Source organism: Streptomyces sp. NRRL B-3229, assembly GCF_000719505.1.
In the GTDB taxonomy this organism is placed as follows: Bacteria; Actinomycetota; Actinomycetes; order Streptomycetales; family Streptomycetaceae; genus Streptomyces; species Streptomyces griseorubiginosus.
The window spans coordinates 110,455-165,471 of sequence record NZ_JOGP01000005.1; the positions used below are offsets into that span (position 1 = coordinate 110,455).

The following is a 55,017-nucleotide window of genomic DNA, read 5'->3' on the forward strand; positions in this document are numbered from 1 at the left end:
CAGGTCGCGCACCTGGACCTGCGGATACCGGTCCAGCGTCCGCTCCAGTGCCGTGCGCAGCCGGTCCGCGCTCGTACCGGAGGCGGCGTTGACGTAGAGCGCGGACTCCTGGCCGCCCGGCGCGAACCGCTCCAGCGTGTCCAGGCCGAAGTAGATCCCGCCCTGCGTCCCGAACCCGTCCGCGGAGTCCTGGTCGGTGAGGGCCCCGACGGTCAGCTCGGTCCGGCGCCCGCCCTGGAACTCGACGGGGATTGCGCTGCCGACCTTCACGTCGTGGTCGCGCGCGAAGTCCAGGTCCATGGCCAGGTGCCCGGGTGCGAGCGCGGCCGCGGTGTCGCCCCGCGCGTAGGTGATGTGGGCGACCTCGTCGAGCCGAGGGTCGTAGCCCGCGGCGGTCGTCTCGATGCGCTTGCCGTCCGGCAGCGTCACGGCGACGGGCGCGAACCTCGACCGTACGACGAGCCCGGCGCCCTCGGTCTTCCGCACCGCGTCCGTGACCTCCTGCGGGAAGGGCAGGAAGTTGCCGTTCTGCACGACGAAGTCGGCGCCCAGGGTCTTGTCGATCTGGTCGTCGAAGGACTTCGACATCGAGGCGCTGGCCACCGACATCCCGCCGACCAGGGCGAGTCCGACCATGAGGGCGGCGGCGGTGGCGCCGGTGCGGCGGGGGTTGCGCAGGGCGTTGCGCTGGCTCATCCGCCCGACCGGGCCGAAGAGCGCCGGGAATGCGCCGCCCAGCACCCGGATCACCGGCCGCACCAGCAGCGGCCCCGCGATCACGGTCGCGAGGAGCGTCAGGACCACACCGAGGCCGAGCAGCGAGGCCGCCGTCGCCGTCCTCGACGCGAGCACGCACCCCACGAGTGCGGCGGCGCCCGCCGCGCCCACCAGGCCGCCCACGATCCCGCGGACCTTCAACGGCCGTCCGATCCCGGCGATCTCGGCGTCCGCGAGGGCCGCCATGGGGGAGACACCGGCCGCCCGCCGGGCCGGGAGGTAGGCCGCGACGAAGGTGACGCCCACGCCGACGACGTACGCCGCCACGGGCGTGCCCCAGCCGACGGCCATCTCCCCGGTGTCGATGTTCATGCCGAAGGCGTTCATCAGGGCGATGAGCCCGACCGCCAGCCCGATGCCCGCGGCCAGCCCGACCGTCGAGGCGACCAGGCCGAGCAGGGTCGCCTCGGTGAGCACCGAGCGCCGGACCTGCCGCCGGTCGGCGCCGAGGGCGCGCAACAGGCCCAGTTCACGGGTGCGTTGGGCGATCAGCATCGAGAAGGTGTTGACGATGAGGAAGACACCGACCAGGACGGCGATTCCGGCGAATCCGAGCATCACGTATTTGATGACGTCGAGAAATCCGCCGAGTTGGTCGATGTCCGACTTCGCCTGTTCGGCGGCGGTCCGGTACTCGTAGGTGCCCGTGCCGAGCGCCGCGGCCACCCGCTGCTTGAGCTGGTCGTTGCTCACCCCGTCGGCGGCGTCCACGGAGATGCTGGTGGCGGCGGAGGCGGAGCCGAGCAGCTTCGTCTGCGCGGTCGGCGGGTCCAGGTAGACCAGCGAGGCACCGGGGTTGGTGGTGGTGAAGGTGACGATGCCCACGATCCGCACCTTGAACGAGCCGGGAGCCGCGATCACGGTCAGCGGGTCACCGATCCGCAGGTTCTTGCGGTCGGCGGTCTCCGAGTCGACCAGGGCCTCGTCGGCGCCGTGCGGGGCGTGCCCCGACGTGAGCTTCACCGGGCTGCGCGAGGTCGGGTTCCAGTCGGTGCCGATGGTGGGAGCGCCGGTGGTCGAGCCCACCGACTCGTTCCGGGAGTCGACGACGGTGATCCCGTCGGACTCGGCGTCGAAGCGGGCCGCCCCGACGCCGTCGACCCGGGCCACCCGGTCGGCGAGCGCGGCCGGCAGGGTGGCCGTGGTCCCGGAGGGGACGGCCTCCTTGAGGTCTTCCTTCGGGCTGACCGTGAGGTCGGGCGCGGACGAGGCGAAGAGCCGGTCGAAGGTACGGCTCAGGGTGTCGGAGAAGATCAGGCTGCCCGAGACGAAGGCCACGGACAGGACGACGGCCAGGGCGGAGAGGACCAGCCGCCCCTTGTGGGCGAGGAAACTGCGCAGTGTCGCCTTCAGCACGGGGTCAGTCCTTGTCGAGGTTCACGTCGTCGGGGGTGCCGTCGTCCGGGCCACCGCTCCCGGGGGAGGAGCCGCCGTCCCCGGGGGAGGACTGGCCCCGGATCACGTCGAACCGCTTCATGCGCTCCAGCACCGCCTCGGCCGTGGGCCGCTCCATGCTGTCCACGATCCGTCCGTCGCCGAGGAAGAGCACCAGGTCGGAGTGGGCGGCGGCGCCCGGGTCGTGGGTGACCATGACGACGGTCTGGCCCAGCTGGTCGACCGCCTCGCGCAGAAAGCCGAGCACCTCCAGGCCCGCCCGCGAGTCGAGGTTTCCGGTCGGTTCGTCCGCGAAGATCAGCTCGGGCCGGGAGGCCAGCGCCCGGGCGCACGCGACCCGCTGCTGCTGACCGCCGGACAGCTGCGCGGGCCGGTGCCCCAGGCGGTCCCGCAGCCCCAGGGTGTCGATGACCTGGTCCAGCCACTTCTCGTCGGGCTTCTTGCCCGCGATGTCCATGGGCAGAGTGATGTTCTCGGCCGCGTTCAGTGTCGGGATCAGATTGAACGACTGGAACATGAACCCGATCCGGTCCCGGCGCAGCCGGGTCAGCTCGCGATCCTTCAGCCCGGTGATCTCGGTGTCGCCGAGCCACACCTGCCCTCCCGAGACGGTGTCGAGCCCCGCCAGGCAGTGCATCAACGTGGACTTCCCGGAGCCCGAGGGCCCCATGACGGCGGTGAAGCGACCGCGCGCGATGTCGACGTCCACGGCGTCCAGCGCGAGCACGGCCGTCTCGCCGCCGCCGTACGCCTTGGTCAGACCGCGGGCGCGGGCCGCGATCCCGTCGGTCGGAGCGGTCTCGGGGGCGTCCTCCGCAGCAGTGGCCATGGGCCGAGGGTAATGTGATCCGCCCCACACCCGATATCCCCCTTGCGGTCGAGGCGCCCTCCCTCCCAGGTCGGGCCCCTGACACCGATGTAAGGGACACCCCGTGCAAGGGCCATCCTTCCGCCCTGTCCTGGACCCCCCTTGCCGGTGCTAGCGGATCGGCGCTAGCTTCTAGGTATGGCGAAGACTCAGTTGAACGTGCGGGTGGACGAGGGCACCGCCCGCGCCGCCCGTGAACGTGCCCTCGCCCGTGGCGTGAGCGTCAACCGCTACATCGAGGAGCTGGTCATGAAGGACACCGGAGAGGCGGGGCAGGCCTTCGTCGAGGCCGCGGCCGACTTCATGAAGCAGTACGAGTCCGTCTTCGTGGAGGAGTTCGGCAAGGACGGCAAGGAAGACGAGGGTCGTTGAGCGATCTGCACATCGATCTCGCGTGGCTGCTCATGCTCGCCGAGCAGAAGACCCCGGGCGATCCCCAGGTCACCGACTGGGGTGCCCTCGTCGCCGCCGTGGCGCGGCACGAGGCAGAGATCTTCGACATCCCCGTCTACGACAACCCGCATCTGCGCGCCGCCGCCCTGCTGCAACTCCTCATCCACGTCCCGGCGTTGGAGCGCACGAACGCGCTCTTCGCCTGTGCGGTCGCCTACGCCTACCTCGTCGCCAGCGGCCTCAGGGTCGTCACCTCGCCGGTGCTCGTCCGTGATCTCGCCAAGGTGGCCAAGAAGGGCGACGCCTCGGTGCACGACATCGCGCGTGAGCTGCGGAAGTGGACGTTGTGATCCGTGAGCCGCGGAAGCGGGCTCTGCGAGCTGCGGAATCGGCCCTGTGATCAGCCGTCCTCAAGAACGGCCTTGTGATCAGCCGTCCTCAAGAACGGCCCTGTGATCAGCCGTCCCCCGGTGAGGGACGCCACGCGGTGCCGAGCACGCAGAAGGACGGGGGCAGCTTCGGACCCTTCTCCGGCAGCAACACCCGCCGGTAGGGGCCGAGTTCGAACCCGGCCTCGCGCAGTGCCCCGACCGGGTCGCGGGCCAGATGGCAGCCGCCGCTCAACAGCGGCCACACCGTCCGGTCGAGGGCGCGCTGGGTGAAGCGCATCGCGGGCCCGCCGCCCGTGCCGTGCTCGAAGAACCGCACGGTCCCGCCCGGCCGCAGCACCCGCCGTGCCTCGCTCAGCGCACGGGGCACGTCGCGCACACTGCACAGCACCAGCGAGACGACCACGGCGTCGAAGGCCTCGCTCTTGACCGGCAGCGCCTCCGCGGTGCCCGGCACCACATCGACCGGCACCTCGGAGCGCAGGGCGGACTCCACGGCCGACTGCCGCAGCCGGCGCTCCGGTTCGATCGCCACGACCTCGGAGACCGTGCCCGGATAGTGCGCGAAGTTCAGACCGTTGCCCGCGCCGATCTCGATCACCCGCCCCGACAGCCCGGCGAGCAGACGCCGACGCACGCCGGCCATGCCCAGCCTTGTCTCGGCGGCGACGCTGGCCCGCGCGTAGTACCGGGCGAAGAGCGGATGGTGGACGGGATCCCGGGACACCTTGCCGGTGCCGGCGGACCGTAGCGGCATGACAGCCTCCCTCACCGAGGACGGGTCCTACCGCGATTGTCCCCCGTGGGACCCCGTCGCACTCCCTCGGGCAGCTACTGCACGAAGGCGCGCACCTGCTGGTAGACGCCGTGGTCGTTGTTCATGTCGGTGTGCGAAATGCATCCCACCTCGACGTTCGTCGCGCCGTTCAGGATCGCCGTGGTGTCCGGGGTGAGGGCGTCGTCGCAGTTGGACCAGTAACTGGCGTAGGAGACGCTGCCCGGCGTCTCGTCACCGGAGTTGAGGGCGGTGAGGAAGGAGCTGCCGGTGTTCATCTCCGCGCACGAGGTGTACAGCCACGCGCACCAGGAGGCCGTGGTCGTCCCGTGGTTGACGCCGGCCGCCGACACGAAGTCGTCCACGTACGCCGTGCCGCCCAGGTTCTTCAGGTAGTAGCGGGCGCTCAGCGCACCCATGGAGTGGGTGACCAGGTCGACCTTGGAGGCGCCGGTCGCCTTCAGGACCCGCTGGACCTCGCTGGCCAGCTGCTGCGCGGTGGTGACGTTCGACTGGGACCAGCTGTACGACCAGGCGTCCAGCTCGGACGCGCTGTAGCCGTCCGCCTTGAAGTCGGCGATCCAGTCGTCCCAGCTGCTCGCATCGCTGCTGAGACCGTGCACGAACACGATCGGGTTGTGGCTCGCCGCCTGCGCGGGGACCGCGGCGAGGGAGAGGGCCAGAAGGAGCGAAGAGACCACGGCCGTGCCGGCCACGGCGATGCGACGCCTGAAGCGCTGCATGATGCCTCCTGAAACGGGTGGGGTTGCCAGGAGTGTCGGGCCGGGTCCACGCGCGTGGCATCGGCGAAATCGCCGGTCTTTACGGGTCAATTAACTCGCCAGTAACGTGAGTTGCGTGGTGACTCCGGTGAACCCTCCGCATCCGAGCCGTACTTCGCCACCGAGACGCGTGATCCAGGCGCTTCCCGAGGGCGTGAGGGTACGGCTGCTGCATTCCGTTTACGGCGATCCGCATGCCGCCGCCGAGCTCGTGACGCTGCTGAGCGACCGCCAGTCGGCCGGCCTCGACCCGCTCCCCACCGAACCCGCCTCGCTCGCACCGCAGTTGCTGCGCGCACTACGCGCGGAGATCCGGTCCCTGCCCGACGACACCCGCCTGCTGCTGCTCCTCGCGGCGGCCGACCAGTACCCGGTCGCAACCCACGCCTTCTCCCGGGCCGCCACCGCCGCCCGCCTCGACACCCGCCCGCTGGAGCGAGCGGAGACCGCGGGCGTGGCGCACTTCGGCACCGGGGGTGTGGTCTTCCGGGACACCTGGACGAGGATCGCCGCGTACGAGTCCGGGTCCCCGGCCGACCGCCGTGACGTCCACCGCCTGCTGGCCAGGGTGCTGCACGGAGACGGCGAGTCGCCCCGGCGTTCCTGGCACCGTGGCGCGGGCGCGCTGGGCCCGAGCGCACGGCTGGTGGCGGAGTTGCGGGGTGCGGCCGGCAAGGCTCGCCGCACCGGTCAACCCGCCCTGGCACGAGCTCTGTTGGAGCGGGCTGCCGCGCTCTGTCCGGATCCTGCGGAGCGCTCGCGTCTGGTGACACGTGCCGCCGCCGACGCCTGGCAGGCCGGCGACGGCGACCGGGCCCGCCGCCTGGTGGCCGACGGCACGGCGGACGACGCGCTCCCGGGACTGTTCGCGCTCCGGGCGGGCAACGCCACGGAGGCGTTCGACGCGCTGCTGGGCGCGGTGGCGCAGCGGGCGAGACCGGGAAGACGGAACGATCCTCCGGACGGGGACGGGGACGGGGACGGGGACGGGACGTCAGGCGACCGGGGGAGGTCAGGGGACACGGGGAGGTCAGGGGACACGGGGAGGTCAGGAGGCAAAGGCGTGCCCTTCGACCCCGCCGCCCACCTCCTCGCCCGCGCCACCGAAGCCGCCGTCTACACCGGCGACCTGCGGCGCTGCCGCGAGGCGGCCCGGATGGCCGAGCGGCTCGGGGTCGCGTCGCCCGGCACCCTCGGGGGACTCGCCGCCGCCTTCGAGGGGCGGTACGAGGACGCCCGCGACCTCCTCCAGGCGGCCGCCGGGCGCTGCGGGCCGGGCGGGGATCCCACCCTCCTCGTCCACGCCGGCATCGCCTCGCTGATGCTCGGCGACCACACCCGCGCCGCCACCGCGACCCTGCGCGCCGCAGCCTCCGCCCGTGCCCGGGGCGCGACCGGCGCCCAGGCGCAGGCCATGGAGTTCCGTGCCTACGCCGACTTCTGGACGGGCCGCCCGCAAGCAGGCCGGGCCGCCGCGACGGAGGCCCTGCACCAGGCGTACGCCACCGGCCAGGACAACGGCGCCTGCCACCTCCGGGCCGCCCTCGCCATGTTCGCGGCGATCACCGGTGACGCCGACGTCTGCCGTGAACAGGCCGCCGCCGCACGGTCGTACGCCCTCGCCCGGGGCCTCGGCCTGCCTGCCGCCCTCGCCCAGTGGGCGCTCGCCTTCCTCGACCTCACCGACGGCCGCTTCGCCGGTGCGGCGGCCCGGCTGCGGGCCCTCGCCGGGTTCGGCCCCGGCCACGGACACCGGGCCATCCGGCACCTGGCCACCCCGCACTACGTCGAGGCCGCCGTCCGCACCGGTGACACCCGGATCGCGCGCGCCGCCCACGCCGACTACCACCGCTGGGCGACGGCCGTGCGCAGCCCCGACGACCTGGCCCTGAGCGCCCGCTGCCGGGCCCTGCTGGCGCCGGGAGAGGAGGCCGTCGAGCACTACCGCACGGCCCTCGCCCTGCATGCCCGCGGCACCCGGGACTTCGAACGCGCCCGCACCGAGCTCCTGTTCGGCAGCGCCCTGCGCCGTCTGCGGCACCGCACGGAGGCCCGGGACCGGCTCCACAGTGCCCTCGAAGCCTTCGACCACTTCGGGGCACCGCACTGCGCCGCCCGGGCGAGAGCCGAACTCCGCGCCCTGGGTGTCCCCGCCGCCCCGACCCACTCCGTCGATCCGGCCGCCCGCCTCACCGCCCAGCAACTGCTGGTCGCCCGCATGGTCGCCGAGGGCGCCACCAACCGCGAGATCGCCGCCCGCCTGGCCCTCAGCCCCCGCACGATCGACCACCATCTGCGGGGCGTGTTCACCCGGTTGGGCATCCGCTCACGCATCGACCTGGTACGGCTCATCGCCGGCAGCGAGGTCCCCTGACGGCCTGCGCCCAGGGTGAGGCCGCAGTTTCCCGACGGGCTGCGCTCAGGGTAAGGCCGCAGTGCCTGACGGGCTGCGCTCAGGGTAAGGCTGCCGGTCTCCTGACGGCCTGCACCCAGAGGTGAGGCCCCTCGACGGATCAGCCCGCCTCGCGCACCCCGAACGCCTCCGCGTCCCACGTCCCGTCCAGCCGCGGTGCCAGCCAACTCGGCGCCGCCGCACGGAAGTCGGCGGGCGCGAGCCGCCCCGCCCCGGCCGGCAGCGCGCCGAGCAGCGGGGCCCCGGACACCTCCGGCAGGTCCGCGACATTGCACCGCGAGGCGAGGTCGGGGGAGTCGGGCCAGCTGCCGATCACCACACCCGCCAAGTCCAGTAGGCGGCGGCGCAGTTCACGGGCCGTCAGTTCGGTGGTGTTGAGCGTGCCCAGACCCGCCGACGCCACGACCAGGACCGGCGCCCGCAGCAGCTCCGCCGCGTCGGCCAGAGTCCCGCCCGCCTCGTCGAAGCGGACGAGCAGCCCGCCCGCCCCCTCCACCAGTACCAGGTCGTGCTCGGTGGCCAGCTTGGCGGCGGCCTCGGCGATCCCGGCAGGGCGGACCGGTTCGAGAGCGGCCCTGCGCGCAGCCGTCGCCGGGGCCAACGGCTCGGGAAAACGGGCCAGTTCGGCCTTCGTCACGGATCCCGCGAGCCGGGCCACCTCCTCGACGTCCCCGGCCTCGTCCGGCCGTACGCCGGTCTGCGCGGCCTTCAGGACGGCGACCGTCCGCCCCGCCGCGAGCGCCGCCGCGGCGACGGCGGCCGTGGTGACCGTCTTGCCGACCTCCGTGCCCGTGCCCGTGATCACCAGGACCGGCATGTCATCCCTCCTTCGCCGCCGCGCACACCGCGCGCGCGATCCGTGCCACGTCCTCGTCGCCGGTGACGTACGGCGGCATCGTGTAGACGAGGTCGCGGAACGGGCGCAGCCACACACCCTCGCGTACGGCGGCCTCCGTGGCGGCCCTCATGTCGACCTCGTGGTCCAGCTGCACGACCCCGATGGCGCCCAGAACCCGTACGTCCCGCACGCCCGGGAGCTCGCGGGCCGGTGCCAGCCCCTCCCGCAACCCCGCCTCGATCCGCTTGACCTCCGCGAGCCAGTCCTGCCGGAGCAGCAGCCCGATCGAGGCGCAGGCCACCGAGGCGGCCAGCGGGTTGCCCATGAAGGTCGGGCCGTGCGCCAGCACCGGAACCTCGCCCCGCGAGATCCCCTCGGCCACCCGGGGCGTGCACAACGTCGCCGCCATCGTCAGGTAGCCACCGGTCAGCGCCTTGCCCACGCACATCACGTCCGGCGTCACCGCCGCGTGCTCCGCCGCGAACAGCGCGCCCGTGCGACCGAACCCGGTCGCGATCTCGTCGAACACCAGCAGCACGTCGTGGGCGTCGCACGCCTCGCGCAGCACCCGCAGATACGCGGGGGAGTGGAACCGCATCCCGCCCGCGCCCTGCACCACCGGCTCCACGATCACCGCGGCCAGCTCGTCCGCGTGCCGCTCGATCGCCGCCCGCAGCTGCTCGGCGTACGCCTCCTCGTACCCGGCCGGGGGCGCGTCCACGAACACCTGGCGGGGCAGCACCCCGGACCACAGCTCGTGCATCCCGCCCTCGGGGTCGCACACCGACATCGGCTGCCAGGTGTCCCCGTGGTAGCCGCCGCGCCACGTCAGCAGGCGCTGCTTGCCGCTGCGGCCCAGTGAGCGCCAGTACTGGAGGCACATCTTCACCGCGACCTCGACCGACACGGACCCCGAGTCGGCCAGGAAGACATGCTCGAGCCCCTCGGGAGACATGTCGACAAGGAGCTTCGCCAGCCGGACGGCGGGCTCGTGGGTGAGCCCGCCGAACATCACATGGCTCATCCGCCCGAGCTGCTCCCGGGCGGCCTCGTTCAGCACCGGGTGGTTGTAGCCGTGGATGGCCGACCACCAGGAGGACATGCCGTCCACGAGGTCACCGGAGGAGGTGCGCAGCCGCACCCCGCTCGCCGACTTCACGACGAGCGGGTCGACCCGGCCGGGCATCGGACCGTACGGATGCCACACGTGCCGCCGGTCGAGCGCGAGCAGTTCCGACACCGGCAGGCCGGGCAGATCAGGCATTGGGCGCGAGATCCGTACCGGCACCACGGCGGCGTACGGCGACCAGATCCGTCCGGGGCTCGCTCACCGCCGGGGCCGAGGCGGCCGTACCGCAGACGCCACCGCCCGCGTGCGACCCGCAACCGGCGCTCTCGGCCGCCTCCGAGCCGCAGCCGCCGCCCTCGTGAGAGCCGCAGCCGCCGGTTTCATGCGACCCGCAGCCGCCCCCGGCCGTCACCCGGTGCTCCGGCAGCGTCACCTCACCCGCGCCCTCCACCTCGAACCCGGCGTCGGCGATCATCTCCAGGTCGGCCTTGCCGGCCTGGCCCTCGGTGGTGAGGTAGTCGCCGAGGAAGATCGAGTTGGCGAGGTGCAGGGCGAGGGGCTGCATGGTACGCAGGTGGACCTCGCGGCCGCCCGCGATGCGGACCTCCACGTCCGGGCAGACGAAGCGGACCATCGCGAGGATCCGCAGACAGCGCTGCGGGGTGAGGTTCCACTCCTTGGCCAGCGGGGTGCCCTCGACCGGGATCAGGAAGTTGACCGGAACCGAGTCGGGGTCCAGCTCGCGCAGCGAGTAGACGACGTCCACGAGGTCCTCGTCGGACTCGCCCATGCCGGCGATCAGGCCGGAGCAGGCGGACAGGCCGGCCGCGTGCGCCTTGTTCACGGTGTCGACCCGGTCGGCGTAGGTGTGGGTGGTCGTGATGTCGCCGTAGGTCGACTCGGACGTGTTCAGGTTGTGGTTGTAGGCGTCCGCGCCCGCCTCGCGCAGCCGCTCGGCCTGGCCGTCGGACAGCAGGCCGAGACAGGCGCACACCTCGACGCCCTCGTTCTGCTCCTTGATCGCCTTGATGGTGCCGGCGACCCGGTCCACGTCCCGGTCGGTCGGGCCGCGCCCGGACGCCACCAGGCAGACCCGCTTGGCGCCGCCGGCCAGCCCGGCCGCGGCGGCCTCGGAGGCCTGCTCGGGCTTGAGCCAGGTGTACTTCAGGATGCCGGTCGAGGACCCGAGCCGCTGGGAGCAGTAGGAGCAGTCCTCGGGGCACAGCCCGGACTTCAGGTTGACGAGATAGTTGAGTTTCACCCGCCGCCCGAACCAGTGCCGGCGCACCTTCCCGGCCGCCGTCACCACATCGAGCAGCTCGTCGTCGGACGTGGCCAGTACGGCCAGCGCCTCCTCGCGGGTCGGCAGCTCGCGCCGAAGCCCCTTGTCCACCAGCGTGTTCAGCAGGTCCATGAGAGCCGATCCTGTCCTACGGACCCGCCCCGGGCCAAGGTAGGGATCGCACAACACACCCGCATCGACGTGTGGGTATTGCCACACCGTGGGTGAGGTTCACTGCCACTAGGGTCTGTTCGTTGTCTACAAAAGCCCCGGAGGAGCCATGGCGTTCGGCTGGATCGACGAGCAGGCGGCGGCGCGCCGACGGGCCGGACTCGTACGGAGCCTGCGGCCCCGCCCGGCCGACTCGCCGCTGCTCGATCTCGCGAGCAACGACTACCTGGGCCTGGCCCGCCACCCCGAGGTCGTGGCGGGGGCGCAGGAGGCAGCCCGGACCTGGGGCGCCGGCGCGACCGGGTCCCGGCTCGTCACCGGCACCACCGAACTGCACACCGCGCTCGAACGCGAGCTGGCCGCCTTCTGCGGCTTCGAGGCCGCGCTCGTCTTCTCCTCCGGCTACGCGGCCAACCTCGCCGCCGTCACCGCGCTCGCCCCGCACGGCTCGCTGATCGTCTCCGACGCGGGCAACCACGCCTCCCTCATCGACGGCTGCCGGCTGGCCCGCGGCACGACCCAGGTGGTCGCGCACGCCGACCCGGACGCCCTCCGCAAGGCGCTCGGTACGCACGACGGTCCCGCGCTCGCCGTCTCCGACACCGTCTTCTCCGTCGACGGCGACGCCGCGCCCCTGGCCGGCCTCGCCGAGGCATGCCGGGAGCGCGGCGCGGGCCTGGTCGTCGACGACGCCCACGGCCTGGGCGTGCTCGGCGCCGGCGGCCGCGGGGCCCCGCACGCGGCGGGACTCGCGGGCGCCGACGACGTGGTCGTCACGGTCACGCTGTCCAAGTCGCTCGGCAGCCAGGGCGGAGCCGTGCTCGGCCCCGCACGGGTGATCGAGCACCTGGTCAACGCGGCACGGACGTTCATCTTCGACACCGGTCTGGCCCCCGCGGCGGCGGGAGCCGCCCTCGCGGCCCTGCGGCTGCTCGGCCGTGAACCCGAACGGGCCGCACGCGCGCGTGAGGTGGCGACCGGACTGCACGCACGCCTGACCGCCGCGGGTCTGGAAGCGGTACGTCCGGACGCCGCGGTGGTCTCGGTGCGGGCACCCTCCCCGGAGGAGGCCGTGCGGTGGGCGGCCGACTGCCGTGCGGCCGGGCTGTTCGTGGGCTGTTTCCGGCCCCCGTCCGTGCCCGACGGGATCTCACGGCTCAGGCTGACCGCCCGCGCCGACCTCACCGAGGAGCAGATCGAACGCGCTGTACAGGTGATCGGCGGGACACGACCATGAGTCGGCGTGACACGGCCGTGCGCCGGATGGACTGAGGGTCAGAACGCGGCTGTGAAGCCCGCCCAGCTCTCGGGGGAGAAGAGCAGCGCGGGTCCGTCCGGGTTCTTGGAGTCGCGGACGGCGAGCAGCCCGGCCCAGGGCCCGGCCGACGGCCTCGCCGTCTCGACGCAGTTGTTCGCTCCGGTGCTGTAACTGCTGCGCAGCCACCGCACTTCACGCAGATCGGTACTGGAAGGAACGTGCCGAGGCAGTGCAGACATGGTGCCTCCTTACGCGCCGTCACCTATCGCGGCGATGTAATCCAACGATTCCTCGGGCGAAAGGGCGTGGCCCTGAAGGGTGTTGAAGGCCTCGGTGTAGGCCTCCAGGTCTTCTTTCCGTTCGAGGTAGAGGCTACTCGTCAAGTGGTCGAGAACAACCACGTCCAGATCAGAAGTGCTCGAAAATGAGAAGATAACGAAAGGCCCGGTGATACCCACATGCGCCCCGGCCGTGAACGGCAGTACCTGTAGGCACACTTGTGGCAGCCGGGCCGCCTCCAGGAGCCTGCGCAGCTGCCGGGTCATCACCTCCGGGCCGCCGACCTCCCGCCGCAGCACCGCCTCGTCCAGGACGGCGCTCAGCTCCAGCGGCCGCTCGGCGCGCAGCACGTCCTGACGGGCCAGCCGCACCTCGACCAGCGCGTCGAGCCGCTCGTCGTCGAGCCCGTCCACCGAGGCCCTGGTCACCGCGCGGGCGTACTCGGGGGTCTGGAGCAGCCCGGGCACCACCGAGGTCTCCAGGGTGCGCATCTCGCTCGCCTGGGACTCCAGACTGATGAAGTCCCGGTAGGTCGGCGGCAGTACGCCCCGATAGGCGTGCCACCAGTGGTGCCGGCCGCTCCCGCCCCCGTCCGAACCGGCCAATACCAGCAACAGCTCCCGCAGATCCGCGTCCGTCACGCCGAAGGCGTCGAGGAGTAACCGCACATCGGCCGGTTTCACCCCGCTGGCGCCGGTCTCGATCCGGCTCACCTTCGACTGGTGCCAGCCCACGAGCCGGGCGGCCTCACCGCTGGTGAGCCCCGCACTCGCGCGCAGCGCACGCAGTTCGGCGCCCAGCTTTCGACGGCGCACCGCGGGACCGTGCTGCATGCGCTACTCCTTACTCCTTACGAGCCGCCCAAATACGGTCTCGCGTCGCAGAGTTCACCGCTTCGAGCGACAGATATATGCATATCTTGGTGGATCGGCACCCGTCACCGCCTCGGTAATGGCACTCTGACGAAGAACCACCAGTCCGGGACCGTACTCGAACCATCCGCACCGTGTCGGACTTCGGTCCCGTGGGAAAGGGACGACGTCGCCATGGCAGATCACCTGGAAGCATCCGTCACTCTGCCGAGCGAACCCGCCTCGGTCTCCGCGGCCCGCACCTACGTCCTGAGCACCCTCGCGGAGTGGGGACTGCCCTCGGCCACGGACACCGCCGAGACCGTCCGCCTCATCGTCTCCGAACTCGCCACCAACGCCGTACAGCACACCTTCGGGCAGTCACCCACGTTCACGGTGGACATCGAGCTGGACCGTGACGAACATCTGCGCATCGGGGTCACCGACAGCCATCCCCGCTTCCCCAAGCGCCTTCCGGCCGCGGTGCAGCAGGACAACGGACGCGGGATGGTGATCGTGCGCTGGCTCGCCGCGGAGAGCGGCGGCAAACTGAGAGTCAGGCCCACCCGGGAGGGCGGCAAGACCGTCTCCATCGAACTTCCGTGGACGGTACCGGCGCAGCCGGTCAGCGCCGCGGGACAGCAGGAGCCGTAGAAACAACAAAGGGACCGCGCGTGGCCGACCCCGCGCAGAGCGCCCGAATGGCGCCTGCGGCGGCTATAGCCTCGCCGGTCCGGTGGACGACCGAAATACGTACGGCGCACAGCGCCGGCCCTCAGCAGCCGTCTTGAACGGCTTTGTGGAACGTCTGAGCGTGTGTCAGGGGTTCCGGGAGTCCCGAGGGACCGGCGGCAGGTCAGGGCGCCGCCGGTCCCTCGGGGCGTCACTTGACCCGGCCGTACCAGACGCTCTTCGTCCAGATCTTCTGGAGTCGCACCACGTCACCGGTCTTGGGGGCGTGCCAGATCTTTCCCTTCCCGGCGTAGATGCCTACGTGGTAGACGTTCGAGCCCGAGTGGAAGAACACCAGGTCACCAGCCTTGCGGCTGCCGGCCTTGATGTGGCGGGTCTTGTTGTACTGCTGGGCCGCCGTGCGCGGGAGCTTCTTGCCCACCTTCTTGAACGAGTACTGCGTCAGCCCTGAGCAGTCGAAGCGGCGGGGTCCCGTGGCGCCGTACTTGTACGGCGAGCCCTTCTTGGAGGCCGCGACCTTGAGTGCCTTCGTCGCCGGCGTCGCGGCGGCGGCGTCGGCTGCGACGCCCGGAACCACGACGGAGCCGCCCACGGCGGCCATGGCGAAGGCCGAGACCGTACCGGCTCGGACCATCAGCGACGGGACACGATTGAGCGCAGTCATGCGCAACCCTTCGTCAGCCGCCTGTGAAGGATGACCTGTCGGATTCGGGCTGGCGAAGTTGCCCGGCCGCTGACGCGGCTTCACCCCAAGGGCTGCTCGGCCCGGTCATGGCGTGACCGTCCCGGCGACCCGTCGTGCTTGGGTCCTCCACTCCTGCCGATCCACTTCTGTCGACCTGTCATCCGCGCGGCGGCAGGACTCGGCGTCCGCCCGGATCGCCCCGCCGCTGCGGCGGGGTCTTGTCGTCAGACAGGGATCTTGGCGTACGGAAGTGCGAAAAACCCAACGGAACCGTGGATTTGTGTTGTTACTCACCACTCACTCGTTTGGGTGAACACCCCTTCGAACGCAGGCGTGTCGAGGGCCAAAGGAGCCCCGGACCAGCACAGAAACTCCTCATTCCACTCCCGTGTCGGACGTCGTGCGCACCCCTGACGAGCGTGAAAAAGGAGCAGCGCCTCCTCCAATAGGGGGTACGTCGTTTGGTCCGTTTCGACTCAGCTCCGGACGCCTCGTCAACTGTCCGCGGCGGGCGGTACGGTGACCCGGGCCGTGCGCCGCTCGCCGTCCAGGACCCGCAGCGCCCGGGCCAGCGTCGCCGCGTGCAGCTCGCGCTCACCGCGCGCGTGCATCAGGACCAGCGCGTCGCGCAGCTCGGCCGCCCTGCTCACCAGGGCCTGGGCCGCGCGAAGTCCGCCGTAGGTGTCCTCGTGCCGCGCCGGGTTGATCCGGCCCAGCAGGTCGACCACGTCGAGATAACGGTCGATCAGCTCGCCCTCCGCGCGCGTGAGCGCGGGCAGCGGTGGCAGGTCGGGGACCATCCGCGGCTCACCTCGCGCCCGGCGTGGTGAGCGAGGACCTGCGGCTCGGGACGATCGCGTCCACCAGGCCGTGGTCCAGCGCGCCCTGCGCGTCCAGGATCGTGTCCCGCTCGATGTCCGCGCTCACCTGCTCGGGAGTGCGCCCGGTGTGCCGCACCAGCAGCTCCTCCAGGCGGGCCCGCACCCGGAGCAACTCGTCCGCCTGGATGGCCAGGTCGCTCGCCTGCCCCCGCACCGGCTCGGTCAGGGCGGGCTGGTGGATCACCACCCGGGCGCCGGGGAGGATGGAGCGCTTGCCCGGCGTGCCGGCCGCCAGCAGCACCGCCGCGGAGGAGCCGGCCTGGCCGAGGCAGGTCGTCTCCACGTCACAACTGACGTACTGCATCGTGTCGTGGATCGCCGACATCGCGCTGAACGAGCCGCCGGGGGAGTTGATGTACAGGGCGATGTCCCGGTCCGGGGCCTGGTGCTCGAGGTACATGAACTGCGCCATCACGTCGTTCGCCGAGATGTCGTCGATCGGCGTCCCGAGGAAGACGATCCGCTCCTCCAGGAGCTTCGAGTACGGATCCATCGTCTTCCGGCCGGCGCTCGTGCGCTCGTGGAACTCGGGCAGGACGTGACGGGCGGTCGGTCGGGTCATGGCGTACCCCTCCTCACGGCAGGCTGTCTGTAAAAAATGTACAGGACGTACGTGACGTTATGATGGGGGTATGGCCTACGAGATTCCGGTGACGCAAGCCAGGGCTGAGCTCGCCGACCTGATCAACCGGGTGGTGTACGGCGGCGAGCGCGTCGTCGTCACACGGCACGGAAAGCCGCTGGTCGCCCTCGTCTCGGCCGCCGACCTCGAACAGCTCGAGGGGCTCCAGGGACCCGCCGAGGACCAGGTGATCAGCGCGGTCTCGACCGTGCGGGAGGTCGCGTCCGCTCCTCGCGAACAGCAGCGGTTCGGCATCGCCGCCCACCACCGGGGCGCCGGGCCGTCGTAGAGAGGGCCGTCGTGGCGAGGTGCCTCGGCAACGCGTGAACCCCGGCCGCTGGGCCGGGGTCCGGTGGAGCCGATTCTTCAGCCGGCCGGCGCGGGCGCGGGCTCCGCAGAGGTGGAAGCCGTGGGCTTCGTCCGCTGCTTCAGGGCGTTCCCCAGCATGACCGCGCCCAGCCCCAGCACCGCCCACCAGGCGAGCGTCAGGGCGGGTCCGGTGGCCGCCGCCCCGTCGAAGAAGGACACCGGGCGCAGCAGGGTCGCGCTCGCGCCCGGCGGCAGCCACTGGCCGGTCGTGCCCACCGGGTCGGGCAGCAGTTGCGGGGCCGACGCCGCTGCCGAGAACGGGTTGCCGAGGAACATCACCAGGAAGGCGACGGCACCGATCCCCGCCGGACCGACCAGGGCGGCGAGACCCGCCACGGCGGCGCTCACCGCCAGCGTAGCGAGACCGAGCGTGCCGGCCTCCGCCCACCAGTTGCCGGTGAGGGCGCCGAGCCGGCTGTGCCCGAGCGCGGCCGCGACGACCCCCACCAGGGCGGCGGCGACGGCCCGGAATCCGCGCAGTCCGAGCAGGGTCACGACCGCGCCCGCCACCAGACCGGCCGGCGCCAGCGGGAGCACGGACGAGCTCAGGGCCGCGCCCCTCGGGTCGTACGCGGGGGTGCGCCGCCGTCAGACCCTCGACGGCGCCACCCTCTGCTTCGCCCGCAACGGCTTCCACGCCACGTCCGTGCAGGACGTGCTGAAGGAGGTCGATCTGTCCGCCGGGGCGGTGTACCGCTATTTCAGCGGCAAGGAGGAGCTGATACGCGCGCGGATCGTCGGGGAGTACCAGGACGCCGGGATGATGCGCGCGGACATGCCCCCGGAGCAGGTGGCCCGGACAATGATGGCGGCCGCGATGGGCTTCATCGCGCAGCAGGCCCTGTTCGGGCCGACCCCCGCCGACGATCTTGCGGCGGGTCTACGGGCGTTGATGAGCATGGGGGACGACGCCGGAACGCGCTGAGGGGCAGGCCCGCCCGCCCTCCGCCGGGCCGGCGGGGCGAGCACAGGGCCGCGCTGATGGATCACGGCTCGGTTAACGTGCCTGAAACCGGATCCAACTAGCCTGCGGGTCCACGCCACCAGGGACTTTGCCCGGGGCTGAGGCAACCGGACCCCGCACGGTCCGGAGCGAGGACTGTGAGGTGGGACGTGCAACTGACCCCGCACGAGCAAGAACGGCTGCTGATCCACGTGGCGGCCGACGTCGCCGAGAAGCGCCGGGCCCGCGGGCTCAAGCTGAACCACCCCGAGGCGGTCGCGCTCATCACCTCGCACATCCTCGAGGGCGCACGTGACGGCCGTACCGTCGCCGAACTCATGGCCTCCGGGCGGACCCTGCTGACCCGCGACGACGTCATGGAGGGCATCCCCGAGATGATCCACGACGTGCAGGTCGAGGCCACCTTCCCGGACGGCACCAAGCTCGTCACCGTCCACGACCCGATCGTCTGAGGGGCCCCGATGATCCCCGGAGAGATCCTCTTCGCCGACGGCCCGATTGCCTACAACGAGGGCCGTGAGGTCACCCGTCTGACCGTCCTCAACGCCGCCGACCGGCCCGTCCAGGTCGGCTCCCACTACCACTTCGCCGAGACCAACCCCGGCCTGGAGTTCGACCGGGCCGCAGCCCGCGGCAAGCGGCTGAACGTCGCCGCCGGCACCGCCGTGCGCTTCGAGCCCGGCATCCCGGTCGACGTGGAACTCGTCCCGCTCGCCGGCGCCCGTGTGGTGCCGGGGCTGCGCGGGGAGACCGGAGGTGCCCTCGATGCCTGAGATCTCTCGTGCCGCCTACGCGGACCTGTTCGGCCCCACCACCGGCGACCGCATCCGGCTCGCCGACACCGACCTGCTGATCGAGGTCGAGGAGGATCGTTCCGGCGGCCCCGGGCTCGCCGGTGACGAGGCCGTGTTCGGCGGCGGCAAGGTCATCCGCGAGTCGATGGGCCAGTCGCGGGCCACCCGCGCGGAAGGCACCCCCGACACCGTCATCACCGGCGCGGTCGTCGTCGACCACTGGGGTGTCGTCAAGGCCGACGTCGGCATCCGCGACGGCCGCATCACCGGGATCGGCAAGGCGGGCAACCCCGACACCATGGACGGGATCCACCCGGACCTGGTGATCGGCCCCGAGACCGAGGTCATCGCGGGCAACGGGCGGATCCTGACCGCGGGCGCCATCGACGCGCACGTCCACTTCATCTGCCCGCAGATCGCCGAGGAGGCGCTGGCGTCCGGCGTGACCACCCTGGTGGGCGGCGGAACCGGCCCCGCCGAGGGGTCCAAGGCCACGACCGTCACCCCCGGCCCCTGGCATCTCGCCCGGATGCTGGAGGCGATGGAGCAGTACCCGCTCAACATCGGCTTCCTCGGCAAGGGCAACACCGTCTCCCACGAGGCGATGCTGTCGCAGATCCGCGGGGGCGCGCTCGGCCTCAAGCTGCACGAGGACTGGGGCTCGACCCCGGCCGTCATCGACGCCTCGCTGACCGTCGCCGACCGCACCGGCATCCAGGTCGCCATCCACACCGACACCCTCAACGAGGCCGGTTTCGTGGGCGACACGCTCGCCGCGATCGGCGGCCGGGGCATCCACGCCTATCACACCGAGGGCGCGGGCGGCGGTCACGCGCCGGACATCATGACCGTGGTCTCCCAGCCGCACGTGCTGCCCAGCTCCACCAACCCGACCCGGCCCTTCACCGTCAACACCGCCGAGGAACACCTCGACATGCTGATGGTCTGCCACCACCTCAACGCGGCCGTCCCGGAGGACCTGGCCTTCGCCGAGTCCCGCATCCGCCCCACGACCATCGGCGCCGAGGACATCCTGCACGACCTGGGCGCCATCTCGATCATCTCCTCCGACGCCCAGGCCATGGGCCGGGTCGGCGAGGTCGTCATGCGGACCTGGCAGACCGCGCACGTCATGAAGCGGCGCCGGGGCGCCCTGCCGGGCGACGGCCGGGCGGACAACCATCGCGTACGGCGCTATGTCGCCAAGTACACGATCAACCCCGCCGTCGCCCAGGGGCTCGCGCACGAGGTGGGCTCGGTCGAGACGGGCAAGCTGGCCGACCTGGTGCTGTGGGAGCCGGCGTTCTTCGGCGTCAAGCCCCATCTCGTGCTGAAGGGCGGCCAGATCGCCTATGCGCAGATGGGCGACGCCAACGCGTCCATCCCCACCCCGCAGCCGATCCTGCCCCGGCCGATGTACGGGGCGATCGGCCGGGCGCCGGCCTCGAACTCCTTCAACTTCGTGGCACCGCTCGCCATCGAGGACGGACTGCCGGAGCGGCTCCAGCTCGGCAAGCGGTTCGTGGCGATCGAGTCGACGCGCGGGGTCACCAAGGCCGACATGCGCGAGAACGACGCCCGGCCCGACGTCCGGGTCGACCCCGACAGCTTCGCCGTGCACATCGACGGCGAACTCGTCGAGGCCACCCCGGCTGCCGAACTGCCCATGGCCCAGCGCTACTTCCTCTTCTGATGGCGGGGTTGTGATGTCACGGGCCGCACTGCTCGTCCTGGCCGACGGCCGCTTCCCCGCCGGGGGCCACGCGCACTCCGGCGGGGCGGAGGCGGCGGTCAAGGCGGGTCGGATCACGGACGCGGAGAGCCTGGAGGCGTTCTGCCGGGGGCGGCTGCACGCGGCGGGCCTGGTGTCGGCGGCGCTGGCCGCGGCTGCCGTACTCGGCGTGCCGCCGCGGGAGTTGGACGCGGCGGCGGACGCGCGCACCCCGTCCCCCGCGCTGCGGCTCGCCGCCCGCAAACTGGGCCGACAGCTGACGAGGGCGGCCCGCGCGACCTGGCCGTCCGCCGAACTCGACGCGTTGGCAGCGGAGTTCCCCAAGGGCGCCCACCAGCCGGTCGTGCTGGGCCTGGCGGCTCGCGCGGCGGGCCTGGAGGCCGTGGACGCGGCGTACTGCGCGGTGTACGAGAGCGTCAGTGGGCCTGCCTCAGCGACGGTCAGGCTCCTGAGCCTGGACCCCTTCGACGCGACGGCCGTACTGGCAAGGCTGGCACCGGAGCTGGACCGCGTGGCGGACAGGGCTGTGGAAGCCGCCCGCAGAGCCGTCGGCGAGGGGGCCGACGTCTTGCCCGCAGCCTCGGCACCGCTGCTGGAAATCGGAGCGGAGCTGCACGCGGCGTGGCCAGTGCGCCTCTTCGCCTCCTGAGAGGCGCCCAGATGACCAAGTCAGGGGCGCGGGGAACTGCGCGACCAGCCCCCACTCACCTGCACCCGACCACGAACCAAAGGAGCCGTACATGCACTTGGACCACCACCACAACGGCCCCGCCGCAGTAAGCGCCGACGCCCACCGCAAGGACGGCTCCCACCGCGCCCTGCGCATCGGCCTCGGCGGCCCCGTCGGCTCCGGCAAGACCGCCACCGTCGCCGCCCTCTGCCGCGCCCTGCGCGACGAGCTGTCCCTCGCCGTCGTGACCAACGACATCTACACCCGCGAGGACGCCGAGTTCCTCCTCCGGGAAGCCGTCCTGCCTCCCGAGCGCATCACCGCCGTGGAGACCGGCGCCTGCCCCCACACCGCGATCCGCGACGACATCTCCGCCAACCTGGAGGCCGTCGAGGACCTGGAGGACGAGGTCGGCCCCCTGGACCTGATCCTCGTGGAGAGCGGCGGCGACAACCTCACCGCCACCTTCTCCAAGGGCCTGGTCGACGCCCAGATCTTCGTCATCGACGTGGCCGGCGGGGACGACATCCCCAGGAAGGGCGGCCCCGGCGTCACCACCGCCGACCTGCTCATCGTCAACAAGACCGATCTCGCCCCGTACGTCGGCTCCGACCTCGCGCGGATGGCCGCCGACGCCAAGGCCCAGCGCGCCGAACTCCCGGTCGTCCTCCAGTCCCTGCGGAGCGAGACCGGCGTCAAGGACACCGCCGCCTGGGTCCGGTCGCAGCTCGCCGCATGGACGGCGGCGTGACCACGGCCCTGACCGGAGTGCGGGCCACCGCACGCCTGGTCGCCCGGGACGACGGGCGCGGCGGCACCGCCCTGCCCGTACTGGAGAGCGACGGCCCGCTGGCCCTGCGGCGCACCCGGGGGAGCGGCGCCGAGGCACGGGTCATGCTGGTCGGCGCGATGAGCGGCCCCCTCGGCGGCGACCACTTCACCGTGCGGGCCGAGGTCCAGGAGGGCGCCAGGCTGCACGTCGGTTCGGCCGCCGCCACCATCGCCCTGCCGGGACAGACCAAGGGCGAGGCGCACTACGACGTACGGCTCACCGTCTCCGAGGAAGCCGAACTGCACTGGCTGCCCGAGCAGTTGATCTCCGCGGGCGGCAGCGACCTGTACGTCACCACGCGCGTCGACCTCGTGAGGACCAGCCGGTTCGTGCTGCGCGAGGAGCAGGTCCTCGGACGGGTGGGGGAGGAGCCCGGGCGGCTGTGCAGCCGGCTCGTGCTGCGGATCGCCGACCGGACCGTGCTGGACCAGGAACTCACCTGCGGACCGGGCGCCCCGGGCGGCTGGGACGGACCCGCCGTGCTCGGGGGACACCGGGCCGTGGGTCAACTCCTCATCGCCCGACCGGAGTTCGCGGAGTACCCCGTGGAGGCGCGACAGCTCGCCGAACACGCCGTGGTCGTCCCGCTCGCCGGGCCCGCCGCACTCGTCAGCGCCCTCGCCCCCGACGCGCTGCGGCTGCGCCGGGTGCTGGACGAGGCGTTGGCTGTCCTGAGTGCGTAGTTCGCCCAGCGAACGACCCCATCCGGTTATCGGATTGGCAAAGAAGAGTCACGCCCCTCTGTTCACAGAGTCTCCATAGCAAGGAGGATCCCCCGTACGCATTCGAAACGATGTACGGGGAGGGATCCCTCTTGAGGGAGACGCGACCGAAGTGGCGGACGACCGCGCTCGGTTCTGCCGGAGTGCTCATCACGGCCACACTCATATCCGGTGCCGTCGCGGCACCCGCGTCCGGCGCCAACACGTACGACGGCGGCGGCCGGCACGGCAAGGACCGGGAGACCGTCGGCGCCGAGATCGCCGCGGCCCGGGCCGCGAAGGCCGGCGTCGACTGGGCGGACTGCCCGGCCGACTGGGGGATCGCCAAGCCGGTCCAGTGCGGCTGGGTCAGCGTCCCGCTGGACTACGCCAAGCCGAACGGCAAGCAGATCAAGCTCGCCGTCGACCGCATCGGCAACACCGGCACCCCGGCGGAGCGCCAGGGCGCCCTCGTCTACAACCCGGGCGGACCCGGCGGCTCGGGCATGCGCTTCCCGCTCCGTGTCGTCAACAAGAACCCGATCTGGGCCAACGTCTCCAAGGCGTACGACTTCGTGGGCTTCGACCCGCGCGGCGTCGGCCACTCCGCGCCCATCTCCTGCATCGACCCGCAGGAGTTCGTGAAGGCGCCCAAGGCCGACCCGGTCCCGGACTCCGAGGCCGACAAGCTGGCCCAGCGCAAGCTGGCCCGCGAGTACGCCGAGGGCTGCGCCGAGCGCACCGGCAAGGCGATGCTCCAGCAGATGACCACGCCCAACACCGTGCGCGACCTGGACGTCATCCGCGCCGCGCTCGGCGAGAAGAAGCTCAACTACCTGGGCGTCTCCTACGGCACCTACATCGGCGCCGTCTACGGCACCATGTACCCGAGCCACGTGCGCCGCATGGTCGTCGACAGCGTCGTGAACCCCTCCCGCGAGAAGATCTGGTACGAGGCCAACCTCGACCAGGACATCGCCTTCGAGGGCCGCTGGAAGGACTGGGAGGACTGGGTCGCCGCCAACGACGACACCTTCCACCTCGGCACCACCCGGGCCGCGGTCGAGGCCAAGTGGCTCGGACTGCGCGCCACCGCCAAGAAGAACCCCATCGGCGGGGTCGTCGGCCCGGCCGAGCTGATCAGCTTCTTCCAGAGCGCCCCGTACTACGACTCCTCATGGGTGCCGGTCGCCACGGTGTTCGGCAAGTACGTCGCCGGCGACACGCAGGCGCTGGTCGACGCGGCGGCCCCGGACCCGACCGACACGGCGGGCAACATCTCCTCGGAGAACGGCAACGCCGTCTACACGGCCGTCGAGTGCACCGACGCCAAGTGGCCCACCAGCTGGAAGAAGTGGGACCGCGACAACACCGCGCTCCACAAGCAGTACCCCTTCATGACCTGGGCCAACGCCTGGATGAACCTGCCCTGCGCCACCTGGCCGGTCAAGCAGCAGACTCCGGTGAGCGTCAGGACGGGCAAGGGCCTGCCGGGCGTGCTCATCGTGCAGTCCCAGCGTGACGCGGCCACCCCGTACGAGGGCGGCGTCGAACTGCACAAGCGCTTCAAGGGCTCCCGACTCATCACCGAGAAGGACGCGGGCTCCCACGGTGTGACCGGCCTGGTCAACCCGTGCATCAACCCGCGGGTGGACGCCTACCTGCTCAGCGGCAAGCTGGACACGGCCGACGTGACCTGCACCCCGCACGCCACGCCGAAGCCGTAACACCTGCGCAGGGGGACAAGGCGGCCGGTGCCACCCGGCCGCCTTTCCTCATGCGCCCGGCGAGTCGAGGTACGCGTCCTCCGCCGCGTAGTCGAAGAGATCGCCGTACGTCTGGAACATCCTCGGATACGCCTCCCGCCAGTCCCCTCCGGCGAGGCGCTGCTCGATCCACGCGACGGTCTCCGGGAGCCGGTCGGCGTACCGTGCCACCACCGGGTGGTAGCCCAACTCCCGTTCCGCGGCCGACATGTCGAAGACGACCGGCACCGGTACCGACCACGGAGTGTCCCCCACGGTCGGCGACGGCGGCGGCCCTTCGATCAGCACGGTCTCCGGCTCGACGCCCATCACGGAGTCGATCGCGGCGGCGATCTCCGCCACCGTCGGGGCGTCCGGGTCCACGGCGTTCAGGGCCCTGCTGCCGGGCCGGGCGGCGGCGAGCCGGACCAGTTCGGCGATGTTGTGGACATTCGCCGGGTGGAAGCGGCTCCGGCCGCCGTACGGCAGCAGGCGCCGTGGCCGCCCGTCGAGGTTGCGCTTGACGAAGTACAGCTCGCGCGGGGTCCGGCAGTGCGGTCCGTGGATCGCCCCGGCGCGCAGCAGCGTGGTGGGCAACCGGTCGCCCGCGGCGAGGAGTTCACGCTCCAGGGCGGCCTTGCGGGTGCTGTACGACGACTCGCCCGGGGCGACCGTCCGCTGCTCCTCGCCGGTGGGCACCGGGTACTCGGGGAAGCCGTCCGGCTCCGCCTGGGTGTCGAAGCTGCGGCCCTTGTCGTCCTCGTACACCGAGACGCTGGAGACCACCACGGCGGAGCCCACCCGGTCGGCCAGCGACACCAACTGCCGTGCGTGCTCCGGCCCGTAGGCCACCACGTCCACCAGGACCTCGCAGCCCTCGCCCACCGCGGCGGCCAGCGCCGAGTCGTCCGCCCGGTCGGCCCGCGCGGTACGCACCTCGGCGGGCCAGCTCTCGTCCCGCGCGCCGCCCCGCGAGACGGCGGTCACCTCCCAGCCGTCGCGGGCCAGCGCGCCCACGGCCGCCCGCCCGATCTGTCCGGTCGCCCCGATCACCACAGCACGTCGTGTCATGCCGTGACCCTACGGTCGGAGGCCGGACGGGCACAGGCGGCTCTGCCGACAGCAGAGGTCAAAGCGCTCTGCCGCGAGCAGGGGTTGACTCGGTCAACTGAGCGGCAGGCGCGGGAACTTGCGCTCCTTGGCGGCAGCGGCCTCCGCCGCCTTCACCACGGCCGCGTACTCGTCGACGTACTCCTGGTCGGACAGCTTCAGGATGGCGTACATGATCTCGTCGGTGATCGCCCGCAGGATCGCCTTCTCGTTCTCCATCCCGGCATAGCGGGAGAAGTCGAGGGGCTTGCCGAAGCGGATCACCACGGGGTGGATGTTGGGGATGACCTTGCCGGGCGGCTGGGCCTCGAAGGTGCCGATCATCGCGCAGGGGATCACCGGCACCTGGGCCCTGAGGGCCATCACCGCGACGCCGACCTTGCCCTTGTAGAGGCGGCCGTCATGGGAGCGGGTGCCCTCCGGGTAGATGCCCAGCAGCTCGTCCTTGCGCAGCACGCCGAGGCCCTCGCGGATGGCGGCCTGCCCCGCCTCCTTGCCGGAACGGTCGACCGGGATCTGTCCGGCACTGCGGAAGAAGAACGCGGTCAGCCGGCCCTTGATGCCGGGGCCGGTGAAGTACTCGGCCTTCGCCAGGAAGGTGATGCGGCGCTTGAGCACGGCGGGCATCAGGAAGTGGTCGGAGAAGGACAGGTGGTTGCCGGCCACGATGGCCGCACCCGAGTCCGGGATGTGCTCCAGGCCCTCTATTCGAGGCCGGAAGACCAGTCTCAGCAACGGCCCCAACAGCACATATTTGAGCAGGTAGTAGAACAAGAGGGGGCGCTCCTCGGTCGGGCGGACGGGCTCAACTCCGCGTTCTGGCTGGTCAACCGGCGTGAGATGGGGCTGTCAGTGTAGGCGCAGGCGGCGGGACCCGGAACAGCCCCGACCGCCGCTCCAGCTTGATCCCCTCGCGCGGCCGACGGCAACTCGACGAGCACGGGTGACGCGATACGCGCCACAGGCAGGCCGGGGACTCCCTCTTGCCTTCCATCGTGTGCCCCGGTCCGGCGAGGCCACGGCAGCACTTCGCCTCACCCGCCCTCACAACCGCACGATCACCAGCGCCGTGTCGTCCGTCGCGCCGCTGGTGGGCAGGAGTTCCGCGAGGACGGCGTCGGCCAGGGTCTCGGGGTCCTCCTCGCGGTGGCGGGTGAGGGAGTCGGCGAGGCGGGCGAGGCCGATGTCGACGTCCTCCTGGCGGCGCTCGACGAGACCGTCGGTGTAGAGGGCGAGCGTCGCGCCCGCGCTGAAGGTGGTGGTCGCCTGCGGCCGGGGGATCGGGTCCGGCCGGGCGTCCAGCGGCGGGTCGGTGGCCTTGTCGAGGCACTCCACCCGGCCGTCGGCGTGCACCAGCATCGGCGGCGGATGTCCGGCACTGCTGTAGGTGATCGTGCCGCGCTCGAAGTCGATGAACGTGGTGACCGCGGTCGCCGACTCGGCGCCCTCGACCACATTCGCGTACCGGCCCAGCACGTCCAGCGCCTGCGCCGGCCCCTCGGCCACCCGCGAGGCCGCGCTCAGCGCGCTCCGCAGCTGACCCATGACACAGGCCGCTCCGAGCCCGTGGCCCACCACGTCGCCCACGGAGACACCGACACCGCGCCCGCCCACCAGGTCGACCAGGTCGTACCAGTCCCCGCAGACGTTGAGCGCGCCGACCGCCGGCCGGTAGCGGACGGCCGCCCGGTCGTGCAGCGACTGCCGGCTGACCGGCAGCATCGCCTCCTGGAGGGCCAGCGCGACCTCACGCTCACGCGCGTGTGCCTGCCGCAGCCGCTCGTTGAACTCCTGGAGTTCACGGGCCCGGGTGTACAGCTCCGCCTCCAGGACCCGGGCCCGGCTGCCGCGCGGGCCGCCGCGGGCGCGCATCAGCTCGGTGACCTCCTCCACCCGGTGCACCACCAGCGCGACCTTGCCGTCCGGGCCGAGCACCGGGGCGTTGACGGGGCTCCAGTACCGCACCTGCCACTCGCCGGGCCGCTCGGGGTTCTCCACGTCGTAGCGCTGGAGCGCCATGGCGTCGCGCTCGCCGGTGTCGAGGACCCGCCGGAGCGAGGCGGCCAGGTTGCGCATGCCGGTCGCGGCCCGGTCGTTCGGGTTGTCCGGGAAGACGTCGAAGAAGTAACGGCCCACGATCTCCTCGCGCCGTCGGCCGGACACGCTGAGGAACTCCTCGTTGACGTCGGCGAACACCAGGTCCGGTGTGACCAGCGCGACCACGCCGGGGAGCGCCTGGAACACCGCCGCGTAGTCGATGGATGTGTCGCTCATTGCAGCCGCCTCGCCGCCGGGGTGACCCATTTTCCCACGATATGAGGGTTTCCAGGGATGGGCCGCAGGGATGGATCGCAGGGAGGGTCGTAGGTACGGATGCGGTGTCCGGAGCTCAGGCGCCGGGTTCCCGCAGGGACTGCTCGGCCCAGATGACCTTCCCCTCGGGCACGAACCGGGTGCCCCAGCGCTGGGCGAACTGGGAGACCAGGAGCAGCCCCCGGCCGCCCTCGTCGGTGGTCCGCGGATGGCGCAGGTGGGGCGCGGTGGAGCCGCTGTCCAGCACTTCGCACATCAGGGTGCGCGCCCGGATCAGACGCAGCCGGATCGGTCCGACGGCGTGCCGGATGGCGTTGGTGACGAGTTCACTGACGACCAGTTCCGTGGTGAACGCGAACTCCTCGAGCCCCCACTCCGTCAGCTGCCGGGACGCCGCCTTGCGGGCCTCGGCGACCTGCGCCGGGTCCACGGGCACGTCCCAGTCGGCGACCTGTTCGGGCCCCAGCAGCCGGGTGCGGGCCAGGAGCAGGGCCAAGTCGTCGTGCGGCTGGTCGGGGGCCAGGGAGTCGACGACGGCCCGGCAGCGCAGGTCGAGCGTGTCGGCCGACCGCTCCAGGGCCTCGCGCAACCGCTCCCGGCCGGCTTCGAGCGACCTGCCCTCACTGTGGGCGAGCAGCCCGTCGGTGTGCAGCGCGAGCGTGCTGCCCGGGGCCAGGGCCAGCTCCACGGACTCGAAGGGCGGGCCCCCGACGCCGAGGGACGGCCCCTGAGGCAGGTCCACGAAGGCGACCGTGCCGTCGGGCAGGATCACGGCGGGCGCGGGATGCCCGGCGGCGGCCATCGCGCACTGCCCGTCGACGGGGTCGTAGACGACGTACACACACCCGGACCCCACCGCCTGAGCACTGTCGGACTCGTCCGGCGGGTCGTCGGGGGCGGCCAGGGACCGCGAGTTGCCGGGGGCCGGTGGGTCAGCGGGGGTATCGGAGCTGCCGGGAGCTCGCGCGCCTCCGGGCGCGGCCTCCGAGCCTCCCGCCAGCCCCGAGCCGTCCGCTGTCCGCGAGCCTCCCGAGAGCCCCGAGCCGTCTGCTGTCCGCGATCCTCCGGAGAGCCCCGAGCCGTCTGCTGTCCGCGATCCTCCGGAGAGCCCCGAGCCGTCCGCTGTCCCTGACCCTTCCGAGAGCCTCGAGCCGTCCGCTGTCCCTGACCCTTCCGAGAGCCCCGAGCCGTCCGGCGTCCCCGATCCTCCCGCAGCCCCGCACCCCTCTCCGCCCCCCGAGCCCCCCGCACCCTCAGGACCTGCCCCCTCCTCCCGCGCCGCCCGGGCCACCAGGTCGTCCAGGTGGCCCAGCACCTCCTCCGGCGGGAGATCCAGGGCCGCCAACGTCCGTACCGCGGTCCGCAGCCGGCCCATCGCCGCCGCGGCAGCGATTCCGTGGCCGGGGACCTCGCCGACCACGAGGGCGACCCGTGCGCCGGACAGCGGGATCAGGTCGTACCAGTCCCCGCCGAGGCCGGTCAGCTCGTCGGCCGGCCGGTAGCAGGCGGTCACCTCCACGGCGTCCTGCTCGGGCAGCCGGTGCGGGAGCAGACTTCGCTGGAGGACGAGCGCCGCCTGACGCTCGCGGGTGTAGCGCCGGGCGTTGTCCACACAGACGGCGGCCCGGGATACGAGGTCCTCGGCGAGGTTGAGATCGTCCTCGTCGAAAGGCTCCTGGCGACGCCGGCGGAAGAAGGTGGTGACGCCGAGCGTGGCACCCCGCGCGCGGATCGGCACGACCATCACGCTGTGCAGCCCCAGCTCCAGGAAAGTGGCTGTGCGACCGCCGGGTATGTCGGTGGCCCACTCCGCAGCGAGCGGGTCGAGCCGCTCCTCCCGCAAGGACGTGCCCTCGGCGAGACAGCGCAGCGGGGGTGTGCCGGGCAGATAGGCGGCCACCTCGCCCACCGCGACGACCGCCTCCGGCACCCCCTCGTTCACCGACTGCTGCCCGGCCCGCACCAGCGGCACCTGCTTGGTGGGCTCCGCTCCCCGCAGCACGGGCTCCAGCAGGTCCACGGTGATGTAGTCGGCCAGTGCCGGCACGGCCACGTCGGCCAGCTCCTGCGCGGTCTGCCGGATGTCCAGACCGCGCCCGATGTGCTCACCCGCCCGGTCGAGCAGGGCAAGACGCTGCCGCGCGCGGTGCCGCTCGGTGATGTCGACGACCGTGTAGTAGACGCCCATCGGCTTGCCCTGGTCGTCGTCGATCCGGGTGAACGACATGGTGTGCGCGGTCTCCCGGTGCGGGGCGGCACGGACCCGGCCGACATGCTCGTACTCCACGACCGGCTCCCCGGTCTCCAGCACCCGCCGCATCTGCGCCTCGATCGCCTCCGCGTCCAGGCCCGGCTGGATCTCCCCGAACCGCAGCCCCAGCCGCTCGGGCGCCGGAGCGCTGCCGAACTGCTCCAGGGCCGGGTTGGACCACACACAGCGCAGGTCGGTGTCGACGATCGCGATGCCGATGGGGGAGCGGGTGACCATCTGCTCCAGCACCGGGCGGCTCATGTCCCAGCCGGGCGCCTCGGCCAGCTCGGACAGCAGGACGAGCCAGCGGGCGGTGCCGTCCGTGTCGGCCGAGGTGACGCGCACCATCAGCCGCGCGGTCCCGCCCCCCTTGCGTACGGCGGTCAGCAACCCCGCCCAGCCGCCGTCGGCGCGGCAGCGCTGGGCGAGCTCGGGCACGCGGCCGGCGTCCTCGGCGGTGAGCAGAGCGGCGGCGGTCATCCCCACGGCCTCCGAGGCGCCGTAGTCCAGCAGGCGTTCCGCGTCCCTCGTCCAGCCGGTGACGATTCCGTGGGCGTCGAGCAGCAATGGCGCGGCATCGGCCACGTCGAACCGGTGCCGCGCGGTGTCATGCCCTTTGTGAGCGCCCACGGACGACCTCTCTGTCGCTGAGAGTGGTCTATCACCTCTTCGTCACATCTTCACCCGGTGAGGTGGGAGTGCGCCTACGGGGGAGGGCGGTGTGGTGGGGGCGCGGGTGCGGGCCGGTGGGGCCTTTCGCGCACCCCCGCGCCCCTCAGGCGTGTCAGCGCCTGAGCACCTTTTCCAGGACCCCGAGTGCCGACTCCAACTCCTCCGCCGTGATCGTCAGCGGGGGTGCCAGGCGGATCGTCGAGCCGTGGGTGTCCTTGACCAGGACTCCCTCGTGCATGAGCAGCTTGCTGACCTCACGGCCGGTGCCGATCTCCGGGTCGATGTCCACGCCCGCCCACAGGCCTCGGGCGCGGAAGCCGACCACGCCCTTGCCGACCAGGCCGGTCAGACCGTCCCGCAGGACCGCCCCGAGCTCCGCCGCCCGGCTCTGGAACTCGCCCGTCTCCAGGAGTTCCACCACCGCCGTGCCGACCGCCGCCGCGAGCGGGTTGCCGCCGAAAGTCGAGCCGTGCTCGCCCGGGCGCAGGACGCCGAGCACGTCCCGGCGGGCGACCACCGCCGAGACCGGGACGATGCCGCCGCCCAGCGCCTTGCCGAGCAGCAGCACGTCCGGGACCACCCCTTCGTGCTCGACCGCGAGGGTGCGGCCGGTGCGGCCGAGGCCCGACTGGATCTCGTCCGCGATGAACAAGCAGCCCTTGCGACGGGTCAGCTCGCGCACCCCGCTCAGATAGCCGTCGTCGGGAACGACCACGCCCGCCTCGCCCTGGATGGGCTCCAGGAGCACCGCGGCCGTCGTCTCGTCGACCGCCTCCTCCAGCGCCGCCAGGTCGTTGTACGGCACGATCCGGAAGCCCGGTGTGAAGGGACCGAAGCCCGCCCGCGCGGTCTCGTCCGTGGAGAACGACACGATCGTCGTCGTACGGCCGTGGAAGTTCTCGGCGGCCACCACGATCGTGGCCCGGTCGGCGGGGACGCCCTTGACCTCGTACGCCCACTTGCGGGCCACCTTGATGCCGCTCTCCACCGCCTCCGCGCCGGTGTTCATCGGCAGCACCATGTCCAGGCCGGTCAGCGCAGCCAGGCGTTCCGCGAACTCGGCGAGCCGGTCGTTGTGGAAGGCGCGGGAGGTGAGGGTCAGCCGGTCCAGCTGCGCGTGCGCCGCCTCGATGAGCGCCGGGTGGCGGTGGCCGAAGTTGAGGGCGGAGTAACCGGCCAGCATGTCCAGGTAGCGGCGGCCCTCGACGTCCTCGACCCAGGTGCCCTCGGCACGGGCGACGACCACGGGCAGCGGGTGGTAGTTGTGCGCGAGGACCGGTTCCTCGGCGCGGATGAGATCGGCGGAGGAACGCGTGCTTACGGGTGCGGTCATGAGCGGATCTCCTGGGTGCAGCACTTGATGCCGCCGCCGGCCTTGTGGAGCTCGGAGAGGTCGACGGGGACGGGGACGTAGCCGTGCTCGTCGAGACGCACGGCGAGGGCCTCGGCCTGTGGGGCGATGAAGACGTGCCGGCCGTCGGACACGGAGTTCAGCCCGAACGCCATCGCGTCGTCGCGGGTCGCGAGCACCGCGTCCGGGTACAGCCGCTCGAGTACCGCGCGACTGCCCGCCGAAAAGGCCTCCGGGTAGTAGACGATGTTGTTGCCCACCGCCGAGTCGTCGAGCACGAACAGTGCCGTGTCCAGGTGGTAGAAGTGCGGGTCCACCAGGGTCAGGCTGATCACCGGGTGGCCGAAGAACTCCTGCACCTCGCGGTGGGCCTCCCGGGTGGTCCGGAAACCGGTCCCGGCCAGCACGTACCGGCCGGTCCAGACGAGGTCGCCCTCGCCCTCGCAGACCGACAGGGGGCGCCGGACGTCGTAGCCGGCGCTCTTGAACCACAGGTCGTAGTGCGTGGACTCGGGGCGCCGCTCGGGCGCGTGGAAGAGCGAGCCGAAGACGCGGCCGCCGACGACGACCGCCGAGTTCGCGGCGAAGACCATGTCCGGGAGCCCGGGGACCGGCTCCACCGCGTCGATCTGGTGCCCGTGGGCCTCGTAGGCGCTGATCAGCGTCCGCCACTGCTCCTGCGCCAGGTCCACGTCGACGTGGGTGTCGGGATGCATCCAGGGGTTGATCGCGTACTGCACGGCGAAGTGTCTGGGTTCGCAGACCAGGAATCGCCGCGAGCGCGGCACACGGGAGTCGGACACAGAGGGGTTCCTCCGCTTCCTGCGCTGTCTACTGAGGGTTGACACCACGGTAGGAAGTGACCCGGGGGCCCGACAAGCAACAAGAATTGCGTGTCCGCGCAGGAATGCTGCGAATATCGCCGGTAAAACGCATGGCTGCTGCGTTTATCGGCTACGCCTCCGGTGCGGGCTGGCTCGCCCCCGCCTCGGGGCTTTCCGGGAGGAGATGGGACAGCACCATCACGCTGATCGTCTTCCGGATGAACGGCTCCACCCGGATGCGCTCCAGCACCTCCTCGAAGTGCTCCACGTCCCGCGCCCGCACATGCAGCAGCGCGTCCGCGCCGCCGGTCACCGTCATCGCCGCGGTGATCTCCGGATGGTTGCGGACCACCTCCGCGAGCCGCCTCGGCGGGGCCGCGCCCTCGCAGTACACCTCGACGTACGCCTCGGTGCGCCAGCCCAGCGCCGAGGGCCGCACCGTGGCCGTGAACCCGGTGATCACCCCGGTGTCCCGCAGCCGGTCCACGCGCCGCTTCACCGCCGTGGAGGACAGTCCGATCGCCGCACCGATCTCCGCGAAGGAGGTCCGCGCGTTCGCCATCAGCGCGGTGATGATCTTCCGGTCGAGCTCGTCGAACGCGGCGGTCCTGCTGTTCATGTCGGCACTGTATCCAGCGCGGGCGTCCACACCACCGCACGTGCCCAGTCGTACGAATTGCTCCTACACTCCGGGTTCATGCTGCGCGCCCTGGCTGTCGACGACGAACGCCCCTCGCTGGAGGAACTGCTCTACCTCCTCGGCGCCGATCCCCGGATCGGCAGTGTGGAAGGGGCCGGTGACGCCACCGAGGCGCTGCGCCGCATCAACCGCGCGCTGGAGTCCGGCCCGCACGGACCCGAGGCGATCGACGTCGTCTTCCTCGACATCAACATGCCGGGGCTCGACGGCCTCGACCTCGCCCGGCTGCTGACCGGCTTCGCCAAGCCGCCGCTGGTCGTGTTCGTCACCGCCCACGAGGACTTCGCCGTCCAGGCCTTCGACCTCAAGGCCGTCGACTACGTCCTCAAACCGGTCCGCAAGGAACGCCTCGCCGAAGCCGTCCGCCGTGCCGCCGAACGCCTCGACAGCGCGCCCCGCATCCCCGTGCACGAACCCGACCCGGACCACATACCCGTCGAACTCGGCGGGGTGACGCGGTTCGTGGCCGTCGACGACATCACCCACGTCGAGGCCCAGGGCGACTACGCCCGCCTCCACACCGACAAGGGCAGCCACCTCGTCCGCATCCCGCTGTCCACGCTGGAGGACCGCTGGCGCTCCCGCGGCTTCGTCCGCATCCACCGCCGCCACCTCGTCGCCCTGCGCCACGTCGGCGAACTCCGCCTGGACGCGGGCACGGTGAGCGTCCTCGTCGGCGGCGAGGAGCTCCAGGTCAGCCGCCGACACACCCGCGAACTGCGCGACCTGCTGATGAGGAGGCCCTAGCCGTGCCCCAGGACCCCGTCGAGCGGCGCGTCGTCGTCACCGGCCCGCCCCGCCGCAGCCGCCCCGCCTCCGGCTACTACCGGCCGCGCACCGAGATCGACGAACAGACCACCCTCGGCCACACCTACGTCCGCTCCCTGATGCGCACCCAACTGCGCGCCGCCCTGGCGGTGTTCGCCTTCCTGGCCCTGCTCGTCGGCCCGCTCCCGCTGCTCTTCGCGGCGATGCCCGACGCCCACCGCCTCGAATGGGCCGTCCTCGGCTTCGGCCTCTACGTCCCCCTGGTCCTGCTGGCCCGCTGGTACGTGCGGCGCGCGGAGCGCAACGAACGGGACTTCGTGCGCCTGGTCGAGGACCGATGAACTCCAGCCTGGTCGAGGACCGATGAATTCCAGCTACTCCGTACCGGCCGTCGCGCTCGTGGTGGTCGCCACGGTCCTCGTCGGCGCCTTCGGCCTGCGCATCTCCCGCACCACCTCCGACTTCTACGTCGCCTCCCGCACCGTCGGCCCCCGCCTCAACGCGGCCGCCATCAGCGGCGAGTACCTCTCCGCCGCCTCCTTCCTCGGCATCGCGGGCCTGGTCCTGGTCCAGGGCCCCGACATGCTCTGGTACCCGGTCGGCTACACCGCCGGCTACCTCGTCCTGCTCCTGTTCGTCGCCGCCCCCCTGCGCCGCTCCGGCGCCTACACCCTCCCCGACTTCGCCGAGGCCCGCCTCGCCTCCCAAGCCGTACGGCGGCTCGCGGGCGCCTTCGTCGTCGGCGTCGGCTGGCTCTACCTGCTGCCCCAACTCCACGGCGCCGGACTCACGTTGACCGTCCTCACCGGGGCACCCCAGTGGCTCGGCGGAGTCATCGTCGCCGCCGTCGTGGTCGCCACCGTCGCCGCGGGCGGCATGCGCAGCATCACCTTCGTGCAGGCCTTCCAGTACTGGCTCAAGTTCACCGCCCTGCTCGTCCCCGCCCTCTTCCTGATCCTCGCCTGGCAGGGCGACGGCGCCCCCAGCCACGCCTTCGAGGAACCGGCGACCTTCCGCGAACAGCGCGTGGTACGCGTCGACTCCACCCTCGATCTCAAACTCCAGCGCCCCCTGACCGTCACGGTCACCGGCACGGTCGACGGCCGCCCGCACGAGGACGACACGCTCCGACTCCCCGCCGGCACCCACCGCATCGACAAGGGCACCAGCTTCACCTTCGTCCGGGGCACCACCGTCCCGGCCGCCGACCGCGGTACCGGCGACGGCATGTCGACCTCGCTCGCCGCGGGCCGCGAGGACCGGCCCCTGTACGCCACGTACGGACTGATCCTCGCCACCTTCCTCGGCACCATGGGCCTGCCGCACGTCGTCGTCCGCTTCTACACCAGCCCGCACGGCGTCGCCGCCCGCCGCACCACGGTCGCCGTCCTCGGCCTGATCGGCTGCTTCTACCTGCTGCCCCCGGTCTACGGCGCCCTCGGCCGCCTGTACGCCCCCGAACTCACCCTCACCGGGGACGCCGACGCGGCCGTACTCCTCCTCCCGGAGCGGATGATCGGCGGCCTCGGCGGCGACCTGCTGGGCGCACTGGTGGCGGGCGGCGCCTTCGCCGCGTTCCTGTCCACGGCCTCCGGGCTCACCATGGCCGTGGCGGGCGTGCTCACCCAGGACGTCCTGCCCGCGCGCGGCGTACGGCACTTCAGACTCGGCACGGTCCTCGCGATGTGCGTCCCGCTGGCCGCGAGCGTCCTGGTCGGCGGACTGCCCGTCGCCGACGCGGTCGGCCTCGCCTTCGCCGTTTCCGCGTCCTCCTTCTGCCCCCTGCTCGTGCTCGGCATCTGGTGGCGGCGGCTCACCCCGCCCGGCGCCGCCGCGGGCATGCTGGTCGGCGGCGGCTCGGCTTTCCTCGCCGTGGCCGCGACCATGGCCGGTCTCCCCGCGAGGGGCCCGCTGCACGCCCTGCTCGCCTGGCCCGCGCTCTGGTCGGTGCCGCTCGGCTTCCTCACCATGGTGGTGGTCTCGCTGTCCACCGCGAGCCGGGTACCGGCGGGCACGGCGGCCATCCTGGCCCGCTTCCATCTGCCGGAGGAACTGCGGGCGGAGGTCAAGGCATGAGCGGATTCCTGGCAGGGCTGTGCGTGGCGATCCTCCCGCTGCTCGCGGCCGGCTTCTGGCTCGGCCGGCGCACGGCCGGCTCGCAGGCCCTCGGCGGTCTCGGCACCCCCGTCGAGCACGCCACCTTCGAGACCCTGCACACCGCCTCCCTGGCCGCGCCTCCGCTGCGGGCCGGGCTGACGGAGGAGACCGCCCGCAAGTCGGCCCGCCGCCTGCGCACCCTGCTCGGCACGGACGCGCTGTGCCTCAGCGACCAGAAACAGGTCCTGGTCTGGGACGGCGTCGGCGGTCACCACCGCACCGAGATCATGGAACGCCTCGCGGGCCCGCTGGAGACCGGCCGCGGCGAGGCCTTCCGGCTCGCGTGCGACACCCCGGACTGCCCGGTCCGCTGGGCGGTCGTGGCCCCCCTCACCGTCGACGACCGCGTCCACGGCGCCCTCGTCGCCTGCGCGCCCCGCGAGTCCGCCGTACTGGTCCGGGCCGCCGGAGAGGTGGCGCGCTGGGTCAGCGTCCAGCTGGAGTTGGCGGACCTGGACCAGTCCCGCACCCGCCTGATCGAGGCCGAGATCAAGGCACTTCGGGCCCAGATCTCCCCCCACTTCATCTTCAACTCGCTCGCCGTGATCGCGTCCTTCGTCCGCACCGACCCCGAGCGCGCACGCGAACTCCTCCTGGAGTTCGCCGACTTCACCCGCTACTCGTTCCGCAGGCACGGCGACTTCACCACCCTCGCCGACGAACTCCACGCCATCGACCACTACTTGGCGCTCGTGCGGGCACGCTTCGGCGACCGCCTCTCCGTGACCCTCCAGATCGCCCCGGAGGTGCTGCCGGTAGCCCTGCCCTTCCTGTGCCTCCAGCCCCTGGTGGAGAACGCCGTCAAGCACGGCCTGGAGGGCAAGACCGAGAAGTGCCACATCCAGATCACCGCCCAGGACGCGGGCGCCGAGGCCCTCGTGGTCATCGAGGACGACGGCGCCGGAATGGACCCGGTACTGCTCCGCCGTATTCTCGCCGGGGAGGTCAGCCCCTCGGGCGGCATCGGACTGTCCAACGTCGACGACCGGCTCCGCCAGGTGTACGGCGACTCCTACGGCCTCGTCATCGAGACCGCCCTGGGCGCGGGCATGAAGATCACCGCCCGGCTGCCCAAGTACCAGCCGGGCGTGCACTCGGCGGGCCGCCTCACGGGCGGCTGAGTCAACTGCGGGTGGCCACCATGCCGAGGGTGATCAGACCCAGCACGACCCAGCCGAACCACAGCCAGCCGTTGCTGCCCAGCGCCACCGTGTACGCCGTCACCACGACGAGACCGCCGACGGTGAGCACCCCCATCGTTCTGGTCGAGCCATCCGTGGAACCGGTACCGGGCATCGCGACACCTTCCTCAGGATTCGTCCCCCTCCATGGTGCCCCCGTTCTGCCTGCGGACGGTGCACACGACGAAATGAGTGCCGTTCTTCCAAGGGCCCTCACTCGTCCAGGACCCCGCCGTGTAGACCGACGGATCGAAGCCGTAGTCGCCCGGCGGCACCTCGCGCGCACACGCGGTGTCCGACTCGGTGCGCGCCTCGGGCAGGGTGACGTCGGGGGCCAATCGGGTGAATCCGAGCACCTGCTCGTCGTAGGAGCCCGCGCAGGAGACCAGCCGGGCGTCCCGGTTGGTGCGCACGTCCAGACAGTCCCTCCGCTGCATGGTCGCCGTGTCCGCGAACGCCGAACCCGGCGCGCGATGTGAGCCGATCGGCCCGTACACCGGCCCGTTCGCCCCCAGCACCAGACAGGCCGTGCGCCGTCCCGCGGCCGCGAACCCCTCGTCGGTCGGTACGACGGCCTGGCCGCGGACGTCCGCGAGCCTGTCCCGGATCTCCCGCGTCCGCTCCTCGCACTTCGCCGGCCCGGTCCGCCGCGCCTCCTCCGCCGAGCCCGCCGGCACGAACGCCATCACCTGGCCGTCCGGCGCCGTACCGCAGGTGGGGTCCAGCCGCAGCCGGGGTGTCCCGCGGAACCGCTGCGACCCCGGCCAGTCGGCGATCACGCAGTCACCGTCCCGCAGCGGTTTCGCGAGCCCGACGGCCTCGCCGTACGGCTGCCGGGTGCTCCGCTGTCCGCCACCGTCCCCGCCACCGCCCTCGCCCCCGCCTGGCGACGACCGGTCGGCCATGGCGTACCAGACCCCGCCCAGGGCCAGCAGCAGCCCCAGGCCGCAGGCGAGGAGGGCCCGCAGGGCGTGCGAACGTTCCCGCCGCCGACGGCCGCCCCGCGACGGCGGCGCCGCGGGGGGCGGCCGGTGTCCGTGCGGAGCCGGCCCGAACGGCGGCCCCTGCACCCCCGCCCAGGACGGCTGCGAACCGAGATCGGTCTGAGTCCGCGGATACGGCTCGGCCTGCGTCCGCGGATACGGCTCGGCCTGCGGCGCCACGACCGCCGACAGCGCGGCCTCCGCCTCCGCCGAGGACAGCCGCTGCCCGGGGTCCTTCGCGAGCAGAGCGTGCAGTACCGGACCGAGCGCGCCGGCGCGCACGGCGGGTCGTGGCTCCTCCATGACCACCGCGGTCACCTCGGCGAGATGCGACTCCCGCTCGAAGGGGGCCACGCCCTCCACGGCGTGGTACAGCGTGCAGCCCAGCGAGAACAGGTCGGCGGCCGGGGTGGGCGCCCCGCCCGTGGCCCGCTCCGGCGCCAGATAGCCCGCCGTCCCCACCAGCACGGACGCCAGCGTGTACCGGGTCTCCCCGGCGTCCGGCTGCACGGAGATGCCGTAGTCGGTGAGCAGGACGCGCCCGTACGGCGAACCCGCGCGGTCCGGAGCCAGCAGGATGTTCGCCGGTTTCACGTCCCGGTGCATCACGCCCCGCCGATGCCCGGCGGTCAGCGCGTCCAGCACGGCGAGGCCGACGCGGGCGCACTCCGCGGGGGCGAGCGGTCCGCGGGACGCGACCAGGTCACGGAGGTCCACGGCGTCGGCCACGTACTCCATGACGATCCACGGCAGCCCGTCGTGCTCCAGCACGTCGTGCACGGTCACCACGTGCGGGTGGCCGCGCAGCCCCGCCGCGTGCCGGGCCTCCGCGCGGGCCCGCGCCACCCGTGCCTCCCGCTCGTGGGCGGCCTCCACCGGGTCCCGGAACACGATCTCCTTGAGCGCGACCTCACAGGCGAGTCTCTGGTCGTGGGCGAGCCACACATGGCCCATGCCGCCGCTGCCGAGCGGGTTCAGCAGCAGATAACGGCCGGCGATGACCCGGCCCACTCCCGACGTCGGTGATCCTGAAGGCATCCGCTGGCTCTCCGGTTCCGCGCTGCTTCGGCTCTTGGGGTCTCCGGGCGCTACGTGGCGACGGTGGTGCTCGGTCCGTCGGTGACGGGTTCGCTGCTCGCGGGCTCACTGGTGGCCGGTTGCGAGGTGACGATGGGCGGTTCGCCCGTGACGGGCGCGCTGCTCGTGGCGGGAGGCGGCGGTGGCGGCGGGGGAGGAGGAGACGGGGGAGGCGGCGCGCTGCTGCTCACCGGGGCACCGGTGGACGTCGGGCTGCTCGACTTCTTCGGTGCGGGCGACGTCGAGCCGGGCACCGTGCTCGACGGCGGCGGGGTCGAGGACTGCCCCGGCGTGCCGCGCGACGAGGAGGGAGGTGCGGAGGAGGTGCCACCGGACCGGCCGCCGGACGAGGAGGGAGGTGCGGAGGAGGTGCCACCGGACCGGCCGCCGGACGAGGAGGGAGGTACGGAGGAGGCGTCGCCGGACCGGCCGCCGGACGAGGGCCCTGTGCTGGTGGGCGGTGTCCGTGGCCCGGACGGATGCGGCGGCGGGGGAGTCGTCGTGGGCCCGGTCGCCGGTGCGGTCCCCCCGCCGGAGGCGCTCCCGTTGCTCTCGGCCACGGTCAGCATCACGTAGTGCCCGAACGCCAGCTCGCTCCCCGCGGGCGGGTCCGTCGCCGTGACCCTCGCTCCGTCGGGCGGCGGCACCTGCCCGGCGTACCCGGCCGCGAGCCCGGCGTGGATCAGCTCCCGACCAGCCTGGGCGAAGGTCGTCCCGGCGAGTTCCGGTACGACGCGCGGCTCACCGGCGTCGAAGGTGGCGTCCCTCTCACCGGTCGTCCCGACCGGCCGGTCGATGCCGCGGGCAGGCTCATGAACGTCGATCAGAGCGATCCGTGCCAGCTTCCGCGGGGCGGGCCGCACGGCCACGACCGACTTCCGCTCGTATCCGGCCCACTTCTTGTTGCCGTCCTCGAACCGGACGGAAATCCGACTGGTGTCCCCCTTGAAGGGCCGCAGTGGATTTCCGCACGAGCATTTCACGGCCGGAATCCCTTGTTCATCGACGAGAATCGCGATTCCCGCCTGGAGCAAGGAGTCGTACGGGACGGCCTTTCCCTGCTTGTAGTCGTGGTTCTGGACGAGCGTGTCGTGACGCAGCAGCACAGGTGTGAGTCGATCCAGGTATTCCGGTATCCCGTCCGTGCGGATGTTCAGCACATCCGCCCACGCCTGTGCCTTGTCGTGATTCCCGGGATCGGTGAGGAATCGTTCGAGTGCGGCGACATCACAGATGGTCGGCTGCTTGCTGCCGCCGTAGAGACCAGGTGTGTCCCCCTGCTGGAGACTTCCCCGCACGGGCTGCGACCGCACCGTCCCGGCGTCCTTGCCGAGCCCGCTGCTCTCGTCGAAGAACGGTGCGAGCGAGGGCGCACCCGCGGCGACCGCCTTGACCACGGTCAGTGGATTTCCCTTGCCGCAGCCGCTCAGCAGCACCGCGAAAACCGTGAGAACGGCGATCCTTTGCATAAATGCGCGCAGTGTCATGACCGCTCCCCCCGGTGGCGGTTCCCCCAACGCGTTTCATGCTACTGAATGCTCCGGAAGGACGAAGTGCTTATTGTCCGCGTGCGTTCAGTGAGGCCAAATAGGCGTTGTACTCCTCGAGTTCCTTGTCGCCGTCCCGGTCGGCGGCCCGGTCCTTGCGCTTGGCCTGCCGCTGTTCGGAGCCGTACCACTGGAACAGCAGTGCGATCAGCACCAGTACGGAGGGAATCTCGCTGAACGCCCAGGCGATACCGCCCGCGTAGTTCTGGTCGGAGAGCGCGTCGATGTGCAGCGAGGCGGGCGGGTTCTTGAACGTCCCCACCATCGGCTCGGACGCCATCATCAACGCGATGCCGAAGAAGGCGTGGAACGGCATCCCCGCGAACAGCTCCAGCATCCGCATCAGATACCCCGGCCGGTGCGGTCCCGGGTCGACGCCGATGATCGGCCAGAAGAAGACGACACCCACCGCGAGGAAGTGCACCATCATCGCGATGTGCCCGGTCTTCGACCCCATCAGATAGTCGAACAACGGCGTGAAATAGAGCCCGTACAGACTCGCGATGAACAGCGGAATGGTGAACGCCGGATGCGTGATGATCCGCATGTACCGGCTGTGCAGCAGGGCGAGCAGCAGCTCACGCGGCCCCCTTCGCCCCTTGCCGGCGACGGGCAGCGCCCGCAGGGCGAGCGTGACCGGAGCGCCGAGCAGCAGGAGGATCGGGGACAGCATGCTGATCACCATGTGCTGCACCATGTGCACGCTGAACATGACCATGCCGTAGTCGTTCAGCCCGGTGCACATCATCAGCACGATGGTCAGCACACCGATCACGAAGGAGATGGTCCGCCCCGGCGGCCACGCGTCCCCTCGCCGCCGCAGCCGCACGACGCCCCAGCCGTAGAGGGCGAGCCCGAGCAGGCAGGCGACCAGAAAGAACGGGTCAGCGGACCACTCAAGTCCCCGCCCCAGCGTGAACGGCGGCAGATCCATGGTCATGCCGTGCCCGCTGTGATCCATGCCGGCGGCTCCTGATTCGTGGGGGTTGTGCGCTTACGTCCGCCACCAAGAGTAGAACCGCCCACGGCCACATCTTGGACCGGGGGCGGTTCGACCAACTCAGGGGCGCGGGGAACTGCGCGACCAGCCACGGACAAGCCGCACCCGCCGTAAGACCTAAAGCACGCACTCCGCCTCGGCGTACCGCTCCTCCGGCACCGTCTTCAACGTCTCCACCGCCTCCGCCAGCGGCACCATCACGATGTCGGTCCCGCGAAGAGCCGTCATGTGACCGAACTCCCCCCGGTGCACGGCCTCCACCGCATGCCACCCGAACCGCGTGGCCAGCACCCGGTCGTAGGCCGTGGGCGTACCGCCCCGCTGCACATGCCCCAGGATGACCGGCCGGGCTTCCTTCCCCAGCCGCCCCTCCAGCTCGATGGACAGCTGACGGGCGATCCCGGCGAACCGCTCGTGACCGTAGATGTCCTTGCCGCCCTCGTCGAAGGCCATGGAGCCGGGCGCCGGCTTGGCGCCCTCCGCCGCCACGACGATCGCGAAGCGCTTGCCCGCCTCGAACCGCTCGCCGACCCGCCGGGTCAGCTCCTCGATGTCGAAGGGCCGTTCCGGCACGACGATGGCGTGTGCGCCCGCCGCCATGCCGGAATGCAGCGCTATCCACCCGGTGTGCCGCCCCATGACCTCGACGACGAGTACCCGCTGGTGGGACTCGGCGGTGGTCTTGAGCCGGTCGAGCGCCTCGGTGGCGACCCCGACGGCCGTGTCGAACCCGAAGGTCACGTCGGTGACCGCGATGTCGTTGTCGATCGTCTTGGGCACGCCCACGATGGGCAGGCCGGCGTCCGACATCAGCCGGGCCGCCTTGAGGGTGCCCTCGCCGCCGATGGGGATGATCGCGTCGAGGCCGAGTTCCTCGACGTGTCCCTTGGCCCGCTCCACGCCGTCCCGCAGGTGCGAGGGCTGGACGCGGGAGGAGCCGAGGATCGTGCCGCCGCGGGCGAGGATGCCGCCGACGGCGTCGAGGTCGAGCTTGAGGTAGTCGCACTCCAGGAGGCCGCGCCAGCCGTCCCGGAAGCCGATGACCTCGTCGCCGTGGTCGACGAGGGCACGGTGCACGACGGACCTGATGACGGCGTTCAGGCCGGGACAGTCGCCGCCGGACGTGAGGACACCAATGCGCATAAGCCCGCTACAACCTTCTCGACAGGGGCCGGATCCGGACCTCGTCGTCCGGCTCGAACCCCGCCACCCTAGCGGCAGGAGGGGGCGGGGCCGAAGCACGCGTCCGCCTGCTGGACGACCCCGCTCACCTGTGCGGACTCCCCGTCAGACGGGCCGTTGACGGAGGCCTGGAACCGAGCGGGGCGCCCCGCTCAGGCAGGCTGCTGAGCGGCCGCGATGCGCTCGTTGCGCAGCGCCTCGTACCAGCGGTCGTCGGTCGGCGGCAGCGCGTTCACGTCGAGGGCCAGCTTCAGCAGCAGGTCGGCGATGAGCGGGTTGCGCGCGAGCACGGGCCCGTGCATGTACGTCCCGAAGACGGTGTCGTTGTACGCCCCCTCGGTGCCGTCCCCGGTGCCGTTGCCGTTGCCCAGCCTGACGTTGGCGAACGGGCGGGCGGTGGGCCCGAGATGGGTGACGCCCTGGTGGTTCTCGAAGCCGGTCAGCGGGGGCAGACCCAGCCGCGGGTCGATGTCGGCGAGGACGTCACCGACGCACCGCGCGCCCTCGCCGCGCACGGAGACGACGTCCAGGAGCCCGAGGCCCGGCTCGCGCTGGCCGAGGTCGTTGATGAACTCGTGGCCGAGGATCTGGTAGCCGGCGCACACCGAGAACACGATCGCGCCGTTGCCCACGGCCCGGTGCAGCCCGCCGTCCCGGCGCAGCCGCTCGGCCGCGAGCCGCTGGGGCCGGTCCTCGCCGCCGCCGATCAGGTAGATGTCGCCGGAGGTCGGGATCGCCTGGTCGCTGCGCACGTCGAGGCGGGCCACGTCGAGGCCGCGCTGGCGGGCCCGGCGCTCGATGACGAGGGCGTTGCCCTGGTCGCCGTAGGTGCTGAGCAGGTCGGGGTAGATCCAGACGATCCGCAGTTGGTTGTCGCTCACAAAAGTCCCCTGTGTCTCAGTTGCCGACGCGGCGGCGCAGGTCCTGGAAGGCGGTGTAGTTCGCGATGACCTCGATACGGCCGTGCGGGCTCATCGAGACGGCCTGGTCGAGGTTGTCGCAGACCTGGAAGTTCTGGTTCGCGACCTCCAGACGCACCGCGAGGTCCAGCTTGCGGTCGCCGATCACGCAGATCGGGTGGCCGGTCAGCCGGGTGTAGTCGACGTCCCACAGCCACGAGGTGTCGGTGCCGTCGGCGCCGCGGGCGTTGACGGAGAGGATCACCGGGGTGGGCGGCGGGTCGATCAGGCTGAACGTTTCGAGCCAGCCCGCCGGGTTCTTCGCGAGCAGCAGCCTGAGGTCGCGCTGCTGGAACTGCACCACGTCGTAGCGTCCGGCGACGGCCTGCACCTGGTACATGCGTTCCAGGGCGACCTGGGGCGGTACGCCGAAGACGGCGGCGACGGCCGCGGAGGAGGCGGCGTTGGCCTTGTTGGCGCGCCCGGGCAGCTGGAGGTGGATGGGCCAGGCCGAGCCGTGCGGGTCGAGCACGTGGTCACCGGAGAGCGCCCAGCTCGGCGTCGGCCGGCGGAACCCGCACTCGCCGCAGAACCAGTCGTCGCCCGGCCGCTGCATCACACCGCCGCAGGACGGGCAGGACCAGGCGTCGTCCTTCCACATCTGTCCGGCGGCGACCCAGATGACGTTGGGGGAGGAGGAGGCGGCCCACACGACGAGCGGGTCGTCGGCGTTGGCGACCACGACGGACTTGCTGCCCGCGAGCCCCTCACGCCAGTTCTCGGCGAGCATGCGGGTCTCGGCGGCCCGGTCGAGCTGGTCGCGGGAGAGGTTCAGCAGGGCGATGCACTTGGGGTCGGTGTCCCGGGCCACGCCCGCGAGGTACTTCTCGTCGACCTCGATCACGCCGTAGCGGGCGTCCGAGCCGCCCGCGAGGGCGGAGGTGATCCCGGCGGGCATGTTGGCGCCGAGCGCGTTGGAGACGACGGGGCCGGCCGCGCCCAGGGCCTCCGCGATCAACCGGGTGGTCGTGGTCTTTCCGTTGGTCGCCGAGACGAGGACGACGTCCAGGTGCTGGGCGAGCCGGGCGAGGAGGTCGGGGTCGAGTTTGAGGGCCACCTTGCCGCCGATGACCGAACCGCTGCCGCGACCCGCGGCTCGGGATGCCGCCGCGACGGCCTTGCCCGCCGTCACGGCGAGCTTGGCCCGCGGCGAGAGCGGGTCCGAGTTGCCTGTCATCAGTTCTCGATCCTCCTTGCGTACGCGCCGCGCCACAGACTCCGGCCACGTGGTGTGGACCTCAGCCTATCGAGATCCGTAGGCACTCCCGAATCGCCGTACCCTTGCGGCCATGCGAAACGGCTCCATTCCGGGCACCCGTGGCCGGGTCCGGCCCCTCACTCTGCTCGGCGACCCCGTCCTGCACGAACCCTGCGGGGACGTATCGGACTTCGGCCCGGAACTGGCGGGTCTCGTGGAGGACCTGTTCGCGACGATGTACGCGCACGAGGGGGTGGGCCTCGCGGCGAACCAAGTGGGCGTCCCTCTGCGCGTGTTCGTCTACGACTGCCCGGACGACGAGGAGGTCCGCCACCTGGGCCACGTGGTCAACCCCCGTCTGGTGGAGACCGACGGCGTGGTCCTGCGGGGTCCGGAGGGCTGCCTGTCCCTGCCGGGTCTGGAGGCGGGGGTGGAACGCCACGACCACGCGGTGGTGGAGGGTTTCACGGCGACGGGCGAGCCCGTGACGATCCACGGCACGGGCTTCTTCGCAAGGTGCCTCCAGCACGAGACGGACCACCTGGAGGGCAGGGTCTACGTGGACCACCTGACGGGTTGGCGCAAGCGAAAGCTCATGCGACAAGTGGCCAGATCGTCTTGGCGCGGGGTCAGCTGAACCTGCTCAGGGGCGCGGGGAACTGCGCGACCAGCCCCCACCGAGCCGCACCCGACGTACGACCGTCAGAACCCCGGACCCCCCACTTTGTCCCCCGCCGCGGCCAGCCGACCCCACAACAGGTCCGCCATGCTCCGCACCAACTCCCCCCGCTCACACGGCCGTTCCCCCAACCACCAGTCACCGGCCGCGTACATCATGCCGACGATCCCGTGCCCCCACACCCGCGCCAGCAGCTGACTCCCGGGCCCCAGATCCAGCCTGTCCTCGATGACCTGCGCCAACTCCTCACCCATCCTCCGCAGCAGCGGCGCGGAATGCTGGCCGACGTCGAACCCCTGGTCCGCGGTCTGGCCCCCCTCCGCGGGATGCATCAGGAACCGGTACACCTGGGGTCGCGCCTCGATCGCCGCGAGGTAGGTGTCGAGCGTCGCCTCGACCCGTTCCCGCCGCTCCGCCGGGGCGTCCAGCGCGGCCCGCAGCGAGTCCAGCAGCGCGTCGGTGTGCCGCTTGGCGAGGGCGGCGTAAAGTCCCCCCTTGTCACCGAAGTGGCGGTACAGGATCGGCTTGGTGATACCGGCCTCGGCGGCGATCGCGTTCATGGAGGCGTGCGGTCCGTCACGCAGCACCACCCGGTCCGCGGCCTCCAACAACTCACGCCGACGGCGGTCGGCGGACCGCTGCTGATCGGTCCGCTGTGTGGTGTCCATGAGCTCTCCCCACCCGTGCTTAATCGGTGACGCCTGCGCAAACTAACACTCGGCAGGTCGCGCGCATCGAACAGGCTGCTGACCGGTCATCGGAGTTGACTTTTCCTACCCGTGGGTAACAGACTCGGGTTACCGCTAGTAACATGTACGTGTGCCGCCGCTGGAGGGGTCATGGCCGAGTTCACCATGGAGCTCAACGACGAACAGAAGGAGGTCCGGGACTGGCTGCACGGCTTCGCCGCCGACGTCATCCGCCCCGCGGCCGCCGAATGGGACGAGCGTGAGGAGACTCCCTGGCCGGTCATCCAGGAGGCCGCGAAGGTCGGCATCTACTCCCTCGACTTCTACGCCCAGCAGTACTTCGACCCCACCGGGCTCGGTATCCCGATGGCGATGGAGGAGCTGTTCTGGGGCGACGCGGGCATCGCACTGTCGATCGTAGGCACAGGCCTCGCCGCCGTGGGCGTTCTCGCCAACGGAACCGAGGAGCAGATCGGCACCTGGATCCCCCAGATGTACGGCGACGTCAACGACGTCAAGGTCGCCGCCTTCTGCTCCTCCGAGCCGGACGCGGGCTCCGACGTGGCCTCCATGCGCACGCGTGCCGTGTACGACGAGGCCAAGGACGAGTGGGTCCTCAACGGCACCAAGACCTGGGCCACCAACGGCGGCATCGCCAACGTCCACGTGGTCGTCGCCGTCGTGGACTCCGAACTCGGCTCCAAGGGCCACGCGTCCTTCATCGTGCCGCCGAACACCCCGGGCCTGTCCCAGGGGCAGAAGTTCAAGAAGCACGGCATCCGCGCCTCGCACACCGCCGAAGTCGTCCTGGAGAACGTCCGGGTCCCCGGCCACTGCCTGCTCGGCGGCAAGGAGAAGCTGGACCAGCGCCTGGCCCGGGCCCGGGAGCGGGCGAAGGCGGCGGGCGGTGAGCGTGTGAAGAACGCGGCGATGGCGACCTTCGAGGCCAGCCGTCCCGCGGTGGGCGCCATGGCGGTGGGCACCGCCCGCGCCGCCTACGAGGTCGCCCTCGACTACGCCAAGACCCGCGAGCAGTTCGGGCGTCCGATCATCGACAACCAGGGCGTGGCCTTCCAGCTCGCGGACATGCGGACCTCGATCGACGCGGCCCGGCTGCTGGTCTGGCGGGCCTCCTGGATGGCGATCAACGGCAAGCAGTTCACCGCGGCCGAGGGCTCCATGTCCAAGCTGTTCGCGAGCGAGACCGCGAAGAAGGTCACCGCACAGGCGGTCCAGATCCTCGGCGGCAACGGCTACACCCGGGAGTACCCGGTGGAGCGGATGCACCGGGACGCCGCGATCTACACCATTTTCGAAGGGACGAGCGAGATCCAGCGCCTGGTGATCGCCCGGACCCTCTCCGGGATGCCGATCCGCTGACGTCGCCCCAGGGGCGCCGACGGGGGGCGATTCGCCGGAGCTCGACGAGCCGGCGTCCCCTGCGGCGCCCCCCTTTGCTGTTCGGCGCGATTAGGGCGCCCCACCGCTGCTGTGCGCGATGCACGCCACGTCGATCCGGTCGGCCAGCTTCGCCAGCTCGATGGTCAGTGCGGCAACCGTGTCCTCGTCGAGACCGTCGGCCCCGGCCTCGACCAAGTGCAGCCACCGCCCGCCAAGACTGCGCAGCAGCTTGCTCACGTCGGCGGCAGCCACCTGCAAGGTCCCGCGGTCGTCGACGATCAGAGGCAGAGTCACTTCGCGGTTCACACCGGGATCGTAGCCGCGCAAGCGTCACGCTCCGTGCCAAACCGTCGTGATGTTGCAGAACTCCCTGATTCCGTGCCCGGACAGCTCACGCCCGTACCCGGACCGCTTGACCCCGCCGAACGGGAACGCCGGATGCGAGGCGGTCATCCCGTTGACGAACACCCCGCCGGCCTCCAGATCCCGTACGCACCGGTCGACCTCGGCCTCGTCCCGCGTCCACACGTTCGAACTGAGTCCGAACGGCGAGTCGTTGGCGATCAGCACCGCCTCGTCGAGGTCGGCGGCCCGGTACAGCGTGGCCACCGGGCCGAAGGTCTCCTCGCGGTGGATGCGCATCTCGCGGGTGACGTCGGCGACGACGGTCGGCGGGTAGTACCAGCCGGGCCCGTCGGGCCGCTCGCCGCCGCACAGCACGCTCGCCCCGCTGCGCCGGGCGTCGTCGACCAGCTCCTCCAGGTCGTTCCGCCCCTGTTCGCTGGAGAGCGGCCCCACCTCGGTGTCCTCCTCCAGCGGGTCGCCGACCTTGAGCGCCTTCATGCCCGCCACGAACCGTTCGGCGAAGCGGTCGTAGACGTCGGTGTGCACGATGAACCGCTTGGCGGCGATGCAGGACTGCCCGTTGTTCTGCACCCGCGCGGTCACCGCGACCTCGGCGGCCCGGTCGATGTCCGCGGACGGCATCACGAGATACGGGTCGCTGCCGCCGAGCTCCAGCACCGTCTTCTTCACCATGTCCCCGGCGGTGGAGGCCACGGCCCGCCCCGCGGGCTCGCTCCCGGTCAGCGTGGCCGCCTTCACGCGTTCGTCGCGCAGGATGTCGTCGATCGCGCCCGACCCGACGAGCAGTGTCTGGAAACAGCCATGGGTGTAGCCCGCCTGGTGGAAGAGGTCCTCCAGGAACAGCGCGGTCTGCGGCACGTTCGAGGCGTGCTTGAGCAGACCCACGTTTCCCGCCATCAGCGCGGGCGCGGCGAACCGGATCACCTGCCACAGCGGGAAGTTCCACGGCATCACCGCGAGCACCGGGCCGAGCGGCCGGTAGAGCACGCGCGCGCGTGCGCCGCCGGAGTCCTCGACGTCGGCCTCCGAGGGCTCCTCGTCGGCCAGCAGCGCCTCGGCGTGCCCGGCGTACCAGCGCATCGCCTTGGCGCACTTGGCGGCCTCGGCGCGGGCCTGCTTGACCGGCTTGCCCATCTCGGTGGTCATGACCCGGGCGATGTCCTGCTGAGCCTCGTCGAGGACCTCGGCGGCCCGGTTCAGGAGACGGGCGCGCTCCTCGAAGGACGTCGTGCGGTAGGTCCGGAACGTCGCCTCGGCGAGCTGGAGCCTGCGCTCGATCTCCTCCTCGCCCATGGCCTCGTACGTCTTGAGCGTCTCGCCGTTCGCCGGGTTCACCGTCGCGATGGGCATGACCGACCTCCTGAAGAGCTGACTGTGCTTCGACCTTCCCGCGCGGCGGGGGCGACCGCAACGCGTGGACATCAGGCCGAGTGCTCAGCCAGCCGGTCGAGAAACGCGGCCTGCGCCTTCACGATCACGGCCCGGGCCCGTTCCAGGCCGAACCAGGCCACCCGGTCCAGCTCCGGGAACTCCTGGGTCCGACCGGACCTGGGCGGCCACTCCATGCTGAACACCCCCGGCACCACCGTCGCCGGATCGAGGTCCGCCTCGATCGCCCACGCCGTGACGACCTTGCCGTTCGTCTGCCGGACCTCGCCCAGGGGTACGGCCTCCCCGTCGGGCGGCGGCAGTCCGAGCTCCTCCTGGAACTCCCGCCTGGCCGCGTCCCAGGCAGACTCCGACTCCGGCTCGTACTCACCCTTCGGGACCGTCCACGCCCCGGCGTCCCGGCGGGCGAAGAACGGACCACCCATATGGCCCAGCAACACCTCCAGCCCGTTCCCGGTGTGCCGGAACACCAGCAGGCCCGCGCTCGTCCTCACGGCCTCACCTCGGGGTGCGCGGCCAGCAGCGTCTCCACGGTGTCGGCCTCCTCGGGCCGCTTGTCCTCCCGGTAGCGGACCACGCGGGCGAACCGCAGGGTGACCCCGGCCGGATAGCGGGTCGACCTCTGGAGGCCGTCGTAGGCGATCTCCACGACCAGTTCGGGCCGTACGGTCACCACATAGCCGCTGCTCTCCACCGCCAGTTCCTGGAGGCGCTCGGTCTGCCAGGTGAGCATCGCGTCGGTCATGCCCTTGAAGGTCTTGCCGAGCATCGCGAAGCCGCCGTCGGCGGTGCGGGCGCCGAGGTGCAGGTTGGAGAGCTTGCCGGTGCGGCGGCCGTGCCCCCACTCGGCGGCCAGCACCACCAGGTCCAGGGTGTGCACGGGTTTGACCTTGAGCCAGGACGCGCCCCGCCGGCCCGCGCTGTAGGGCGCGTCGAGGGACTTCACGACCACGCCCTCGTGCCCGCGCTTCAGCGTCTCGGCGAGGAACTCCTCCGCCGCCGGGATCTCGTCCGGTCCCGACACCAATGCCCGTCGCACCCGCATCGGCTCCGGCACCAGCCGGGCCAGCTCCGCGTGGCGTTCGGCGAAGGGCAGGTCGAGGAGGTCCCGGCCGTCGACGGACAGGGCGTCGAAGAAGACGGGGGAGACGGGGACCGCGTCGGCGGCCGTCGTCACGTCCGTGCGGGAGCCGACCCGGCCCGCGGTCTCCTGGAAGGAGCGGGGCCGTCCCGCCTCGTCGAAGGCGATCACCTCACCGTCCAGGATGAACCGCTCGCCCCGCAACTCCAGTGCGGCAGCGGTCAGTTCGGGCAGCCGGTCGGTGATGTCGTCCAGGGTGCGGGTGTACAGCCGTACGGCGTCGCCGTCGCGGTGGATCTGGACGCGGATGCCGTCCAGCTTCTCCTCGACCGCGCACACGCCGAGCTTCTCGACCGCCTCGGCCACCGAGGAGGCGCTGAGCGCGAGCATCGGCAGGACCGGACGGCCGACGGTGAGACGGAAGCGGTCCAGGGCGGACGGACCCTCGCCGAGCAGGGCCTCGGCGACCGTCTGGAGGGAGCCCGCCAGCATCACGGCACGGCGGACGTCGGCGGGCGGTGCCTGCGTCGCCTGGGCGAGCCCCTCGATGGCGACAGCGTCCAGCGCGCCCTGCCGTACCTCCCCGCTGATCAGCCCGAACAGGAACCGCTGCTCGTCCTCGGTGGCCGCGCCCAGCAACTCGCCGACGAGCCGCGTCCGTTCGGCCTGCGAGCCTGCGCCCGCGACCTGGCCGAGCGCGGTGAGACGGTGGTCCACCTCGCGGACGGTCAGGGTCGGCTCGGCGGCGGGTGCGACCGGGCGGCTCAGCACTTTCCAGCCGACGCCGAGCCGGCCCTGCGGGAGCCGTCCCGCGAGGTACGGGATGACGATCGGTACGTCGTCCGGCTCCGCCTCCCGGAACAGCTCCGCGAGCAGCGCGATCTTCTTGGAGCGCGCCGAGGTCGCGGCGACCTCCTGTGACACCTGTGCCAGTCGGGCAAGCAACATTCCTCCAGGGTGTACCGGAGGAGCCGGGTCTACACCCCGGCGGCCGCGTCGAGGTCCGCCATCAGCAGGTCCCCGTTGATCGCGGCCCCGGCCCGGTAGCCGCCCGCCGCCGCGTTGATCACCTGCTCGCCGAAGCCGACGGCGTTACCTGCCGCCCACACCCCCGGCACGGAGGTCTGCCCCGTCGCGTCGACGACCGGGTACGCGCCGAAGGGGGTCTCGGTCAGTTCGGCGCCGAGCCGCTCCAGAAGGCCGCTGCGGGGGACGGCCCGAGGGGCGGTGAAGACGACCTCGCGCGCATGGGCGGTCCCGTCCTTCAGGCGTACGGCGGTCAGCCGGTCCTCCGTCACCACCAGCTCGGCGACCTCGCCGGCCACCACCTCGACACCCGCCGCGGCGAGTCTGCGCAGGTCGTCGTCCGCCAGGTCGGCCTCGGCGACCTCGTGCAGGAAGAGCGTCACGTCCTTGGACCACTGGGACACCATCAGTGCCTGGTGCACGCTGAGCGTACTGGTCGCGAGCACGCCGAAGGCCTGATCGCGGACCTCCCAGCCGTGGCAGTACGGGCAGTGCAGCACGTCCTTGCCTAAGCGCTCGGCGACCCCGGGGACCTCGGGCAGCTCGTCCTTCAGGCCGGTCGCGACGACCAGGCGCCGGGCCCGGAGCACGCGACCGCTCGCCAGGGTCACGGCGAAGCCCTCCGCGACCTCCACGACCCGGTCCCGGACCAGCTCGACGCCGTACCGCTCGATCTCCTCGCGGCCGAGCGCCAGGAACTCGGCGGGCGGCATGCCGTCCCGGGTCAGGAAGCCCTGCATGTGCGCGGCGGGAGCGTTGCGCGGCTCGCCCGCGTCGACGACGAGCGTGCGGCGGCGGGAGCGGCCCAGGACGAGTGCTGCGGACAGTCCGGCGGCACCGCCGCCGATGACGATCACCTCGTATGTCTCGGTCATACCGACACCGTCACGCGGGGGTGCGGGATTGACAAACTTCTTTGCCGATTCTGCAATGTCCCGCATGAGTACCGATGACGTTCTCGCGGAGGTCGGGCCCCGACTGCGACGGCTGCGCAAGGACCGGGAGGTGACGCTCGCGTCGCTGTCCCGGTCGACGGGGATCTCCGTGAGCACCCTGTCCCGGCTGGAGTCCGGCCTGCGCAAACCCAGCCTGGAGCTGCTGCTGCCGATCGCGCAGGCCCATCAGGTGCCGCTCGACGAACTGGTCGGCGCCCCGGAGGCCGGCGATCCCCGGGTGCGGTCCGCGCCGCTCGAACGGCACGGGCGCACCTTCTGGCCGCTCACCCGGCAGCCGGGCGGCCTCCAGGCCTTCAAGGTGCTGGTGCCGCGCCGGGACGAGGAGCCGGAGCCCCGTACGCACGAAGGCTACGAGTGGTTGTACGTCCTGGCGGGGCGGCTGCGGGTGGTGCTGGGGGACCACGACGTGGTGATGACGGCGGGGGAGGCGGCCGAGTTCGACACCCGGGTGCCGCACTGGTTCGGCTCGACGGGGGAGGGGCCCGCGGAGTTCCTCAGCCTCTTCGGACCGCAGGGCGAGCGGATGCACGTCCGCGCGCGTCCCCGGAAGGCGTGAGCGACCCCCGCCCGCGACAACTGGCCTGCTGCCCGGGTAAGTTCGCCGGATGGACGAGATATCGCGGCGACCGCACTCCGCCGCACGGCAGAGTGCCAGGTGACCAGCGGCCACATGACCCGTTCCCCCCTCGTCGAGGACCCCCGCACCGTGGCAGCCCCCCTGAACTGGCAAGACCGGCTTCGCCGGCACGGATACCCGGCCCACCCGGCGACCGACGTCCGTGAACGTCTCGTCCCGCGTTTCCCGAAGCCCTCGGTGTGGGACTGGCTGGGCCCACTGCTCGTGGCCGCCATGGCGGGCGTGATCCGGTTCTGGCATCTCGGCCGGCCGCGGGCCGTGATCTTCGACGAGACCTTCTACGCCAAGGACGCCTGGTCCCTGCTGCGGCTCGGCTACGAGGGCACCTGGCCGGACCGCAAGATCGCCGACCCGCAGCTCCTCGCCGACCCCCAGGTGATCTCCCTCTCCGACACCGGCACCTTCGTCGCGCACCCGCCGACCGGCAAGTGGGTCATCGCCTTCGGCGAGTGGATGTTCGGCCTCACCCCCTTCGGCTGGCGCTTCATGGCGGCGGCCCTCGGCACCCTGTCGGTGCTCGTGCTGTGCCGCGTCGGACGCCGGCTGTTCCGCTCTACCTTCCTGGGCTGCCTGGCCGGGGCGCTCCTCGCGGTGGACGGGCTGCATGTGGTGATGAGCCGGACCGCCCTGCTCGACCTCGTCGTCATGTTCTTCGTCCTGGCGGCCTTCGGCTGTCTGCTGATCGACCGGGACCACGCGCGGGCCCGCCTCGCCGCCGCCCTGCCGGTCGGGACGGACGGCCGCGCCCGCCCCGACGAGCACGCCGCCGACCGCACCGGGACCGGACCGCGCCCCTGGAGGCTCGCCGCCGGCGTTCTCCTGGGCCTGGCGGCCTCAACCAAGTGGAACGGCCTCTTCATCCTTGTCTTCTTCACGGTCCTGACCGTGCTGTGGGACGTCGGCTCCCGCCGCGTGGCCGGCTCCCGCCGCCCGTACCTGGCGGTGCTGAACAAGGGCCTCGGCGGGTCCCTGCTGTCCCTGGTGCCGGTCGCCGTGCTGACCTACCTGGCCACCTGGACCGGCTGGTTCCTGTCCGACGACGGCTACGGACGGCACTGGGCCGACGGCCGCGGCGGCACCTGGTCCTGGATCCCGGCCCCGCTGCGCAGCCTCTGGCACTACGAGCACGCCGTGTACGAGTTCAACGTGGGGCTGCACACCCCGCACAAGTACCAGTCGAACCCCTGGAGCTGGCTGGTCCAGGGGCGCCCGGTGCTGTTCGACTACCAGTCGCCGAAGCCGGGACAGGACGGCTGCCGCACCGCGGTCGACTGCTCGCAGACCGTCCTCGC

General features: G+C 71.8%; 54 protein-coding genes, 1 pseudogene and 1 riboswitch (2 of these 56 cut by a window edge). Of the genes and pseudogenes, 22 read left to right on the top strand and 33 right to left on the bottom strand.

The features are described 5' to 3' along the window. Nucleotides 1-2,133, bottom strand: the 5' portion of a protein-coding gene (locus IF54_RS0109110) for an ABC transporter permease (RefSeq protein WP_030316376.1). The gene continues 435 nt to the left of window position 1, outside the view; 2,133 of the gene's 2,568 nt are visible here — the first part of the coding sequence; it begins with the start codon at nucleotides 2,131-2,133; its stop codon lies beyond the left edge, outside the window. 4 nt (nucleotides 2,134-2,137) lie between these two features. Next, nucleotides 2,138-3,001, bottom strand: a complete 864-nt coding sequence (locus IF54_RS0109115) for an ABC transporter ATP-binding protein (protein ID WP_030316378.1) — start codon at nucleotides 2,999-3,001, stop codon at nucleotides 2,138-2,140. 177 nt (nucleotides 3,002-3,178) lie between these two features. On the opposite strand from IF54_RS0109115, the gene IF54_RS0109120 reads away from it, so the two are divergent. Continuing rightward, nucleotides 3,179-3,412, top strand: coding sequence for a hypothetical protein (locus tag IF54_RS0109120; RefSeq protein WP_030316380.1), 234 nt, complete (start codon nucleotides 3,179-3,181; stop codon nucleotides 3,410-3,412). After that, a complete protein-coding gene (locus tag IF54_RS0109125; RefSeq protein ID WP_020140474.1) occupies nucleotides 3,409-3,783 on the top strand; it encodes a hypothetical protein in 375 nt (124 codons plus the stop codon). Before IF54_RS0109120 ends, IF54_RS0109125 begins: the two co-directional genes overlap by 4 nt. A 106-nt stretch (nucleotides 3,784-3,889) precedes the next feature. Here the strand turns inward: IF54_RS0109125 and IF54_RS0109130 are convergent, their stop codons facing one another. Together IF54_RS0109130 and IF54_RS0109135 are read right to left on the bottom strand one after the other, a co-directional pair. After that, nucleotides 3,890-4,579 (bottom strand): class I SAM-dependent methyltransferase, encoded by a 690-nt coding sequence (locus IF54_RS0109130; protein WP_030316382.1) that lies wholly within the window; start codon nucleotides 4,577-4,579, stop codon nucleotides 3,890-3,892. Between the two features lie 74 nt (nucleotides 4,580-4,653). Beyond that, nucleotides 4,654-5,340: an esterase/lipase family protein gene (locus IF54_RS0109135; RefSeq protein WP_030316385.1), complete on the bottom strand. Its 687-nt coding sequence runs from the start codon at nucleotides 5,338-5,340 to the stop codon at nucleotides 4,654-4,656. A 169-nt stretch (nucleotides 5,341-5,509) separates the two neighbouring features. Between IF54_RS0109135 and IF54_RS0109140 the strand changes: the two genes are divergently transcribed. Continuing rightward, nucleotides 5,510-7,753, top strand: coding sequence for a helix-turn-helix domain-containing protein (locus tag IF54_RS0109140; protein ID WP_199821193.1), 2,244 nt, complete (start codon nucleotides 5,510-5,512; stop codon nucleotides 7,751-7,753). Between the two features lie 139 nt (nucleotides 7,754-7,892). Here the strand turns inward: IF54_RS0109140 and bioD are convergent, their stop codons facing one another. From bioD to bioB, 3 genes are read right to left on the bottom strand one after another with little or no spacing between them, the layout of a single operon-like run. Continuing rightward, complete coding sequence (gene bioD, locus IF54_RS0109145; RefSeq protein ID WP_030316389.1) at nucleotides 7,893-8,609, bottom strand: dethiobiotin synthase; 717 nt, start codon at nucleotides 8,607-8,609, stop codon at nucleotides 7,893-7,895. Nucleotide 8,610: 1 nt separating this feature from the next. Next, nucleotides 8,611-9,894: an adenosylmethionine--8-amino-7-oxononanoate transaminase gene (locus IF54_RS0109150; protein WP_030316391.1), complete on the bottom strand. Its 1,284-nt coding sequence runs from the start codon at nucleotides 9,892-9,894 to the stop codon at nucleotides 8,611-8,613. Further along, nucleotides 9,887-11,113: a biotin synthase BioB gene (gene bioB / locus IF54_RS0109155; protein ID WP_030316393.1), complete on the bottom strand. Its 1,227-nt coding sequence runs from the start codon at nucleotides 11,111-11,113 to the stop codon at nucleotides 9,887-9,889. Before bioB ends, IF54_RS0109150 begins: the two co-directional genes overlap by 8 nt. Nucleotides 11,114-11,261: 148 nt before the next feature. Between bioB and IF54_RS0109160 the strand changes: the two genes are divergently transcribed. After that, nucleotides 11,262-12,389, top strand: coding sequence for an 8-amino-7-oxononanoate synthase (locus IF54_RS0109160; RefSeq protein WP_030316398.1), 1,128 nt, complete (start codon nucleotides 11,262-11,264; stop codon nucleotides 12,387-12,389). A gap of 38 nt (nucleotides 12,390-12,427) precedes the next feature. On the opposite strand, the gene IF54_RS0109165 is transcribed toward IF54_RS0109160, so the two are convergent. Continuing rightward, the gene (locus IF54_RS0109165; RefSeq protein ID WP_030316399.1) at nucleotides 12,428-12,649 is read right to left on the bottom strand and encodes a DUF397 domain-containing protein; all 222 of its coding nucleotides are present in this window, start codon (nucleotides 12,647-12,649) and stop codon (nucleotides 12,428-12,430) included. 9 nt (nucleotides 12,650-12,658) lie between these two features. Next, entirely contained in the window at nucleotides 12,659-13,522 is an 864-nt protein-coding gene (locus IF54_RS0109170) for a helix-turn-helix domain-containing protein (RefSeq protein WP_030316400.1), read from the bottom strand. 213 nt (nucleotides 13,523-13,735) lie between these two features. Here IF54_RS0109170 and IF54_RS0109175 point away from each other — a divergent pair, with 213 nt between their 5' ends. Then, entirely contained in the window at nucleotides 13,736-14,194 is a 459-nt protein-coding gene (locus IF54_RS0109175; protein ID WP_030316402.1) for an ATP-binding protein, read from the top strand. Nucleotides 14,195-14,423: 229 nt separating this feature from the next. Here IF54_RS0109175 and IF54_RS0109180 read toward each other — a convergent pair whose 3' ends face one another. From IF54_RS0109180 to IF54_RS0109190, 3 genes are all read right to left on the bottom strand, one after another. Continuing rightward, nucleotides 14,424-14,897, bottom strand: a complete 474-nt coding sequence (locus IF54_RS0109180) for a C40 family peptidase (protein WP_030316404.1) — start codon at nucleotides 14,895-14,897, stop codon at nucleotides 14,424-14,426. 3 nt (nucleotides 14,898-14,900) lie between these two features. After that, a riboswitch (cyclic di-AMP (ydaO/yuaA leader) is annotated at nucleotides 14,901-15,080 on the bottom strand. 332 nt (nucleotides 15,081-15,412) lie between these two features. Continuing rightward, entirely contained in the window at nucleotides 15,413-15,718 is a 306-nt protein-coding gene (locus IF54_RS0109185) for a hypothetical protein (protein WP_030316406.1), read from the bottom strand. 7 nt (nucleotides 15,719-15,725) lie between these two features. Continuing rightward, nucleotides 15,726-16,361, bottom strand: coding sequence for an ATP-dependent Clp protease proteolytic subunit (locus IF54_RS0109190; RefSeq protein WP_030316408.1), 636 nt, complete (start codon nucleotides 16,359-16,361; stop codon nucleotides 15,726-15,728). 70 nt (nucleotides 16,362-16,431) lie between these two features. Between IF54_RS0109190 and IF54_RS0109195 the strand changes: the two genes are divergently transcribed. Further along, nucleotides 16,432-16,710, top strand: coding sequence for a type II toxin-antitoxin system Phd/YefM family antitoxin (locus tag IF54_RS0109195; RefSeq protein WP_030316409.1), 279 nt, complete (start codon nucleotides 16,432-16,434; stop codon nucleotides 16,708-16,710). Between the two features lie 77 nt (nucleotides 16,711-16,787). Here the strand turns inward: IF54_RS0109195 and IF54_RS0109200 are convergent. After that, nucleotides 16,788-17,366: pseudogene (locus IF54_RS0109200) on the bottom strand (ABC transporter permease); the annotation flags it as partial. 1 nt (nucleotide 17,367) lies between these two features. Between IF54_RS0109200 and IF54_RS0109205 the strand changes: the two are divergent. From IF54_RS0109205 to IF54_RS0109240, 8 genes are all read left to right on the top strand, one after another. After that, on the top strand, nucleotides 17,368-17,715 hold the full coding sequence (locus tag IF54_RS0109205; protein ID WP_030316411.1) for a helix-turn-helix domain-containing protein: 348 nt from the start codon (nucleotides 17,368-17,370) through the stop codon (nucleotides 17,713-17,715). Nucleotides 17,716-17,903: 188 nt separating this feature from the next. Then, on the top strand, nucleotides 17,904-18,206 hold the full coding sequence (locus tag IF54_RS0109210) for an urease subunit gamma (RefSeq protein WP_028810102.1): 303 nt from the start codon (nucleotides 17,904-17,906) through the stop codon (nucleotides 18,204-18,206). Nucleotides 18,207-18,215: 9 nt separating this feature from the next. Then, nucleotides 18,216-18,527, top strand: a complete 312-nt coding sequence (locus IF54_RS0109215) for an urease subunit beta (RefSeq protein WP_020123372.1) — start codon at nucleotides 18,216-18,218, stop codon at nucleotides 18,525-18,527. Then, the gene (locus tag IF54_RS0109220; protein WP_030316412.1) at nucleotides 18,520-20,241 is read left to right on the top strand and encodes an urease subunit alpha; all 1,722 of its coding nucleotides are present in this window, start codon (nucleotides 18,520-18,522) and stop codon (nucleotides 20,239-20,241) included. Before IF54_RS0109215 ends, IF54_RS0109220 begins: the two co-directional genes overlap by 8 nt. A 13-nt stretch (nucleotides 20,242-20,254) precedes the next feature. After that, nucleotides 20,255-20,929 carry an urease accessory protein UreF gene (locus IF54_RS0109225; protein ID WP_030316414.1) on the top strand — a complete coding sequence of 225 codons (675 nt, stop codon included), beginning with the start codon at nucleotides 20,255-20,257 and terminating at the stop codon, nucleotides 20,927-20,929. 91 nt (nucleotides 20,930-21,020) lie between these two features. Beyond that, nucleotides 21,021-21,701, top strand: coding sequence for an urease accessory protein UreG (gene ureG / locus IF54_RS0109230; RefSeq protein ID WP_030316416.1), 681 nt, complete (start codon nucleotides 21,021-21,023; stop codon nucleotides 21,699-21,701). Continuing rightward, the gene (locus IF54_RS0109235; protein ID WP_030316419.1) at nucleotides 21,686-22,465 is read left to right on the top strand and encodes an urease accessory protein UreD; all 780 of its coding nucleotides are present in this window, start codon (nucleotides 21,686-21,688) and stop codon (nucleotides 22,463-22,465) included. Before ureG ends, IF54_RS0109235 begins: the two co-directional genes overlap by 16 nt. A gap of 131 nt (nucleotides 22,466-22,596) precedes the next feature. Beyond that, entirely contained in the window at nucleotides 22,597-24,210 is a 1,614-nt protein-coding gene (locus tag IF54_RS0109240; RefSeq protein WP_030316421.1) for an alpha/beta hydrolase, read from the top strand. Nucleotides 24,211-24,258: 48 nt separating this feature from the next. On the opposite strand, the gene IF54_RS0109245 is transcribed toward IF54_RS0109240, so the two are convergent. From IF54_RS0109245 to IF54_RS0109275, 7 genes are all read right to left on the bottom strand, one after another. Then, the gene (locus tag IF54_RS0109245) at nucleotides 24,259-25,284 is read right to left on the bottom strand and encodes an NAD-dependent epimerase/dehydratase family protein (RefSeq protein WP_030316423.1); all 1,026 of its coding nucleotides are present in this window, start codon (nucleotides 25,282-25,284) and stop codon (nucleotides 24,259-24,261) included. A 108-nt stretch (nucleotides 25,285-25,392) separates the two neighbouring features. Continuing rightward, nucleotides 25,393-26,112 carry a lysophospholipid acyltransferase family protein gene (locus IF54_RS0109250; protein ID WP_030316429.1) on the bottom strand — a complete coding sequence of 240 codons (720 nt, stop codon included), beginning with the start codon at nucleotides 26,110-26,112 and terminating at the stop codon, nucleotides 25,393-25,395. A gap of 270 nt (nucleotides 26,113-26,382) precedes the next feature. Continuing rightward, nucleotides 26,383-27,612, bottom strand: coding sequence for a PP2C family protein-serine/threonine phosphatase (locus IF54_RS0109255; protein WP_030316430.1), 1,230 nt, complete (start codon nucleotides 27,610-27,612; stop codon nucleotides 26,383-26,385). A gap of 115 nt (nucleotides 27,613-27,727) precedes the next feature. Beyond that, complete coding sequence (locus tag IF54_RS0109260) at nucleotides 27,728-30,532, bottom strand: SpoIIE family protein phosphatase (RefSeq protein WP_234438945.1); 2,805 nt, start codon at nucleotides 30,530-30,532, stop codon at nucleotides 27,728-27,730. 154 nt (nucleotides 30,533-30,686) lie between these two features. Further along, on the bottom strand, nucleotides 30,687-31,907 hold the full coding sequence (rocD, locus tag IF54_RS0109265) for an ornithine--oxo-acid transaminase (protein WP_030316435.1): 1,221 nt from the start codon (nucleotides 31,905-31,907) through the stop codon (nucleotides 30,687-30,689). Then, the gene (gene ddaH / locus IF54_RS0109270; RefSeq protein ID WP_030316436.1) at nucleotides 31,904-32,728 is read right to left on the bottom strand and encodes a dimethylargininase; all 825 of its coding nucleotides are present in this window, start codon (nucleotides 32,726-32,728) and stop codon (nucleotides 31,904-31,906) included. The genes rocD and ddaH overlap by 4 nt, the downstream gene beginning before the upstream one ends. A gap of 151 nt (nucleotides 32,729-32,879) precedes the next feature. Further along, entirely contained in the window at nucleotides 32,880-33,368 is a 489-nt protein-coding gene (locus IF54_RS0109275) for an Lrp/AsnC family transcriptional regulator (protein ID WP_030316437.1), read from the bottom strand. 78 nt (nucleotides 33,369-33,446) lie between these two features. On the opposite strand from IF54_RS0109275, the gene IF54_RS0109280 reads away from it, so the two are divergent. From IF54_RS0109280 to IF54_RS0109295, 4 genes are read left to right on the top strand one after another with little or no spacing between them, the layout of a single operon-like run. Beyond that, entirely contained in the window at nucleotides 33,447-34,196 is a 750-nt protein-coding gene (locus tag IF54_RS0109280) for a LytR/AlgR family response regulator transcription factor (protein ID WP_020140443.1), read from the top strand. A gap of 2 nt (nucleotides 34,197-34,198) precedes the next feature. Continuing rightward, nucleotides 34,199-34,558 (top strand): hypothetical protein, encoded by a 360-nt coding sequence (locus IF54_RS0109285; RefSeq protein WP_020140442.1) that lies wholly within the window; start codon nucleotides 34,199-34,201, stop codon nucleotides 34,556-34,558. 22 nt (nucleotides 34,559-34,580) lie between these two features. Continuing rightward, nucleotides 34,581-36,293: a cation acetate symporter gene (locus IF54_RS0109290; protein ID WP_030316438.1), complete on the top strand. Its 1,713-nt coding sequence runs from the start codon at nucleotides 34,581-34,583 to the stop codon at nucleotides 36,291-36,293. Continuing rightward, the gene (locus IF54_RS0109295) at nucleotides 36,290-37,495 is read left to right on the top strand and encodes a sensor histidine kinase (RefSeq protein WP_030316439.1); all 1,206 of its coding nucleotides are present in this window, start codon (nucleotides 36,290-36,292) and stop codon (nucleotides 37,493-37,495) included. The genes IF54_RS0109290 and IF54_RS0109295 overlap by 4 nt, the downstream gene beginning before the upstream one ends. Nucleotide 37,496: 1 nt before the next feature. Here the strand turns inward: IF54_RS0109295 and IF54_RS42045 are convergent, their stop codons facing one another. From IF54_RS42045 to IF54_RS0109330, 7 genes are all read right to left on the bottom strand, one after another. Beyond that, nucleotides 37,497-37,670: a hypothetical protein gene (locus tag IF54_RS42045; protein WP_030316440.1), complete on the bottom strand. Its 174-nt coding sequence runs from the start codon at nucleotides 37,668-37,670 to the stop codon at nucleotides 37,497-37,499. Nucleotides 37,671-37,683: 13 nt separating this feature from the next. Beyond that, the gene (locus tag IF54_RS0109305; RefSeq protein ID WP_030316441.1) at nucleotides 37,684-39,576 is read right to left on the bottom strand and encodes a serine/threonine-protein kinase; all 1,893 of its coding nucleotides are present in this window, start codon (nucleotides 39,574-39,576) and stop codon (nucleotides 37,684-37,686) included. Nucleotides 39,577-39,626: 50 nt separating this feature from the next. Next, entirely contained in the window at nucleotides 39,627-41,084 is a 1,458-nt protein-coding gene (locus tag IF54_RS42690; protein WP_030316442.1) for a PASTA domain-containing protein, read from the bottom strand. A gap of 88 nt (nucleotides 41,085-41,172) precedes the next feature. Next, nucleotides 41,173-42,123, bottom strand: a complete 951-nt coding sequence (locus tag IF54_RS0109315) for a cytochrome c oxidase assembly protein (RefSeq protein ID WP_030316443.1) — start codon at nucleotides 42,121-42,123, stop codon at nucleotides 41,173-41,175. Between the two features lie 156 nt (nucleotides 42,124-42,279). After that, complete coding sequence (locus IF54_RS0109320) at nucleotides 42,280-43,305, bottom strand: 6-phosphofructokinase (protein WP_030316444.1); 1,026 nt, start codon at nucleotides 43,303-43,305, stop codon at nucleotides 42,280-42,282. A 191-nt stretch (nucleotides 43,306-43,496) separates the two neighbouring features. Beyond that, nucleotides 43,497-44,225 (bottom strand): type 1 glutamine amidotransferase, encoded by a 729-nt coding sequence (locus IF54_RS0109325; protein WP_020140434.1) that lies wholly within the window; start codon nucleotides 44,223-44,225, stop codon nucleotides 43,497-43,499. 16 nt (nucleotides 44,226-44,241) lie between these two features. After that, nucleotides 44,242-45,480 carry a MurT ligase domain-containing protein gene (locus IF54_RS0109330; RefSeq protein WP_020140433.1) on the bottom strand — a complete coding sequence of 413 codons (1,239 nt, stop codon included), beginning with the start codon at nucleotides 45,478-45,480 and terminating at the stop codon, nucleotides 44,242-44,244. 112 nt (nucleotides 45,481-45,592) lie between these two features. Between IF54_RS0109330 and def the strand changes: the two genes are divergently transcribed. Next, entirely contained in the window at nucleotides 45,593-46,138 is a 546-nt protein-coding gene (def, locus tag IF54_RS0109335; RefSeq protein ID WP_030316445.1) for a peptide deformylase, read from the top strand. A gap of 65 nt (nucleotides 46,139-46,203) precedes the next feature. Here def and IF54_RS0109340 read toward each other — a convergent pair whose 3' ends face one another. Then, nucleotides 46,204-46,848 (bottom strand): TetR family transcriptional regulator, encoded by a 645-nt coding sequence (locus IF54_RS0109340; RefSeq protein ID WP_030316446.1) that lies wholly within the window; start codon nucleotides 46,846-46,848, stop codon nucleotides 46,204-46,206. Between the two features lie 171 nt (nucleotides 46,849-47,019). Here IF54_RS0109340 and IF54_RS0109345 point away from each other — a divergent pair, with 171 nt between their 5' ends. Then, nucleotides 47,020-48,249, top strand: coding sequence for an acyl-CoA dehydrogenase family protein (locus IF54_RS0109345; RefSeq protein WP_030316447.1), 1,230 nt, complete (start codon nucleotides 47,020-47,022; stop codon nucleotides 48,247-48,249). 90 nt (nucleotides 48,250-48,339) lie between these two features. Here the strand turns inward: IF54_RS0109345 and IF54_RS0109350 are convergent, their stop codons facing one another. The 5 genes from IF54_RS0109350 to IF54_RS0109370 form a co-directional block, all read right to left on the bottom strand. Continuing rightward, nucleotides 48,340-48,576 carry a DUF6213 family protein gene (locus tag IF54_RS0109350; RefSeq protein ID WP_007380390.1) on the bottom strand — a complete coding sequence of 79 codons (237 nt, stop codon included), beginning with the start codon at nucleotides 48,574-48,576 and terminating at the stop codon, nucleotides 48,340-48,342. A gap of 24 nt (nucleotides 48,577-48,600) precedes the next feature. After that, the gene (locus tag IF54_RS0109355; RefSeq protein ID WP_030316449.1) at nucleotides 48,601-49,986 is read right to left on the bottom strand and encodes an NADP-dependent succinic semialdehyde dehydrogenase; all 1,386 of its coding nucleotides are present in this window, start codon (nucleotides 49,984-49,986) and stop codon (nucleotides 48,601-48,603) included. A gap of 71 nt (nucleotides 49,987-50,057) precedes the next feature. After that, nucleotides 50,058-50,519, bottom strand: coding sequence for an NUDIX domain-containing protein (locus IF54_RS0109360; protein ID WP_030316450.1), 462 nt, complete (start codon nucleotides 50,517-50,519; stop codon nucleotides 50,058-50,060). After that, nucleotides 50,516-52,054, bottom strand: coding sequence for an ATP-dependent DNA ligase (locus IF54_RS0109365; RefSeq protein ID WP_030316452.1), 1,539 nt, complete (start codon nucleotides 52,052-52,054; stop codon nucleotides 50,516-50,518). Before IF54_RS0109365 ends, IF54_RS0109360 begins: the two co-directional genes overlap by 4 nt. Nucleotides 52,055-52,083: 29 nt before the next feature. Then, a complete protein-coding gene (locus tag IF54_RS0109370; RefSeq protein ID WP_030316453.1) occupies nucleotides 52,084-53,007 on the bottom strand; it encodes an NAD(P)/FAD-dependent oxidoreductase in 924 nt (307 codons plus the stop codon). A 64-nt stretch (nucleotides 53,008-53,071) separates the two neighbouring features. On the opposite strand from IF54_RS0109370, the gene IF54_RS0109375 reads away from it, so the two are divergent. Then, nucleotides 53,072-53,644 carry a helix-turn-helix domain-containing protein gene (locus IF54_RS0109375; protein WP_030316454.1) on the top strand — a complete coding sequence of 191 codons (573 nt, stop codon included), beginning with the start codon at nucleotides 53,072-53,074 and terminating at the stop codon, nucleotides 53,642-53,644. A gap of 114 nt (nucleotides 53,645-53,758) precedes the next feature. Next, nucleotides 53,759-55,017 carry the 5' portion of a dolichyl-phosphate-mannose--protein mannosyltransferase gene (locus IF54_RS0109380; protein WP_234438946.1) on the top strand. It continues 394 nt past the right edge of the window, so the window shows 1,259 of its 1,653 coding nt (coding positions 1-1,259); its start codon is at nucleotides 53,759-53,761; its stop codon lies beyond the right edge, outside the window.

What these genes read in the sequence shown, in the direction of transcription:
- IF54_RS0109255 (WP_030316430.1), bottom strand. Translation starts at nt 27,612, where the DNA reads ATGAGCGACACATCCATCGACTACGCGGCGGTGTTCCAGGCGCTCCCC.
- IF54_RS0109305 (WP_030316441.1), bottom strand. Translation starts at nt 39,576, where the DNA reads ATGCCTTCAGGATCACCGACGTCGGGAGTGGGCCGGGTCATCGCCGGC.
- IF54_RS0109115 (WP_030316378.1), bottom strand. Translation starts at nt 3,001, where the DNA reads ATGGCCACTGCTGCGGAGGACGCCCCCGAGACCGCTCCGACCGACGGG.
- IF54_RS0109320 (WP_030316444.1), bottom strand. Translation starts at nt 43,305, where the DNA reads ATGCGCATTGGTGTCCTCACGTCCGGCGGCGACTGTCCCGGCCTGAAC.
- rocD (WP_030316435.1), bottom strand. Translation starts at nt 31,907, where the DNA reads ATGACCGCACCCGTAAGCACGCGTTCCTCCGCCGATCTCATCCGCGCC.
- def (WP_030316445.1), top strand. Translation starts at nt 45,593, where the DNA reads ATGCGAAACGGCTCCATTCCGGGCACCCGTGGCCGGGTCCGGCCCCTC.
- IF54_RS0109175 (WP_030316402.1), top strand. Translation starts at nt 13,736, where the DNA reads ATGGCAGATCACCTGGAAGCATCCGTCACTCTGCCGAGCGAACCCGCC.
- IF54_RS0109315 (WP_030316443.1), bottom strand. Translation starts at nt 42,123, where the DNA reads ATGGATCACAGCGGGCACGGCATGACCATGGATCTGCCGCCGTTCACG.
- IF54_RS0109220 (WP_030316412.1), top strand. Translation starts at nt 18,520, where the DNA reads ATGCCTGAGATCTCTCGTGCCGCCTACGCGGACCTGTTCGGCCCCACC.
- IF54_RS0109195 (WP_030316409.1), top strand. Translation starts at nt 16,432, where the DNA reads ATGGCCTACGAGATTCCGGTGACGCAAGCCAGGGCTGAGCTCGCCGAC.
- IF54_RS0109165 (WP_030316399.1), bottom strand. Translation starts at nt 12,649, where the DNA reads ATGTCTGCACTGCCTCGGCACGTTCCTTCCAGTACCGATCTGCGTGAA.
- IF54_RS0109160 (WP_030316398.1), top strand. Translation starts at nt 11,262, where the DNA reads ATGGCGTTCGGCTGGATCGACGAGCAGGCGGCGGCGCGCCGACGGGCC.
- IF54_RS0109150 (WP_030316391.1), bottom strand. Translation starts at nt 9,894, where the DNA reads ATGCCTGATCTGCCCGGCCTGCCGGTGTCGGAACTGCTCGCGCTCGAC.
- IF54_RS0109365 (WP_030316452.1), bottom strand. Translation starts at nt 52,054, where the DNA reads ATGTTGCTTGCCCGACTGGCACAGGTGTCACAGGAGGTCGCCGCGACC.
- IF54_RS0109370 (WP_030316453.1), bottom strand. Translation starts at nt 53,007, where the DNA reads ATGACCGAGACATACGAGGTGATCGTCATCGGCGGCGGTGCCGCCGGA.
- IF54_RS0109215 (WP_020123372.1), top strand. Translation starts at nt 18,216, where the DNA reads ATGATCCCCGGAGAGATCCTCTTCGCCGACGGCCCGATTGCCTACAAC.
- IF54_RS0109345 (WP_030316447.1), top strand. Translation starts at nt 47,020, where the DNA reads ATGGCCGAGTTCACCATGGAGCTCAACGACGAACAGAAGGAGGTCCGG.
- IF54_RS0109190 (WP_030316408.1), bottom strand. Translation starts at nt 16,361, where the DNA reads ATGACCCGACCGACCGCCCGTCACGTCCTGCCCGAGTTCCACGAGCGC.
- IF54_RS0109290 (WP_030316438.1), top strand. Translation starts at nt 34,581, where the DNA reads ATGAATTCCAGCTACTCCGTACCGGCCGTCGCGCTCGTGGTGGTCGCC.
- IF54_RS0109330 (WP_020140433.1), bottom strand. Translation starts at nt 45,480, where the DNA reads ATGACAGGCAACTCGGACCCGCTCTCGCCGCGGGCCAAGCTCGCCGTG.
- IF54_RS0109135 (WP_030316385.1), bottom strand. Translation starts at nt 5,340, where the DNA reads ATGCAGCGCTTCAGGCGTCGCATCGCCGTGGCCGGCACGGCCGTGGTC.
- IF54_RS0109355 (WP_030316449.1), bottom strand. Translation starts at nt 49,986, where the DNA reads ATGCCCATCGCGACGGTGAACCCGGCGAACGGCGAGACGCTCAAGACG.
- IF54_RS0109170 (WP_030316400.1), bottom strand. Translation starts at nt 13,522, where the DNA reads ATGCAGCACGGTCCCGCGGTGCGCCGTCGAAAGCTGGGCGCCGAACTG.
- IF54_RS0109295 (WP_030316439.1), top strand. Translation starts at nt 36,290, where the DNA reads ATGAGCGGATTCCTGGCAGGGCTGTGCGTGGCGATCCTCCCGCTGCTC.
- ureG (WP_030316416.1), top strand. Translation starts at nt 21,021, where the DNA reads ATGCACTTGGACCACCACCACAACGGCCCCGCCGCAGTAAGCGCCGAC.
- IF54_RS0109185 (WP_030316406.1), bottom strand. Translation starts at nt 15,718, where the DNA reads ATGGTCCCCGACCTGCCACCGCTGCCCGCGCTCACGCGCGCGGAGGGC.
- IF54_RS0109280 (WP_020140443.1), top strand. Translation starts at nt 33,447, where the DNA reads ATGCTGCGCGCCCTGGCTGTCGACGACGAACGCCCCTCGCTGGAGGAA.
- IF54_RS0109180 (WP_030316404.1), bottom strand. Translation starts at nt 14,897, where the DNA reads ATGACTGCGCTCAATCGTGTCCCGTCGCTGATGGTCCGAGCCGGTACG.
- IF54_RS0109120 (WP_030316380.1), top strand. Translation starts at nt 3,179, where the DNA reads ATGGCGAAGACTCAGTTGAACGTGCGGGTGGACGAGGGCACCGCCCGC.
- bioB (WP_030316393.1), bottom strand. Translation starts at nt 11,113, where the DNA reads ATGGACCTGCTGAACACGCTGGTGGACAAGGGGCTTCGGCGCGAGCTG.
- IF54_RS0109225 (WP_030316414.1), top strand. Translation starts at nt 20,255, where the DNA reads ATGTCACGGGCCGCACTGCTCGTCCTGGCCGACGGCCGCTTCCCCGCC.
- IF54_RS42690 (WP_030316442.1), bottom strand. Translation starts at nt 41,084, where the DNA reads ATGCAAAGGATCGCCGTTCTCACGGTTTTCGCGGTGCTGCTGAGCGGC.
- bioD (WP_030316389.1), bottom strand. Translation starts at nt 8,609, where the DNA reads ATGCCGGTCCTGGTGATCACGGGCACGGGCACGGAGGTCGGCAAGACG.
- IF54_RS0109275 (WP_030316437.1), bottom strand. Translation starts at nt 33,368, where the DNA reads ATGAACAGCAGGACCGCCGCGTTCGACGAGCTCGACCGGAAGATCATC.
- IF54_RS42045 (WP_030316440.1), bottom strand. Translation starts at nt 37,670, where the DNA reads ATGCCCGGTACCGGTTCCACGGATGGCTCGACCAGAACGATGGGGGTG.
- IF54_RS0109340 (WP_030316446.1), bottom strand. Translation starts at nt 46,848, where the DNA reads ATGGACACCACACAGCGGACCGATCAGCAGCGGTCCGCCGACCGCCGT.
- IF54_RS0109235 (WP_030316419.1), top strand. Translation starts at nt 21,686, where the DNA reads ATGGACGGCGGCGTGACCACGGCCCTGACCGGAGTGCGGGCCACCGCA.
- IF54_RS0109130 (WP_030316382.1), bottom strand. Translation starts at nt 4,579, where the DNA reads ATGCCGCTACGGTCCGCCGGCACCGGCAAGGTGTCCCGGGATCCCGTC.
- IF54_RS0109375 (WP_030316454.1), top strand. Translation starts at nt 53,072, where the DNA reads ATGAGTACCGATGACGTTCTCGCGGAGGTCGGGCCCCGACTGCGACGG.